The organism is Sphingomonas sp. A2-49 (genome assembly GCF_025548555.1).
Taxonomy (GTDB): domain Bacteria; phylum Pseudomonadota; class Alphaproteobacteria; order Sphingomonadales; family Sphingomonadaceae; genus Sphingomonas.
In genome coordinates, this window is sequence record NZ_JAJLPA010000023.1 from 1 (window position 1) to 55743 (window position 55743).

The window sequence follows — 55743 nt, forward strand, 5'->3', positions numbered from 1 at the left end:
GCGATGCGATGCTCCACGGGGGCGGCGATCCGGTCGAGATCGCCGGCACCCCCCTGCCCCGCGACCAATTGTCCGCCCTTGCCGGCATGACGCCGTTCGACCAGCCCGGCATTCCCCGGCGCGTCGTCCGGCTCGCCGGCGATCCGCGTGCCGCCGACCGCGCGATCAACGCCGCCCCGCTGTGGCGGCGAAGCGAGCCGGGCAACGATCCGGCGCTCGCCGAAACGCTCGCCGACGACATCGCGGCCTGGATCGCGGCGTGCGAAGCCTGATCGCCTTTCCCTGCGCGGGCGAAACGCTGGTAGGCACGCTCGATGCGGCGGCCAGCACCACCGGCCTGCTGATCGTCTCGGGCGGGAACGAGATACGGTGCGGCGCGCATCGCGGCATGGCGGTGCTCGCCGCGCGCGTCGCCGCCGCCGGCCACCCGGTCTTTCGCTACGATCGCCGCGGTATCGGCGATTCGACCGGTGAGAACCACGGCTTCCTCTCCGCCGGTCCTGACCTGTTCGCCGCGGCGGCGGCGTTCCGTGCGCATGCGCCGGGGCTCGAAGCGGTCGTCGGCTACGGCAATTGCGACGCGGCCAGCACGCTGGCCCTGCATGGCCGCGCGGCCGGCGTCGACCGGCTGCTGCTCGCCAACCCGTGGACGGTCGAGGATCGCGACGCCCTGCCCCCGCGCGCGGCGATCCGCGCGACCTATCGCCAGCGGCTGACCAGCCCGTCGGCATGGCGCCGGCTGCTGACCGGCCGGATCGACATCGCCAGGGCGATCCAGGGGTTGCAAAAGGCCGCTGCGCCATCGCCGCAGGATCTGGGCCGGCGCGTGGTCGCGGCGATCGACGGCTGGGGCACCGCCGTCGAGGTCGTCCTCGCCACGGGCGACGCGACCGCGCAAGCCTATGCCGCGCTCGCCGGTCGCCGCGACGCGGTCCGGATCGACACCGATTCGCACAGCTTCGCGCGCCCCGACGACCGGCGGGCGCTGGGCGATGCCGTGCTCGCCGCGCTGGCGCGATCCGCCGGGGACGAACGCCGTGGATGATCCACGGGCCACGTCGGAAACGTCGTGACGGCAAAGCGCAACGCTTATTGCAATCGTCCCCCGACCGGGCTCCCGCCTTCGCCGGGGAGGTGCGTCATTGCGGATGGCCCACGCGGCATTCCTGCCCCGCGTTCAGGATCGGAACATCGTCAGCCGGCCGACCGAGCCGGGCCCTCTACTCCGCGGCCTCGGCCAGCTCCGCGAACTCCGCCGCCGCGAGGAAGCGCTCGGCGTCCAGCGCCGCCATGCACCCCGTCCCCGCCGCGGTGACCGCCTGGCGGTAGATCTTGTCGGCGACGTCGCCGCACGCAAACACGCCGGCGACGCTGGTCCGGGTCGAACCGGTTTCCACCGCGATATAGCCATCGTCGTCGAGCGCCAGATGGCCGCGGAACAGCTCGGTCGCCGGGTGATGGCCGATCGCGACGAAGCCGCCGTCGACGTGGAGCCGCGAATGCTCGCCCGTCACCGTATCCTCCAGCGTCAGCGCGACCAGCCCGGCATTGCCGCCGCCGTCGACGAATTCGCGCACTTCCTTGTTCCACAGCACCGTGACGTTGGGGTGCGCGTGCAGCCGCTCCTGCAGGATACGCTCGGCGCGTAAGGAGTCGCGGCGGTGGATCAGCGTGACGTCGTCCGAATGGTTGGTCAGGTACAGCGCCTCCTCGACCGCGGTGTTGCCGCCGCCGATCACCGCGACCTTCTTGCCGCGATAGAAGAAGCCGTCGCAGGTCGCGCAGGCGCTGACGCCCTTGCCCTTCATCGCCTCCTCGCTGTCGATGCCGAGCCATTTCGCCTGTGCACCGGTCGCGATCACCAGCACCTCGCCCTCGTAGACGTCACCGCCGTCGCCGATCAGCCGGAACGGGCGGCGCGACAGGTCGACCTCGACGATCGTGTCCCACATCAGCCGCGTGCCGACATGCTCGGCCTGTTTCTGCATCTGCTCCATCAGCCACGGGCCCTGGATCACGTCGGCGAACCCCGGGTAATTCTCGACGTCGGTCGTCGTCGTCAGCTGCCCGCCGGGCTGGATGCCCTGCACCACGATCGGCGCCATGCCGGCGCGCGCGCCGTAGATCGCCGCCGACAGCCCGGCCGGCCCCGAACCGAGGATGAGCATGCGCGTGGTGTGGGTGGTCATGGAAAGATTGCCTGTCGGAATAAGGAGTCGACCCGTGATCTAGGGGATCGGCAGGCGGATTTGAACCATCCACGACGCCGGCGTGCCGGAAGGCTGGCGTTTGCGGCCGCGCGGCTGCATCCAACCCGTTCCCGGCGCGTTGCCGAAGATGACCGCGAAAAGGGTGCCCGACGTGAGCAAAGAGCCGATCAATACCGACCCTTACACCGGTGCCGCCGGCGGCTGGGGCTCGATGAAGTCCGTCGCGGAGATCAATTTGCGCGAGAAGGTGCCCCCGGAAACCGCGCGCGAACTCGCGCGCCAGAACAAGCCGGGCGGTTTCATGTGCGTGTCGTGCGCGTGGGGAAAACCGGCGCATCCGCATATCGCCGAATTCTGCGAAAACGGGGCCAAGGCGACCGCGTGGGAGCTTACCACCTATCGCACGACCCCCGAATTCTTCGCCACGCATACGGTCACCGAATTGCGCGGCTGGAAGGATTACGACCTGGAACAGGCCGGACGGCTGACGCACCCGATGCGCTACGATGCAGCGACCGACCGCTACGTCGCGGTCAGCTGGGCGGAAGCGTTCGCCGACATCGGCGACAAGCTGAAGGGCTATGATCCCACCAAGGTCGTCTTCTACGCATCGGGCCGCGCCAGCCTCGAAACCAGCTATATGTGGCAGCTGATGGCGCGAATGTACGGCAGCCAGAACCTGCCCGATTCGTCCAACATGTGCCACGAGACGACCTCGGTGGGGCTGAAGTCGGCGATCGGCTCGCCGGTAGGTACGATCCACTTGTCCGATTACGACGTATGCGACGCGATCTTCTATTTCGGCCAGAACCCCGGCACCAACAGCCCGCGGTTCCTGCATCCGTTGCGCTCGTGCGCCAAGCGCGGGGTCGAGATCGTCGTGTTCAACCCCCTGAAGGAACGCGGCCTCGAACGCTTCACCGATCCGCAGAACCCGGTCGAGATGGCGACCGGCAAGTCGACGCCGATCGCGACCCAATATCACCAGGTGAAGACCGGCGGCGACATCGCCGCGATCCTGGGCATCTGCAAATACGTCATCGCCGCGGACGACCAGTGCAAGCGGATCGCGGCGCCGCCGATCCTCGACCATGCCTTCATCGCCGAACACACCACCGGCTTCGGCGCCTTCGCCGACATGGTCCGCGCCACCGACTGGGCGACGATCGAGCATGAAAGCGGGCTGGCGCGGCAGGATCTGGAGGCGGCCGGCGCGGTCTATGCCAAGGCGCAGCGCGTGATCTGCGTCTACGGCATGGGCCTGACGCAGCATGTCCACGGCATCGACAACGTGCACACGCTGGTCAATATGATGCTGCTGCGCGGCAACGTCGGCAAGCCGGGTGCAGGGTTCGGCCCGGTCCGCGGCCACAGCAACGTGCAGGGCCAGCGCACCGTCGGCATTACCGAAAAGCCCGAACTCGCGCCGCTCGACCGGCTGAAGGCACTGTACGATTTCGAGCCCCCGCGCGACAAGGGCTGGGACACCGTGGCGGCGTGCGAGCATATCGTCGACGGCAGCGCGCAGGCGTTCCTGGGCCTTGGCGGCAACCTCGCCCGCGCCGTGCCCGATACCGCCACGATCGAGCCGGCGTGGCAGCGGCTCGGCCTGACCGTCAGCATCGCGACCAAGCTCAACCGCACGCATCTGCTGCCGGGCAAGACCTGTTACCTGCTGCCGTGCCTCGGGCGGATCGAGACCGACGAACAGGCGGGCGGCGCGCAGGCGGTGACGATGGAGGACAGCTTCAGCCGCATCTACGGATCGCGCGGCCGGGCGACGCCGGCGGCGGAGACGCTCCTGTCCGAACCCGCGATCCTGGCCGGCATCGCCAAGGCGACGATTCCCGCCAATCCGAAAGTCGACTGGGACGCCTGGGTCGGCGACTATGGCCTCGTCCGCGACGCGATCGAGGCCACCTATCCCGACAAGTTCACCCGCTTCAACGAACGGCTGTGGACCCCGGGCGGCTTCTGGAAGGGCGTGCCGGCCGCACACCGGCAGTGGGAAACGGAAAGCGGGCGCGCCGTATTCAACGTGCCGACGTCGCTCAACGCGACCGGGTTCGCCGAGGCGCCGGGGCGGTTCCGGCTGATGACGCTGCGGTCGAACGACCAGTTCAACACCACCGTCTACGGCTATCACGACCGCTTCCGCGGCATCAAGGGCACGCGCGACGTGGTGATGATGAACCGCGCCGACATGGCGGAACTGGGGCTGGCGGAACACGACCGGGTCGACCTGGTCGGGGATGCCGGCGGCAATGCCGACAAACGCCTGTCAGGGCTGCTGGTCGTTCCCTACGACGTCCCGCGCGGCTGCATCGGCGGCTATTACCCGGAGTGCAACATCCTGATGCCGATCAGCCACAAGGCCGAACAGAGCCACGTTCCCGCGGGCAAATCGGTGCCGGTGCGGGTGGAGCGCGCGTCCTGATCCTGGGGGCGATCCTCGCCGGCGGGCGATCGCGGCGGTTCGGCAGCGACAAGGCGACGGCGCCGTTCGAGGGCAAGCCGCTGATCGAGCACGTCCGCGCGCTCGTCGCCGGTCGCGTCGATGCCGTGGTCGTCATCGGCCGGCCGGGGGGCATAGCCGACCTGCCCCGCCCCGATCTGGGCCCGCTCGGCGGGATCGCGGGCGCGATCGACCATGCCGCCACGCACGGCTTCGACACGGTGCTGACGATCGGCTGCGACATGCCGCGCCTGCCCGCGACGTTGCTCGATGCGCTGTTGCACCGGGCACCGAGCTATTGCGCCGACGCACCGGTGCTCGGCCACTGGCCGGCGGCGCTGGGGGCGCAGTTGCTCGCGCATATCGACGCGTCGGACCGCCGCTCGGTGCGCGGCTGGGCGGAGACGATCGGCGCGCTGCCGATCGCGGCCCCCACGCCGCTCGCCAACGTCAACACGCCCGACGACCTGCTGGCGCTATGATGCCGTCGCGGATCGAGGCGACGCGCGTCGTTCGCCCCGACGGCACGGTCACGGCGGGCGAACGTGCCGTCGCGATCGAGGCGCCCGTCGCGATCGAGGTCGACGGCATCGGCTATGCGGTGATGATGATGACGCCGCGCGACCTCGATGCGTTCGCGACCGGGTTCATGCTCACCGAACGGCTGGCCGACACCCCCGCCGACATCGTCGACATCGACGCGTTCCTGGCGCCCGCGGGTTGGATCGTGCGCGTCGCGCTGGCGGAACGGTGCCGCGGGCGCATCCACGACCGGATCCGCCACCGCACCAGCGATACCAGCTGCGGCCTGTGCGGCATCGCCAGCCTCGAACAGCTCGTCCGCCCGGTCGCGCAGGCCGCGCCCCGGCCCGACATCGCGCCGGGCGCGATCTTCGCGGCGCTCGCGCGCCTGCGCGATCACCAGCCGATCAACGCCGCGACCGGGGCGGCGCATGCCGCCGCCGCCTGCGCGGCGGATGGCAGCATCCTGACGGCGATGGAGGACGTCGGCCGCCACAACGCGCTCGACAAGCTGATCGGCCGGCAGGCGACGGCGCCCCCTGCCGCGTTCGCGCTCGTCACCTCCCGCATCAGCTTCGAGATGGTCGACAAGGCGCTGGTCGCGGCCATGCCGCTGCTCGCCGGCATCTCCGCGCCGACCAGCCTCGCGATCGATCACGCCCGCACGCATGGCCTGACGCTGGTCGCGCTGGCACGGACGGATGCGATGCTGGTGCTCAACGATCCGTGGGGCGTCTTTGCCTGACGCCGCCGCAGGACCTACTTGCCCCAGTCCCAGACATGCTCGGACCAGTTGCGCGCGCCGTCCGCCATATCGGTGAACCAGCCCAGGATCATGTGCCGATAGGCGCCGTCGAGGAAGATCGAATCGGCAAGGATCAACACCATCGTCACCGCCGCCCATAGCACGCCGCGATGCATCGGTTCGGGCTTGCGGACCAGTTTCACCTCGGTCTGCCGCCGCTCGGACAGACGCCGTTCGGGCCCCGCAAACGCGGGGTTGGGCGCCGCGGCGCGCCGCTCGACCCTGCGGCGTTCGTTGGGGAAGTTATACGCCATCGCCCTGCCTCGATCCGGGACCAGACCGGATCATCGCACGCGAGCGGTTTACAAATCGTTCGTTTCGGACGCGTCGATCACTACGGCGGCACCACCAATCTTCGCGAGTTGGTAGCGGAGGAGGGACTTGAACCCCCGACCCCAGGATTATGATTCCCGTGCTCTAACCAGCTGAGCTACTCCGCCCCGCCGTGTGAGGGCGCGCCTATAGGTGCGCTTGGCGGCGTCCGTCAAGCGAACATATGCCGCGACAGCGCCTCCCACGGGCCGCCGCGATACCACCATGCGGCGAGGCCCGCGATTTCGACGTCGCGCGCACGGAAATCGCGGTCGAGCGACGTCATCAGCAGCCTGGCGATGCCGGGCTGGACCTTGTTCTGGATCGTCACGTGCGGGCGCCAGCCGCCCGCGTCCTGCGGCGTCAGCAGCCCCGCGAACGCATCCGCCAGCTCGCGACGGATCGCGACCAGCTCGGGCGATTCGATCCGGTAGGCGACGCCGCGGCCGAGCGACATCAGCCCGCCGACGCGGGCGTTGGGCGCGCGCTGCCCCCGGGTGAATTCGGAGAGGCGCCGTTTCAGCTCGTCCTCGGCGGAGGGCGGCAGGTGGTGGAACAGCGTCAGGTGCGCGGACAGCTGGTTGCGTTCGGGTGGAAAATGGGCGGCGCGCTGCGCGTCGAACCAGCCCTGGTCCTGCCGCCCGAACAGCGCCGTCACGATGATCGGCGCCGCCGTCAAATCTCCACCTGGCTGCCCAGCTCGACCACCCGGTTGGTGGGCAGGCGAAAGAACTCCATCGCGCTTTCCGCGTTGCGCAGCATCCAGGCGAACAATTTCTCGCGCCACAGCATCATGCCCGGTCGTTCCGAGGGCAGCAACGTCTGCCGCGACAGGAAGAAGCTGGTGTCCATCATCTTGAAATCGGCGCCGCATTCATGGACCCGCTTCAGCGCGGCGGGCACGTCGACCTCCTCCATGAAGCCATAGCGCAGGACCAGGCGGTAGAATCCGTCGCCGAGCCCGTCGCGCGTCGCGCGCTCCGCCTCGGGCCAATAGGGCTGGGCGACGATCTTGACCGTCAGCAGAATTACGCGCTCGTGCAGCACCTTGTTGTGCTTCAGGTTGTGGAGCAGCGCGTGCGGCACGCCGTCGGCGGACGACGTCATGAACACCGCCGTCCCAGGCACCCGGCTCGCCGAGCTGGCGGCGGAGGTGATGAACACCTTGATCGGCATCGCCGCCTCGCGCAGCCGGTCCATCATCAGCTGGCGCCCCTTCGACCAGGTGGTCAGGAAGGTGAAGATGATGAAACCGACCATCAGCGGGAACCAGCCGCCGTCGGGCACCTTGGTGAGGTTCGCCGACAGATAGGCGCCGTCGACGAGGAAGAAGAGCGCGAGCAGCGGCGCGGCGGCGTAGATCGGCCAGTTCCACAGCCGCGTCAGCGCGACCCCGAGCAGGCACGAATCGATGAACATCGCCCCCGTCACCGCGATGCCATAGGCGGAGGTGAGGTTGGACGAGGTGCGGAAGAACAGCACCAGCAGGATCACCATCACCATCAGCATCCAGTTGACGAGCGGGATGTAGATCTGGCCCGCGGTCGCCGCGCTGGTGTGCTCGATCCGCAGCCGCGGCATGAAGCCGAGCTGGATCGCCTGCTGCGTCACCGAAAAGGCGCCGGAGATCACCGCCTGGCTGGCGATGATCGCGGCCATGGTGGCGAGGATCACCAGCGGCAGCTGCAGGCTGTCGGGCGCCAGCATGTAGAAGGGGCTGCGCAGCGCCTCCTGCCCCTCGCGGAACAGCAGCGCCCCCTGCCCCAGATAGTTGCACATAAGCGCAGGGAGCACGAAGACCAGCCACGACAGGCCGATCGGCTTGCGGCCGAAATGCCCCATGTCGGCATACAGCGCCTCCGCCCCCGTCACCGCCAGCACCACCGATCCCAGCGCCAGGAAGGCGCGGACCGGATCGACGAGGAAGAATTCGACCGCATGGTGCGGCGAGAAGGCCCAGAGCACCTCCGGCGTCTGCACGACGCTGATGAGGCCCAGCACCGCGATCACCGCGAAATAGACGAGCATGATCGGCCCGAAGACGAGGCCGATCCGCGCCGTGCCGCTCTTCTGCACCCAGAACAGCGCGATCAGGATCGCGATCACGATCGGCAGCACCAGCCCGGAAAAGGCCGGCGCGGCGATCGCCAGCCCCTCGACCGCGCCGAGCACGGTCACCGCGGGGGTAATCATCGAATCGCCGTAGAAGAGCGAGGTGGCGAAGACGCCGAGCAGGATGATCCCGGTCGACCAGCGCCGGCTCTTCGTCCGTCCCGACACCAGCGCCAGCAGCGCCAGGCTGCCGCCCTCGCCCTTGTTGTCCGCGCGCATGATGATCGCGACATATTTGATCGTCACGACGATCATCATCGACCAGAACATCAGGCTCAGCACGCCCATGATATGCATCGGGTCGAGCGTCAGCTGATGATGCCCCGCGAAGGTTTCGCGGAACGCGTAGAGCGGGCTCGTACCGATGTCGCCGAAGACGATGCCGATCGCGCCGACCGCCAGCTTGAGCATGCCGTCGGCGTGATGGCCGTGTTCGCCGTCCTCGCCCCGCGCGCTCGGCAGGTCTGCCGGTACCGGGGTGCTCACGAGCGCATCGACCGTGTCGACGGCAAGCGACGATCGGCAGTGTTCCCAACCTGTTCCATATCGAAGGGCCTTAGCATGGGCTGAACGAAGGGAGCAACGCCGGGCCGGTCGCTTCCGTGCCGCTCAGGGACGGCGGAACACCTCGCGGATGACGAAATGCGACGCCAGGCGGGTGACGCCGGGGAGCCGCGACAGCGTTTCGCGATGGATCCGCTCGAACGTGTCGTCGCGGCGGACCTCGACGTGCAGCATATAGTCCGCCTCGCCGCTCATCAGGAAGCAGTCGCGGATCTCCGGGATATCGCCGATCTCGCGCTCGAACGCCGCCATCGTTTCCTCGCGCTGGTCGCGCAGCGTGACGTTGACGAGCACGACGCTGGGATTGCCGCGTGCCGCCTTGCTCAGCACCGCGCGAAACCCCGCGATGTAGCCGCGCTCCCGCAGCGATCCGACGCGGCGGTGCGCGGCGCTGGGCGACAGCCCCACCGCCTCGCCCAGTTGCGCGCTGGTCAGGTCGGAATCGGCGAGCAGCCGGGCGAGGATCTTGCGGTCGAAGGCGTCGAGCATGATCGTCGCGCCATAGCAGGGTTTTGCGGGATGCGATCCCGTCCGGACGTCCGCGGGTGGACGAAATCGCGACCTTCTCCCGCGCCGGGCGCTGTATTGGCAGGCGAGGAAGAGGAGACCATCATGCGCATCGGCGTTCCCAAGGAAATCAAGAACCACGAATATCGCGTCGGCCTGACCCCGCCGTCGGTCGCCGAACTCGTCGCCGCGGGGCACGAGGTCGTCGTCGAGACGCGGGCGGGCGCGGGCATCGACTTCGAGGACCAGGATTATATCGACGCCGGTGCGACGATCCTCGCCGATCCCGCCGCGGTGTTCGCTGCCGCGGACATGATCGTGAAGGTCAAGGAACCGCAGGCGAGCGAGATCGCGCTGCTCGAACCGCGCCACCTGCTGTTCACCTATCTCCACCTCGCCGCGGACAAGCCGCAGGCCGAGGGACTGATCGCGTCTGGCGCGACCTGCATCGCGTACGAGACGGTGACCGCGGCGCGCGGCGGCCTGCCGCTGCTCAAGCCGATGAGCGAGGTCGCGGGCCGCATGTCGGTGCAGGTCGGCGCGCATTATCTCGAAAAGGAACAGGGCGGCCGCGGCGTCCTGCTGGGCGGCGTGCCCGGCGTCGCGCCGGCCAAGGTCGCGATCATCGGCGGCGGCGTCTCGGGCGTCAACGCGGCGCAGATGGCGGTCGGCATGCGCGCCGACGTCACCATCTACGACATCTCGAACGACCGGCTGGCCGAACTCGACATGTTCTTCAGCAGCCAGATCAAGACCGCCTATGCCAGCAAGGCGGCGATCGCCGCGGCGGTGAAGAACGCGCATCTCGTCATCGGTGCGGTGCTGGTTCCCGGCGCGGCGGCGCCGAAGCTGGTGACGCGCGAGATGGTGAAGACGATGAAGCGCGGCGCGGTGCTGGTCGACATCGCGATCGACCAGGGCGGCTGTTTCGAAACCAGCCACGCGACCACGCACGAGGACCCGGTGTTCGAGGTCGACGGCGTGATCCATTATTGCGTCGCCAACATGCCGGGCGCGGTCGCGCGCACGTCGGCCTTCGCGCTCAACAATGCGACGCTGCCGTTCGCGCTGAAGCTCGCCGATCTCGGGGCGGAGGCGGCGATGCGGGCGGACGCGCACCTCGCCAACGGCCTCAACGTCTCGGGCGGCAAGATCCGCCATCGCGCAGTCGCGGAGGCGCTCGACCTGCCGTTCGAGGCATGGACGGCGTAACCCGGAACGGAAACGGAACACGATGGTTGAGGCCTTGCGAAAGAGAGGCCTCAACCATGTCCGAAACCGAAAACCCCAAGACCCACCCGACGTCCAACGCCGAAAAGGACCCGGACGACTGGACCACCGGCGACGAGACGATGACCGGCGCACAGGCGAGCTACCTCAAGACGTTGAGCGAAGAGGCCGGCGAGCCCTTCGACGACACGCTGACCAAGGCGGACGCATCGAAGCGCATCGATGCATTGCAGGAGCAGACCGGGCGCGGCAAATAACGGCGGGCGCGAGGGCGAACGCGGTCTGCCGCGACGCCCTTCCCCTTCGATGCTGCCACCGCGTCTGCCATGGCCGGCGCAGGCCGTTCCGAGTAAAGGCGCTTTCCGCAGCCGTTCATTCGAAAAGACGATTTCCCGGTAAAAGCGGTTCCCCGGCTAAGGCCGGGGCTTAGGTGGGAAACAGAGGTTGGCAGGCGCCGCGTGCTATTACGCCCGCCTTTCCGACCGGGCCCCGGCCTTCGCCGGGGAGGCGTTGATCGCATAGGGCCCGTGCAGAAACGATCGGCCGGCACCCGCCGGAATCGTTTCTGCGATCACCGTCACGCCCCCGGCCCGCGACCGGCGTTACGAACCCCCGACCCCGCACGCCGCTAAGGCCGCCGCCCCTCCTGCATCGCCAGCAGGCGATCGAGCAGCATCAGCCGCACCGCGATATCGCGCCGGTACGACGCCCCCGCCGGCGACAGCGCGAGCGCCCGGGCCCATTGCGCGCGCGCGTTCGCAAAATCGTTCGCCCGGACATAGGCGAGCCCCAGGAAGAAATGTGGCGCAGGGTGCAGCGGCGCGAGGCGGATCGCATGGCGGAAGGCGAACAGCGCAGGAGGCGACGTCACGTTGCCGTCGTGCGCCGCCATCGCGGTGCCAAGCGCCGTCCACAGCATCAGGCTGCGCGGATAGCGGTTGAGGCCGCCGAGGATCGCCCGGACCGCCGACCGCCTGTCGCCCGACCGCCCCAGCGCGTCGGCTGCGGTCAGATAGGCGGAATCGGCGGTGAAGCGGCCCAGCATGCGTTCGCGCAGGTCGACCAGCGTCGGATCGTCGTCGGCGCGCAGCATGCCGGCGCGCGCCGGGCTGGCGGCGATCGTCGGCGACCCCTGCCACGCATAGCCGGCCGCGCCGAGCATCAACGCGGCGCCGACCATCGACCACAGCACCCGCCCGACGCGCAACAGGACCAGCGCCGCAGCGGCGGCGGCGATGACGAGCGCGAGCGCCAGCCAGCCCATCAGCGCCCACCCCGACGGAAGCTCGACCGCGCGATCAGCGCCCCCACCGCCAGCAGCACCACCGGCGCCAGCCACAGTGGCCACGTCGCCGCGCCGAACGGCGGATCGTAGGTGACGTAATCGCCGTAGCGGTCGACCAGCCAGCGGCGGATCGCATCCGGCGATTCGCCCGCGGCGATGCGGCTGCGCACCAGCGCGCGCATGTCGCCCGCCATGCTCGCGTCGCTGTCGGCGATCGACTGGCCCTGGCAGACGACGCAGCGCAGCGTCACCATCAGCTCGCGCGCCGCCGCCTCCTGCACCGGATCGCGCAGCTGCGTGTTGGCGAGCGCGGCGGGCGGCGTCGCGGGATCGGCCAGCGCCGGACCGGCGGCGGCGAGCGCCAGCAGCAGGATCGCCGCGCGCCTCATCGCGCATCCCGGATAGCGGCGGCGATGGTCGCGACATCGTCGGCGCGGATATCGCCGACATGCTGGAGGACGATCCGCCCCCGGCCGTCGATCACGAAGCTTTCCGGCACGCCCGACGATCCGAGCGCGAGCTGCACGGCGCTCTGCCGGTCGTCGCCGATCCGGTCATAGGGGTCGCCGTTGCGACGCAGGAACGCGGTCAGCGCCGGGGCGGTGTCGCGGATCGCGATGGCGTCGATCGGCACCCCCATCGCCTTCAACCGCATCAGATGCGGCGATTCGGCGGCGCAGGGGATGCACCAGCTCGCGAAGATGTTGAGCAGCCGCGGCTGCCCCTGCCGGAACGCCGCGACCGACAGGCCGGGCTTGTCCAGCGCGATCGCGGGCAGCGCGAAATCGGGCAGCGGCTTGCCGACCAGCGCCGATCGCACGACGCGATCGGCGGGCTTGATGAGGCCACTCGCGACCACCGCGAACAGCAGGCCGAACCCGGCGAGCGGGGTCCAGAGCAGCCAGCGCCTCATGCATGGGCCTCCCGCAGCCGGACGCGCCGTTCGCGCCGCCAGCGCCCCGCGAGCGACAGCGCGCCGCCCAGCGCGACCAGCACGCCGCCCAGCCAGATCAGCGTCACGAACGGCTTCCACCACAACCGCACCTGCCAGCGCCCCTGCCCGTCGGCCTGCGCATCGGGCTGGCCGAGCACGGTGTAGAGCTGGCCGTCCCAGCGCGTCGCGATCGCGCTTTCGCTGGTGGTGGTGACCGGATCGGCGAAGAAGCGCGCCTGCGGCCGCAGCACGATCGTGTCGCCGTCGCGCGTCGCGCTCAGCCGCGCTTCGAGCGCGGACCAATTCTCACCCACGACCGGCTTGATCCCGTCGAGCCGGACGACGAACGGCCCGACGCGCACCGGCTGGCCGACGCGCACGGCGACCAGCGTCTCGGCGGTATAGGCGCTGTCGCAGGCCATGCCGGCGAGGCTGACCGCGATGCCCAGATGCGCGACGACCATGCCCCAAGTGAACAGCGGCGTGCGCCATGGATTGCGCCCGACGAGCGGCAGCACGCTCGCCACCGCCAGCCCCGCGGCCAGCGCGATGCCGAGCAGCGGCAGCACCCCCGGCGGCGCGAGCACCACCAGCGCCGCACCGGTGAAGCCGGCGGCGGCGATCGGCCAGATCAGCCGGTCGAGCAGCGCGGTCGCGTCGTCGCGCCGCCAGCGCAACAGCGGCCCCGCCGCCATCGCCACCACCAGCGCGAGCGCGATCGGCCCCGCCGCCTTGTTAAAGAAGGGCGGCCCGACCGACAGCTGTACGCCGAACCCCGCCGCGACCAGCGGATAGAGCGTGCCGATCAGCACGATGCCGAGGATGACGGACAGGAGCAGGTTGTTGAGCACCAGCGCGCCTTCGCGGCTGACCAGCGCGAAGGTCGTGCCCGCGCGCACCGTGCCGATCCGCGCGGCGAACAGCGCCAGCGCGCCGCCGATATAGATCGCCAGCAGCGCGAGGATGAACGCGCCGCGCTCCGGATCGACGGCAAAGGCGTGGACGCTGGTGAGGATGCCCGACCGCACGAGGAAGGTGCCGACCATCGACATCGAGAAGGCGACCACCGCCAGCATCACCGTCCAGGCGCGCAGGCCGTCGCGGGTGGCGAGCACCGTCACCGAATGCAGCAGCGCGGTCGCGGCGAGCCACGGCATCAGCGAGGCGTTCTCGACCGGGTCCCAGAACCACCAGCCGCCCCAGCCGAGCTCGTAATAGGCCCAGTAGCTGCCCGCGGTGATGCCGAGCGTCAGGAAGATCCACGCGCCGAGCACCCAGGGGCGCATCGCTCGCGCGAACGCCGGGCCGACGTCGCGCGTCACCAGCGCACCGACCGCGAACGAAAAGGCGACCGAGATGCCGACATAGCCGACGTAGAGCGTCGGCGGGTGGAAGGCGAGGCCGGGATCCTGCAACAGCGGGTTGAGCCCCATGCCGTCGGGGGGTGCCGGGGCGATCCGCGCGAACGGGTTGGAGGCGAACAGCAGGAAGGCGTAGAAGCCGAGCGCGATCCCCGCCTGCGCGCCCAGCGTCGCGATCAGCGTGCGTTCGGGCAGCCGCCGTTCGACGATCGCGACCGCCCCGCCGGCCAGCCCCAGGATCGTCACCCAGAGCAGCATCGATCCTTCGTGATTGCCCCAGGCGCCGGCGAACTTGTACAGCCACGGCTTGGCCGAATGGCTGTTCTCCACCACCAGCCGCACCGACATGTCGCTCGCCAGGAACAGCGCGATCAGCGCCGCCATGGCGAGCGCGGCGAGCGCGCCCTGCACGACCGCGATCGGGCGGACCGCCGCGACCGGCTCCGCCTGCCCGCGCGCCAGCCCCAGCACCGCCATCGCCAGTTGCAGCGCGGCGAGCGCGGCGGCCAGCCACAGCGCCGCCAGACCGAGTTCGGCGGTCACGGCTTCAGCGTCCGGGTTTCGTGCATCTTGCCGGCGAGTTCGGGCGGCATGTACTTTTCGTCGTGCTTGGCGAGCAGGTTGCTCGCGGTGAAGCTGCCGTCGGGGTTGAACCGCCCTTCCGCCACCACGCCCGATCGCTCGCGGAACAGGTCGGGGACGATGCCGGCGAAGGTCACGGGGGTCGTCGCGATGCCGTCGCCGACGACGAAGCGGACGGTCACCCCGTCGGCGGCGCGGCGGATCGACCCCGCCTGTACCATCCCGCCCAGGCGCACCGCACGGCCGAGCGGCAGGCCCTGCTTGCGCACGTCGGACGGCGCGTAGAAGAACGACGCCTGATCCTTCAACGCCGACATCGCGAGCAGCGCGGCGGCGACCACCGCCGCGACGCCGAGCAGCGCCAGCGTCAGCCTCTGGTGTTTCGCCTTCATCGCTCGGCGCGCTTCATCGCCAGATAGCTGGCGATGCCCAGCACCGCGGTCGTCCCGATCGCGACGGCATAGGCGGCGGCGACGAATGGCCAGGCGTTCATGCGCGCGCCATCCGCCGCATCCGCGCCTCTGCCCGGATGCGGGCGAGCGCGGCGCGCATCCGCATCAGCACGATCGCGGCGAACACCAATGTGAACCCCGCCATGGTGAAGCCGAGCGGCCACAGGATGCTGCCGGCGATGCTCGACCGGGTCAGGCCGATCGACGGCCCCTGATGCAGCGTGTTCCACCAGATCACCGAATAGCGGATGATCGGCAGCAGGACGGTGCCGGCGATGCCGTACAGCGCGGGAATGCGCCCGTCGCCGCCGCGCTCGGCATCCGCGCGAGCGAGCGCCATATAGCCGCAATAGACGAAGAACAGCAGCAGCATCGACGTCAGCCGCCCGTCCCACTGCCACCACGTGCCCCAGGTCGGCCGCCCCCAGATCGATCCGGTGACGAGGCAGATCGCGGCGAACACCGCGCCGGGCAGCGCGATCGCGCGCGCCGCGACGTCGGCGAGCGGATGCCGCCAGACGAGGAAGGCGATGCTGCTGACCGCCAGCCCGCTCCAGCCGCCCATGCCGAGCCAGGCCGAGGGCACGTGGATGTAGAGGATGCGGACGCTGTCGCCCTGGAGATAATCGGGCGGCGTCTGCGTCAGCCCGGCCCAGCAACCGATCGCGAGCAGCACCACGCCGCTCCACAGCAGCGCCGGCGTGAGCGGCCGCGCGATCCTGAGGAAGCGGGCGGGATTGGCGAGGGCATGAAGCGTGGGCACGGCGCACGAGCCTTATAAAGCTTTGCGGCCGCCGTCACCCCGTCGCAAAGGACGAGGCACCGCCGACCCGCCCCGCGGAACGGGGGCGGATCGCGGCGGTCGTCAGCCGCGGCCGATCAGGCGCTGCGCGATCGTGTCGGCGACCTCCGCGGCGGGGCGACCGGTGCGCTCGCTCTCGTCCCACACCTCGTCCAGCCGCGCCGGGATCCTGGCGATGCGCGCCATCACCTCGGCCTCGTCGCCCTGCCCCAGATATTCGAGCCCGACGTTGATGATGCCGCCGGCGTTGATGACGTAATCGGGCGCATAGAGAATGCCCCGCGCGTGCAGGCGATCGTAATCCTCGCGCGTCGCCAGCTGGTTGTTGGCGCCACCCGCGACCACTTTCGCGACCAGTGTCGGGATCGTCGCCTCGGTCAGGATCGCGCCCAGCGCGTTGGGGCTGAAGATGTCCGCCTCCACGCCCAGGATCGCGCCCGCGGCGACCGTCTCGGCGCCCAGTTCCTCCGCCAGCGCCTTCGCGCGCGCCGCATCGACGTCGGCCAGCGTCAGCCGCGCCCCGTCGCGCGCCAGCAGCCGGGCGAGCCCGCCGCCGACCGATCCGACGCCCTGCACCGCGACATGGACGCCGCGCATGTCGTCGGTCCCCAGCCCGCGCTTCGCCGCCGCCTTCACGCCCAGATAGACGCCGTGCGCGGTATAGGGGCCGGGGTCGCCGCCCGCCGCGCCGCTTTCGACCGGCAGGCCGCTGACGTAGCGCGTCTCGCCCGCGATCACCTTCATCCGTGCCTCGGACATGCCGACATCCTCGGCCGTGACGTATGTGCCGCCGAGCGAATCGACCGCGCGGCCGAACGCCTTCAGCCGGTCCTCGCCGATCACCGCGCCGGGCTCGTCGGCCAGGATCACGCCCTTGCCGCCGCCCAGCGCCAGTCCCGCCATCGCGTTCTTGAAGCTCATGCCGCGCGACAGCCGCAGCGCGTCGGTGACGGCGAGGTCGCCCGACGCATAATGCCAGAAGCGTGCGCCGCCCGCCGCGGGGCCGAGATGGGTGGAATGGACCGCGATGATCGCGCGCAGACCCGATGCGCGGTCGGTGAAGGCATGGACGCCTTCGTGCGAATCGAAATCGGGAAGATCCCACACCGAGGTCATGGCCTGCTCCGCTGCTTTTGGAAAATTGCGAAAGGCGGCAATATTATTTCTCGCCCGCTTTGACCAGCCCCGATCCTGTGGGCGGTCGGAATATGCGAGAAAATGGGGCGACCGACGGGACTTGAACCCGCAACTTCCGGCATCACAAGCCGACGCTCTAACCAATTGAACTACGGTCGCCGCGAAGGCTGCGCCCCTAGCGGGGGTAGACGCGTTGCGTCAAGCCGGAAGGCGGGCTTTTTGCGGAACGGGCGCGCGCGGGATCGGATCAGCGGATATTCGGCCTGCGGCGCCGCATGCAGAACCGGAATCGCCTCCACCCCATCGTTACCCGGACCGATGCAGGGGTTCGCTGTGCCGCCAGACGCGGTCCTGGAGGCTTTTGCCGTATCCCTGCGGCACGGTGGCCCGCGGGTCAGGTCCGGAAGCGGAGAAAACGGTCCGGCCTCCGAGCCCGATCGGCCTTAGAAGCTGCCCTCGATCGACAGGCGGTAGCTGCCCTGCCCCGGCACGAAACCCGCGGCGGACAGGCGCTGGGCCGCCGTCGGATCGGCCGGCGCGATGCGCAGCGCGGCGGTGTAGCGGCCCTGACCGGTGATGCGCAGTTCGATGCTCTCGCTGCCCGCCTGGCTGGCGAGCGGCAGCAGCAGCGCGCCGCCGTCGCACCGGGCGACGCCCGACAGGTCGGCGGGCAGCGCGATCCCCGCCGCCTCGCCGACCAGTCGCGCGCGGACGCGCCCTTCCGCCCTGTCGCAGGTGTCGTCGACGAAATGGACGGTGACGTTTTCCAGCGCAAGTTGCGTCACCGGCAACGGGGCGAAGGCGCGCCCGGTCGGCAGCGTCGCGGTCATGTCGTCGACGCCGATGCCGTGGCGGCTGAGCGTGATCGCACCGTGGAGCAGGCCGGGATCGCCGTCGAGCGCGATCCGCGCGCGCCCGATCAGCAGCGCGAGCGGCGACAGGCCGGCGTCGAGCGAACCGAGCGCGAGGTCGCCGAACCGCGCCTCGTTCAGCCGGCCGTCCCACACGCTGCCGGTGACGGTGCGCGCGCTGAACCCCTGGTCGCCGAGCCCCACCCAGCCGAGCACGAGCCGCAACGGCAGGAACATGAGCAGCGCCGCGAACATCAGCGCGCCGAACAGCGCCGCGGGGCCGGTGCGCAGGCGGATGCGCCTCACGACGCGCGCGCCCGCACGACGAAATCCGCCGCGACGCTGCCGTCGGCATTGTCGCGCCACGTCGCCGAATCGACCAGGATGCCGCTCGCTTCCAGCCCGGCGAACCACCGCGCCAGCGCCGCCGGACGCCCCGCCTGGATCGTCGCGTGGACGCGCCCGCCGGTGCCGTCCTCGACGCTGGCGAGCGCGAGGCCCGCGGCGTCGGCACGCAGCCGCAGCGTCTCGACCAAGGTGCCGGTCAGCGGCACGCGGCGCCCGGCGGAGCGGATCAGGTCGACCTCGTCCTGCGTCGCGGCGAGCCGCACAACCGCATCGGCATGCCGCTCGCGTGCGCTCGACAGGCCGTCCCGCACCGGCAGGATGATCCCGCCCCACACGATCGTCACGACCAGCAGCGCGAGCATGGCCAGGATCAGGCGTCGCTCGCGCAGCGCACGGCCGGCGAACCAGGCGCGAAGGCCGCTCATGACCGGCTCACCGTCATTTCTCCCGTCACCCTGCCGTTGGCGGACTGGAACGTGCCCGCCGTGACGGTGAAGCCCGCCGCCTCCAGCGCCCGCTTGAGATCGGTCGGCAGCGATTCGCGAGCGGCGCCGACGCCGATCCGCAACGCGCCGTTGGACTGGAATTCCAACGATGTCAGCTCCGTACCCGGCGTCGCTCGCACCGCGGCATAGACCGCCGCGACCGTGGTGCTGAAGCCCAGCCCCGGCCCGCGCACGCCCGCCAGCCGCTCGTCGAGCTGGCGGTCGACATCGGTCACCGTCTCGCCGCGCGCCAGCCCGGTCCGGCCCAGCGCATCGGCGCGCGCCTCCAGCGCGTCCGCCCCGAACGCATATTTGGCGATCCGCACCAGGTCGATGGCCAGCGTCACCGCCAGGATCGCCGCGCCGAGCAGCGCCAGCCGCCGGATCAGCGCCCAGTCGATGCCGATCCGGCGGCGCCGCGCGAACGGCCCCTGCCGCAGGTCGAGCGGCAGTGCCGCGACCGCGGCGACCAGTGCCGTATCGAGCGCCGCGCGGTCGAGCGTCGCCATCGGTGCGTCGCCGACCACCATCTCGGTCAGCCGCGCCTCGTCGGCGAACCCGGTCGTCCGGCTGCGGACCAGCGCGGTACCCGCGATCGTGCCGCGGACATAGCCGTCGTCGGGACGTGGCAGCAGCAGCGGCGCGGGCACCATCGCGACCGGGTCGATGCCGTGGACCGCCAGCTCGGCGAGCCAGCCCGCCATCGCGCCCAGCGCCACGACCGCGATCGGGCGTTCGCCGCCGCTCCCGTCCTCGCCCTCGTCGCCGGCGGCGACGTGCAGCTCGCCGATCGGCGTCGCGCTCGCCTCCGCCACCAGCAGCCGGGCGGCGGCGGTGGCCTGCGCCGGGGAGCGCGCGGGCAGGTCCGCCCAGTGCAGCGTCACCGCATCCGCCGGGGCCACCGCGACGACGGCGTCGTCGCCCGTGTCCGCGGGCAACCCATCGCCCGCGCCGATCGCACCGTCGGCGGCGATGCGCAGCCAGCGCCAGCCTTGCGTGGCGGAGGGAAGGAAGAGGAGCGTCGTCATGAGTCGTCGCCCCATTGCCGCGCCACGAGCCGCGCGGGAAGACGGCTTGCGTCGATCAATGCTCTTTCCTGCAATCCGCTGCTGCCGTTGCTGACGTCGATACGCAGCGCGAACCATTGCGAGGTGATCGCCATGCCGGCGGTTCCCGCGTCCGGCGACGCGCCGCTGCCGCCGCTGTTGAGGAACGTCTCGACGCTCGCGAAGCCCTGCTGCGGGCGGCGCAGGAGCATCCCCCGCGCCGCGTCGACCGACAGCGTGTCGGGAAACTGCATCGCCACCAGCGGCGCCTGTTCGGGGGTCAGCGTGTTGATGTTGACCGGCACCGTCGCGGCGACGGGCAGCGTGCAGATCCATGGCCGCAGCTGGGCATAAACCTCCGGCGTCATGCCATCGACGGCGCGCAACTCGCTGGGATCGGCCATCAACGTGCCGGCCGTACGATAGGGCGTCGCGCGTGCGAGGTAGACGGGATCCTCGGCGCCGCCACCCTGCTGGTCCTGATCGGTGTCGATCCAGTCGGCGGTCGCGGGCGCGATCCGCTCGGCCGCCTGCGCCGGCACGCCGACCAGCCGCATCAGCCGCGCGAACTGCACGCGCTGCGCGATGCTCTGTGTCGAGGTGTAGACATTGGGTGCCTGTTTGCTGACGAGGCTGTTGAGGTTGAAGCAATTGCCGCCGTCGGTCACCCGCGCCACTGCCAGCCCGCCGCCGGGCAGCGGCAGGCCATAGGGGCGCCCGCTCCATCCGCCCGCCAGCGTCACCTTGTCCGGGCTGGACCCCAGCATGTCGGTGACCTTCGTCGTCGCCAGTGCCTCGGCCGCGCGGGCATAGCCGCGCGCCTGTTCGCCGCCCAGCGCATTGCCGGCAAGCCGCGTCGTCAGCCGCAACCGCTCCAGCGCGGTGCCCGCCAGCACGGCGATCATCGCGACCAGCAGCAGGACGGTGAGCAGCGCAGCGCCGCGTTCGCGACTATCCACCATTGGGCGTGGCCGTCGGCGTGGGTTGCGGGCCGGGGGCGAGCGACCCGGCATAACCGGTGCCGACCAGCAGCATCAGCCGGTACGCGCGCCCGTCGGTCCGCCGCAGCGAAATCTCCGCCGCCTGCGGCAAGGCCGCGCCCTGCGTGTCGTCCCAGCGATCGCTCCACGCACCCTTGTACCGATAGCGCGCGGCGATCCCGGCGATCCGGTCGAGCAGCGCGACCGCGGGCAGCGGCGCGGCACCGTCGATCATTGGATAGGCGATGCGGACCAGCGTGCCGTCCTCGATCGCATAGGCGACCTTCTGCACGCTCGCGCGCGGGGCGGCATCGACATTGGCCCAGCCGCTGCGAACGAAGCGCATCCGGCCGTCGCCCTCTCCCGTGAACGCGGGCAGCACGTTGCCGCCCTCGTCGCGCGCCGGCCGGTCGATCGCCTGCCCCAGGTCGCCGGCGAGCAGCGCGGTGGTGCGATTGAGCGCGGCGACGTCGTCGAACCGCTTCCCCGTCGCGGTCTGCGCGCGGACGCTGAAGGTCAGGATCGCGACCCCCGCCGCCGCGATCATGCCAAAGATCATCAGCGCGATCATCACCTCGATCAGGGTGAAGCCGCGGTCGTCGCGCGTCACGACGGCGTGTCCGGCGGCCGGATCGCGGTGGTTCGCCCGAGGATCCGGCCGGTGCGATCGGTGACCGCGACGTCGATGCGGACGATGCCGGCATTGCCGGTCGCGCGCACCTGCCGCACCCAGGTCCAGCTGTGGCCGCCGTTCGCCTCGCTGCCCGTGGTCCGGCCGGCGACCGGCGGGCGGCCGTCGCTGATCGCATCGTTGGCGACGTTGCGCGCGACCAGCCCGGCGAGCAGGCTGTCGTCGAGCGTCGCCGCGCCGCGGATCGTCGCCGTCTCCAGCCGCAGCAGCGCCAGCACCGCGAGGCTGAACACCGCCAGCGCGACCATGATCTCGATCAGCGTGAAGCCGCGTTGATCGCTCGCCCGGCCGCGCATCAGCTCGCCACCCGCACCGTGCCGTCCGCGGCCATGTCGATCACCGCGCGCGCGCCGCTGCGGGTCAGCGTCACCTGCGCGCCGCGGTCGGCGAGCCCGGTCGGGTCGAAGACGATGCGCAGCCGCCCGTCCGCCTCGCCGGTCGCGGCGCTGGTGCCGTCCGACCAGCGTTCGACGCGCAGCGGCTTGTCCGCCATCGCCACCCACTGGCCCGCGGCGCGGCGGTCGAAGCCATAGCCGCCCGCGGTGACCCAGATGCTGACCGGCCGCGCCTCGACGATCGCCGCATCGTGCGCCGCCCGCGCGCGCAGCGCGAACCGTGCCGCCTCGTCGGCGACACGCCCGCGCGGATCGGGCATGTTCCATACCGCCACCGCCGCGGCGAGGCCGATGATGGTCACCACCACCATCAGCTCGACGAGCGTGAAGCCCCGCTGGCCGCGCCGTCGACGAGTACCGGATCGGATGCGCGGCGGGCGCATCCCTATTGCCAGGAGGTGATGTCGGCGTTGACGCCCTCGCCCCCGTCCTTGCCGTCGGCGCCGAGGCTCCACACGTCCGCCTCGCCATGCTGCCCGGGCGAGGCATAGAGGTACGGCCGGCCCCAGGGATCGGGCGGCAGCTTCTTGATATAGCCGCCGCGCTGGTATTCCGCCGCGTTGACGCCGGCGGGGGCGGTGACGAGCGCCTGCAATCCCTGCGACGTCGTCGGGTAGCTGTTGAGCTGGAGGCGGTACATCTCCAGCGCGCCCTCGATCGTGCTGATGTCCGACTTCGCCTTGGTGATCTTGCCCTTGTCGCCCGCGGGCAGGACGTTGAACGTCACGATCGCGGCGAGCAGCCCGATGATGACGATGACGACCATCAGCTCGACGAGGGTGAAGCCTTCTTCGCGGCGATGGCGCTGTTCGGGTTCGGTACGCATGGATGTCCTTACTGGCCTGCCAGCGTGTTGAGCTGGAGGATGGGGAGCAGGATGGATAGCACGATCGTCGCGACGATGCCGCCCATCACGACGATGATCGCCGGTTCGAGCAGCGACAGCGCAGTCGCGGTGAAGCGGTCGAATTCGCGCTCCAGATAGTCGGCGGCGCGTTCCAGCATCTCGTCGAGCCGCCCCGCCGCCTCGCCGCTCGCGGCGAGATAGGTGAGCAGCGGCGGGAACACGCCCGCGCGCCGCATCGCCGCCGACAGGCTGCCGCCGCCGCGGATCGCGTCGACGATCTCGTCCGACGCGGCGCGCAGCCGCCGGTTGTGGATCGTGCTCGCGGTCAGCGCGAGGCCCTCGAGCAGCGGCAGCCGGCTCGCCACCATCGTGCCGAGCGTGCGCGACATCCGCGCCGCGTGCAGGTCGCGCAGCAGCCGCCCGAGCAGCGGCAGCCGCAGCACCGCGGTGTCGAAGGCGAGGCGCAACGCCGGATCGCGCAGCGCATACCAGCCGCCGACCGCGGTCAGCCCCAGCGCCAGCACGATCGCCCACCAATAGCCGACGAGGAAATCGGACAGGCCGATCACGACGCGCGTCAGCAGCGGCAGCTCCTGCCCCACGGTATCGAACTGTTCGACCACCTGCGGCACGACGAACATCATCAGCGCGGTGACGACACCCATCGCCACCACCGCGAGGATCGTCGGATAGGCGAGCGCAGTGATGAGCTTGCCGCGGATCTCCGCCTGCCGCTCGAGCAGCGCGGCGAGCCGGTCGAGGATCGTCGGCAGGCTGCCCGAGCTTTCGCCCGCCGACACCATCGCGCGATACAGCGGCGGGAAGCTTCTGGGTTCGCGCGCCATCGAATCGGCGAGCCGCCGCCCCTCGACGACGCCGGCATGGACCTGCGCGACGATCGTGCGCACGCCCTCCTGTTCGGTCTGGCGGGTGATCGTGCGCAGCGATTCCTCCAGCGGCGACACGCGGTTGAGCGTCGCGAGCTGGCGGGTGAACAGGGTGAGCTGCTTGACGCTCATCCGCGCGCGGCCGAGCCTGATACCGAACAGCGGGCGGCCGGTCGCCTGCGGCGGCGCCCCGGGTTCGATGCGGACGACGTAGAGCCTGCGTCGGTCGAGGCTCGCACGCGCCGCGTCGATCGTCGCCGCGGCGACATGTCCGCGCTGCTCCTGTCCGCGCGTGTCGATGGCGAGATAGTCGAAATCAGCCATGATTGGAGTCAGCCGTCCTCACCCTTCCCACCCGGCTGCGCAGGGCGGGCCCCTTCCCTCTCCCAGTCGGGAGAGGGAGAGACGCCGAAGGCGGCGAAGGGTGAGGACGATCACACATCGTCCACCACCGCGTCGGTCGCATCGCGCCGGCTCACCCGGATCGCCTCCTCCGCCGTCGTCAGGCCGCGCCGCACCAGCGTCTCGGCCGCCTGCGCCAGATTGGGGGTGCGGGCGAAGGCGTGCGCGGCGATCGCGGTCTCGTCGGTGCCGTCGTTGATGAAGCGGCGGATCGTGTCGTCGACGCGCACCGCCTCGAACACGCCGATCCGCCCCTTGAACCCGCTATGGTTGCACTCGCCGCAGCCGACCGCTTCGTAGACGGTCGCGTCGGGTTCGATCCCGATCAGCGCGGCGACGCCGCCCGCCGCCGGCACCGGCCGCCGGCACGTCGGGCACAGCCGGCGGACCAGCCGCTGCGCGATCACCGCGCGCAGGGTGGAGGCGAGCAGGAACGGCTCGACCTTCATGTCGCGCATCCGCGTGATCGCGCCGATCGCGTCGTTGGTGTGAACCGTCGACAGCACGAGGTGCCCGGTCAGCGACGCCTGTACGGCGATCTCCGCGGTCTCGCGATCGCGGATCTCGCCGACCATCACGACGTCGGGATCCTGGCGCAGGATCGCGCGCAGCCCCGCCGCGAAGGTCAGCCCGACCTTTGGATTGACCTGCGTCTGGCCGACGCCCTCGACCGCATATTCGACCGGGTCCTCGACCGTCAGGATGTTGCGGCTGCCGTCGTTGAGCAACCGCAGCGCGCCGTAGAGCGAGGTGGTCTTGCCCGATCCCGTCGGCCCGGTGACGAGGATGATGCCGTTGGGCTCGGCGAGCGCGCCGCGCAGCAGCGCGTACATGCCGGCGTCCATGCCGAGCGCGTCGAGATCGATGCCGGCATTGTCCTTGTCGAGGATACGCAGCACGACCCGCTCGCCGGCGCGGCTGGGCAGCGTCGAGACGCGGACGTCGAGCAGCTTGCCGCCCAGCGTCAGCCCCATCCGCCCGTCCTGCGGCACGCGCCGTTCGGCGATGTCGAGCCGCGCCATCACCTTGATCCGGCTGACGACGACCGGCGCGACGTGCGGCGGCATGCGCAGCGTCTCTCGCAGCACCCCGTCGATGCGCATGCGCACGATCAGCCCGGTTTCGTACGGCTCGATATGGATGTCCGACACGCCGTTGCGCGCCGCGTCGGCGATGATGCCGTTGATGAGCCGGATCGCCGGCGCATCGTCGGCGGTGTCGAGCAGATCCTCCGCGGTCGGCAGCCCGTCGGCGAGCATGTCGAGCTCGTCGCCCATCCCCACCGCGGCGAGCGCGTTCGCCTGTCCGTCCATGGCGTAATTGTCCGACAGCAGCCGGTCGAACGCCGGCGCCTCGACGACCGCGACGTCGAACGGCCGCGCGAGATAGCGGCGGATTTCGAGCAGCGCCTTGGGGTCGGCGCCGGCGCGCATCGCGACGGTCATGTGGGTGTCGGTATCGGTATGCTGGACGACCACCCCGAACTTGCGCGCGAAGGCATAGGGGATGGCGAGCATCGGCAGGGGTTCCGAAGGCGCGTCGGCGACGGGCGGCACGAGCGCAGCGTCGAGCTCTTCGCCGGTTCGGATCATCATGCGCCGTTCCCCATACCCGCCGTCATTCCCGCGCAGGCGGGAATCCCTACGCGCAGGCGCTGCGATGGAGCCGAAGGGTTCGCCGTTATGGATCCCCGCCTGCGCGGGGATGACGGTGTCGAAGCCCGGCAGGCGCGCACCGCCTCCGTCATCCCGGCGGACGCCGGGACCCGCGGACACGACGTTACCGGCAATGGCACGCCAAGGCCGCGCCCAGCGGCCACGGACCCCCGCCTCCGCACGAATGACGCGGACGCGAAACCGCACCCCACGCCCGCCGTCATTCCCGCGCAGGCCGGAATCCCCACGCGCAGGCGCTGCGATGGGGCCGGGACGTTCGCCATTATGGATCCCGCCCGCGCACGGATGACGCCGACACGAGACCGCATCCCACCCCCGCCGTCATTCCCGCGCAGGCGGGAATCCAGACGCGCAGGTACCGCGATGGAGCTGAGGGGTTCGCCATTATGGATCCCCGCCTGCGCGGGGATGGCGGTGGTCGGGACCGGCAGACGCGCACCCTCCTTGTCGTCCCGGCCGATGCCGCGAACCCCGGATACGCCGTTGCGTGCCATGGCGCGCCACGGCGGCGTCCGCCGGTATGGCGTATCGGAGCGCGCGCGCCTCACCGGTCCCTCGGACGGATGACCTTGGTCGTATTGTGCTGGATCGGCACCGCGATCCGCGGGTCCTGGATGTTGCCCGGCACCGGCGCCGACGGGATCGGCGGCGCCGCGCCCATGTAATCGCGCACCAGCTGGTCGATCGACGGCTCCTCGTCGGGCGATTGCAGCCCCTGTTGCAGCCGCAGATAGCCGTAGCGCTGTTCCGCCAGCTTGCGGCTGTCGGCCGCGCTGCGCAGGATGGTCGGCCGGATGAAGATCATCAAATTGGTCTTGTTTCGCGATTTCGCCTTCGATTTGAACAGGTTGCCGAGCAGCGGGATATCGCCCAGCAGCGGGATCTTCTCGATCGTCCGCCGCTCCTCGTCGCTGAGCAGGCCGCCCATCACCGCGATCTGCCCCTCGTCGACGGTCAGCGTCGTCTCGATCTCGCGCTTGTTGAGGATCAGGTCGCTGTTGTCGCTCGACACCGGCCCGGCGATCGAGCTGACCTCTAGGCGCAGGTTGAGCTTCACCGTCCCGCTCGAATTGACCTGCGGGCGCGCGGTCAGCTCTATGCCGACGTTCTCGCGCTGCGTGGTGCGGAAGGTGTTGTCGAAATTGTTCGACAGCGCCTGCCCCGTGGTGATCGGGATCTCCTGCCCGACCAGGCTGTGCGCTTCCTGGTTGTCGACCGTGACCAGATGCGGGACCTGGAGCAGGTTCGACGTCGTGTCGCTCTTCACCGCATTGATGATCGCGCCGAAGATGACGTCGCCGATCTTGCCGCCGAACCCGCCGAACCCGCCCGACGAACCGATGATCGAGCTGATCGCCGACTGGGTCAGCTGGTCGGAGGCATTGTTGGTCGTCACCGTCGTGGTGACGCCGTTGGCGATCGTCGTCGTCGTGTTGCGGCCGAGCTCGCGCGCGCCGATCGCGCCGGCGATCTGGAGGATATTGGGCGCGCTGTTCGAGAAGGTCGACGCCGCGAACGCGCCGCCCGAGGGATTGGCGAGGATGAACTGCGCGCCGAGCCGGTTGACGGTCGCATCCGACACCTCGGCGACGATGCCCTCGATCAGCACCTGTTCGCGGCGGGTGTCGAGCTGGCGGACGACGTCGGACAATTGCCGCTGGATGTCCGCGGGCGCGGCGATGACGATCGCATTGGCGCCCTGGAAGCGGGTGACGACCGCGGCGGTGCGCCCGCCCTGCGTCGTGATCGCGGGCTGGCCGGTCCCGGCCCCGCCGCCGCCCGAACTCTGCTGTACCGGCGCCTGCGTCACCTGCCGCTGCTGCTGGGTGTTCGAGCCGCCGCCGGCGCTGCTGCCGAAGCCGGTCTGGGTCCGCGACAGCTGCACGTCCTGCACCGCGTCCGGCGTCTGCCCGACGAGCTGCTGGAGGACGGGCAGCAATTGCGCGGCGTCGGCATTCTCCAGGAACACGACGCGGATCTCGGTCCCGTTCTTCGCCTTCTGGTCGAGGTCCTGCGCGACCGCGACGAGCCGTGCGACGCTCGCCGCGTCGCCGCGGATGATGACCGAATTGCTGCTGTCGACCGCGGTCACCGTGGTGCCGACGCCGCCCGCGCCGGCGCCACCGCCCTGCCCGCCCGGCGCGCCGCTGGTCAGGCCCTGCAACGCCGCCGCGATCTCCTTGGCGGACGCGTTCTTGAGGCCGACGACGCGGGTCGAGGCGTTGTCGGCGTCGACGCGGCGCAGCACCTCGCGGATGCGGCGGATATTGTCGGCGAAATCGACGATGACGAGGCTGTTCGAGCCGCGATTGGCGCTCACCGACCCTTGCGCGCTGACCAGCGGGCGCACCGTCTCGATCGCCTGCGTCGCGTCGATCGCGCGCAGCCGCACGATCTCGGTGACGAGGCTGTTGCGCGCGGCGCCGGCGACGCCGACGCGGCTCGGCTGCGAGGCGGCGTTGTCGACCGGCTGGATGCGGAACGCGCCGTTGCCGGTCGGCACCGCGACCAGCCCGTTGGCGCGCAGCGTCGACAGGAACGCCTCGAAATATTCGCTGCGGCTCAGCGGCCGGTCGGTGACGACCGTCACCTTCCCCTGCACGCGCGAATCGATGATGAAGGTGCGGCCCGTCACCCGCGCGGCATCGGCGATGAACGCGCGGATGTCGGCATCGCGGACGTTGAGCGTGGTCTGGGCGATCGCCACGACCGGCAGCGCGAGCGCGGCGGTCGACAGCATCAGGGCGGGGAACAGCGTCTTCATGGATTGGGTGCGATCGTGATGGCGAGCGCCAGCGTCTGCGTGCCGCGCTCTACGGTGATGGGAATGTTGCCGCCGCCGGCGAAATCGGCGGTGACGCGGTCGAGGTCCTGCGGACCGGTGACGGGGCGCCCGCCGATCGCGGTGACGACGTCGCCCTCGCGCAGGCCGGCGTTGCGGAACAGCGCGCCGGTGCCCTGCGGCCGGACGACGAGGCCGGAGATGCGACCGCCGTCGATGCGCGGGATGAAGCCGATCTCGCTGCGGATCGCATGGCCGCCGATCGCGGGCGCGGGCGGCTGGCCGGGGGCGGGTGCGACGCCCGGAGCGAGCGGGGCCGTGCCCGGCGCCGCCCCCTGCGGGGCGTCGGACTGGACGAGGAACAGGTCTTCGGACGTCCCGCCGCGGTCGATGGTGATATGGTCGAACGTCACCGCCTTCAGCCGCACGCCGGGCTGGATCTCCTCGCCGACGCCGACGCTCCTCTGAATATTGTCCGGCCCCGCAAGGATCGCCGAGCCGCGGCCCGACGCCTCGTCGACGCGGATGCCGAACAGCGTCAGCTGCAATGCGGTGACCGTCGCCGGCCCCGGCTGCGCGCCGCCCAGGCGAAAGAAGGGATCGAACCCCGCGAGCACGTCGTACGGCCGGCCGGGCACGCTCACCTCCGCCGGGCGCCAGTCGCCGAGCGGCGACACCGGCGTCACCAGCGTCCACACCAGCCGCGCCGATTGCGTCGCCAGCCCCGCGATCAGCAGCAGCTCCGCCAGCGAATAGACGTTCACGACCGGCAGGCGGCGCAGGATGCGGCGCGTGCGCGCGTCGAGTTTCAAGCGCATGTGTCAGTCCCGTCCCGCACGTCGCGCCTACGCATGCCATGTTACGCTTTGGCGTCAAAGGGGTCAGATGCGCCGCAGGGGCCGCCGGCCGCCCCTCCCCAACCGCCGGAACGCCCGATAGGATGGCCGCCATGGACACGATTCCTTCCCTCGGCAGCGGCCTCAACGCGGGCCCGATCGTCGCGCAGCTGCTCGCCCAACCCGGCGTCCAGAAGGTCCCCAGCGCCAAGCTCGACCTGTTCATCGCGCGCGATTTCATCGGCGCGGGGCTGTGCGAGGCGCTGATCGAGCGGATCGACGCCGTCCGCCGCCCCTCGACCATCGCTGATCCCAACGGCGATTCGGCGTTCCGCACCAGCGAAACCGGCGACCTGTTCGCCGGCGACCCGGTGGTGCAGGCGGTCGAGCGCCGGCTCGCGCTGTTCACCGGCCTCGACCCCGCGCACGGCGAGCCGCTCCAGGGCCAGCGCTATGCGGTGGGGCAGGAATTCAAGGGCCATACCGACTATTTCGAGCCGCAGGGGGCGGACTATGCGCGCTACTGCGCGGTCGCGGGCAACCGCACCTGGACGGTGATGGTCTATCTCAACGTGCCGGAGGCGGGCGGCGCGACCCGCTTCAAGGCGGTCGACAAGATCGTCCAGCCGGAAATCGGCAAGCTCGTCGCCTGGAACAACCGCCGCCCCGACGGCACGCCCAATCCGGCGACGCTGCATCAGGGGATGAAGGTGCGCAGCGGCGTCAAATACGTCATCACCAAATGGTACAGGGAGTTACCCTGGGCCTGACGCCCGTCCGACGCGGCGCCGCCGATCCGGGCCCGACGCACGGGTGCGGACGTCATGGCGGTCCGTCTTGCCGCCCCCTGCCCTTTCGCCTAGTCCGACGCTCCGAGAGGGCAATAGGCAGGCATGGCTGACGAGATCATCTCCTACGAACCCGCGACCGGGGCGGAACTCTGGCGCGGGCCGGTCGGCGACGCGGAGCTGGAGGTCGCCGCCGCGCGCGCCGGCTGGGCGGGCTGGGCGGCGCTGCCGCTCGCGGTCCGGATCGAGACGCTGCGCCGCTTCGGCAACGTCGTGCGCCAGCGCCACGAAGCCTTCGCGGACCTGCTGGCGCGCGAAACCGGCAAGCCGGTGTGGGAGGCACGGACCGAGGTCGACACGGTCATCGGCAAGGTCGACATCTCGGTCACCGCCTATGCCGAGCGGACGGCGCAGCGCCGGCTCGAATCGCCGATGGGCAGCCGCATGGCGCTGCGGCACAAGCCCCACGGCGTGCTTGCGGTGCTGGGGCCGTACAATTTCCCTGCGCACCTGCCCAACGGTCACATCGTCCCCGCGCTGCTCGCCGGCAATGCGGTCGTGTTCAAGCCGTCCGAAAAGACGCCCGCGACCGGCGCCTTCCTCGTCGACTGCTATCGCGCCGCCGGAGTACCCGACGCGTGCATCCGCGTACTGATCGGCGGCCCGGCCGAGGGCAAGGCGCTGGCCGAGCATCCCGACATCGACGGCCTGCTGTTCACCGGCTCGGCGCGCACCGGCCTCGCGCTCAACCGCGCCTTCGCGAACAAGCCGGAAAAAATCCTGGCGCTCGAAATGGGCGGCAACAATCCGATCGTCGTGTGGGACACGCCCGACCTGCATTCGGCGGCGGTGCTGGTCATCCAGTCGGCCTTCACCACCGCGGGCCAGCGCTGTACCGCCGCGCGGCGGCTGATCGTCGAGGACAAGCTGTTCGAACCGCTCGTCGACACGATCCACACGATGGTCGGCCGGCTGATCGTCGGCGCGCCGCACGACGATCCGCAGCCGTTCATGGGGCCGGTGATCGACAATCAGGTCGCCGACATGCTGACCGAGAGCTTCCTTGCGCTGCTGATGCGCGGCGGGCGCCCGGTCCGCCACCTCGAACGCCCGCGCGACGACCGGCCGTTCCTGATCCCGGCGATCATCGACATGACCGGCGCGACCGAACGCCCCGACATCGAGCTGTTCGGCCCGATCCTCCAGGTCCAGCGCGCGCACGATTTCGACGCGGCGATCGCCGAGGCGAACGACACCCGCTACGGCCTGTCCGCCGCGCTCGTCAGCCAGACGCCCGCGCTGTACGACCGCTTCTGGTCGGGCATCCGCGCGGGCATCGTCAACTGGAACCGGCCGACCAACGGCGCCTCCTCGTCCGCCCCGTTCGGCGGCGTCGGCTGGAGCGGCAACCACCGGCCGAGCGCCTATTACGCCGCGGATTACTGCGCCTATCCGGTGGTCAGCAACGAGGCGGACGCCGCCCGCGCCAACATCGGCATCGGCCTGCGCGACGCCTGAGCGTGAGCCTGCCGGACAGCATTCGTGCGGGCGCGGAAAGCTTGCCTAACCCCCGCCAAAGCAACGCTGGCTTGTTCGCGGGCGGGGGGCGGCCCATCTCCCCGCCATGGCAACGCTTCTCGATCCGAATGCCCGCGGGCGCGTCATCCTGGTCGGGGCGGGCCCCGGCGACCCCGGGCTGCTGACCGTCCGCGCGGTCGCGGCATTGGAAAGCGCCGACATCGTCGTCCACGACGGGCTGATCGACGCGCGCGTCCTCGACATCGCGCCGCCGTCGGCGCAGCGTATCTCGGTCGCCAAGAGCCGCGCGCGGCATACCCTGCCGCAGGAGGCGATCAACGCGCTGATCGTCGCGCATGTGAAGACCGGCGCGATCGTCGTGCGGCTGAAGGGCGGCGACCCGTTCATCTTCGGCCGCGGCGGCGAGGAGGTGGAGGCGGTGCGCGCCGCCGGCCTGCCGGTCGAGGTTATCCCGGGCGTCTCGGCGGCGCTGGGCTGCGCGGCGGAGGCGATGCTGCCGCTCACCCATCGCGACCATTCGAGCGCGGTCAGCTTCGTCGCGGGCCAGTGCAAGGGCCTGTCGGATCAGGACTGGTCGGGCCTCGCCGGTCAGGGCCGTACGCTCGTCATCTACATGGGCGTCGCGACGGCGACCGACATCGCCGACAAGCTGATGGCCGACGGCGTCGCGCCCGACATGCCGGTCGCGGTGCTGGAACGTGGCACGCTCGCCGGCAGCCGCGCGATCCGTACCCTGCTCGCCGACCTCGGCCCGATGGTGACGCGCGAGGCGGTGCGCAGCCCCGCGATCATCGTCGTCGGCGAGGTGGTCGAGCTGTCGGACGCCGAGGACAAGCTCGCTCGCTGGGCGCGGATCGCGGCCGTTGCCCACGAGGGCGATACGGTCACAGGGCCGGCGGAGGCGGCGGCATGAGGCTGCTGACCGGCAACGACCTGCCGACCGGCGACGTCGTCTGGTGGACCGGCAGCGGCTGGTCGCGCCACGTCGAGGACGCCGCCGACGTCGGCGCCGAGGGCGAGGGCATCCTGCGCGTCGAGGAAGGCGCGCGCCGCGTCAACGTGCCGTACCTGATCGACGCGATCGCGACCGCGGACGGCCCGCGCCCTGCGCATATCAAGGACCGCATCCGGGCGCTGGGTCCTACCGTGCGGCCGGACCTGACGCTGAAGCCGGCGGATCCGTCTGCGGGAAGCTGGGTAATATGATGCGCGCGAAGACGCGAAGCCGCAAAGGGCAGGTTTTGGTTCGCGCGGAGGCGCGGAGGCGCGGAGGGGTCGCGCCCGGGGCCGTCGGCGTGTGCACCAACCGGCAGCGGACGGTCGGGCCGTGGCTGTCGAAGACATCCGTCCCTCCCGCCGCCGTCATCCCGGCGAACGCCGGGCCCCATCGAAACCACACGACCGGAGGCGCGGGCGAAGGCCGCGAGCTATTCCACCCCTCGCACGCGACGGTAACGCCATCATGGACTCCGACATGCGCCGGAATGACGAACGTACGTGGCAACCACTCGGCGCGCCATAAACGCGTCACCTCCGCGCCTCCGCCCCTCCGCGCGAACCAAACCCTTCCTCTCTTGGCGTCTTCGCGCCTTCGCGCGAACCAAACCTGCACCGAGCAGCCGAATTCGCACGCGTATCAAGCCATCCCCGCGCCATGGACCCCGGCACGCGCCGGAATGACGAATAAATGTGTTGGCCGCTCCGCACACCCGGGACGCGTCACCTCCGCGCCTCCACGCCTCCGCGCGAACAAAACCCTTCCTCTCTTCGCGTCGTCGCGTCTTCGCGCGAACCACACCTCTTCCCCGCCGCCGCAGCGCCAGGCACATCAAGCGATATCGGCGCCATGGCCCCAGGCATGCGCCGCAACGACGAACGGACACGGCGGCCACTCCGCGCGCCATAAAAGCGCCCTCTCCGCGTCTCCGCGCCTCCGCGCGAACCAGATCCATCCTCTCTTCGCGTCGTCGCGTCTTCGCGAGAACCACACCTCTTCTGCACAGCAAAAGAGCCGCGCGAACCAGACTGCCTTCGCGAACGTCGAAGGCCGGAAAGCCAGCCATGTATAGATACGACCAATACGACCAGGCGATCGTCGATGCCCGCGTCGACGAGTTCCGCGACCAAGTGGATCGCCGCCTGTCCGGGCAGCTGACCGAGGACCAGTTCAAGCCGCTGCGGCTGATGAACGGCCTCTATCTGCAACTTCACGCCTATATGCTGCGTGTCGCTATCCCCTATGGCACGCTCGACGCCCGCCAGATGCGGACGCTGGGCAGGATCGCGCGCGACTATGATCGCGGCTACGGCCACTTCACCACCCGCCAGAACCTGCAATTCAACTGGATCAAGCTCGCCGACACGCCCGACATCCTGGCGCGCCTCGCGACGGTGCAGATGCATGCGATCCAGACGAGTGGCAATTGCATCCGTAACATCAGCGCCGATCAATATGCCGGCGCCGCCGCGGACGAGGTCGCGGATCCGCGCCCCTGGGCCGAACTAATTCGCCAGTGGAGCACGTTCCACCCGGAATTCAGCTACCTGCCGCGCAAGTTCAAGATCGCCGTCATCGCCGCGGAAGAGGATCGCGCGGCGATGCGCCTGCACGACATCGGCATCCGCCTGATCGAGCGGGACGGCGAGCTCGGGGGTGCGATCTACGTCGGCGGCGGCATGGGCCGCACGCCGATGGTCAGCCACCTGATCCGCGACTTCGTCACCGCCGACGACCTGATGAGCTATCTGGAAGCGTGCCTGCGCGTCTACAATCGCTACGGCCGGCGCGACAACATCTACAAGGCGCGGATCAAGATCCTGCTGCACGAGATCGGTGCCGACGACTATCGTCGGCAGGTCGAGGAGGAGTTCGTGGCGGTCAAGCAGCTCGGCCTCGATCCGCCGCGCGCGGAACTCGACCGCATCACCGCGATGTTCGCGCCCCCCGCCTTCGACGCGGGCGCCCCGGCGGAAATCGACGAGAGCGATCCGGACTTCGCGATCTGGCTCGACCGGAACGTCGTCGCGCACAAGCAGCCCGGCTATGCCATCGTCAACATCAGCCTGAAACCGGCGGGCGGCATTCCCGGCGACGCCACCGCGGATCAGATCGAGCGCATGGCCGATCTGGCGGAGGCATATTCGTTCGACGAGCTGCGCGTGACGCATGCACAGAACATCGTCCTGCCGCATGTGCGCCGGCGCGACCTTCACGACCTCTGGCGGCAATTGGCCGATGCCGGGCTCGGCGAACCCAACCTCGATCTCATCACCGACATCATCGCCTGCCCGGGCCTCGATTATTGCAGCCTCGCCAACGCCCGCTCGATCCCGCTGGCGCAGAAGATCGCGGCCCGCTTCGCCGACCGCGAGCGCCAGCGCGACCTCGGCGAACTGAAGCTGAAGATCTCGGGCTGCATCAACGCCTGCGGCCATCACCATGCCGGCCACATCGGCATCCTGGGCGTCGACAAGAAGGGGACCGAGAACTACCAGCTCTCGCTCGGCGGATCGGGGGCGCAGGACGTCAGCCTCGCCAAGATCACCGGCCCCGGCTTCTCCGAGGACGGCGTCGTCGATGCGATCGAGCGCGTCACCGACACCTATGTCGCCGTCCGCACGCCGGGCGAGCGTTTCCTCGACACCTATCGCCGGGTCGGCTTCGAACCGTTCAAGGAGGCGATCTATGGATGACGCCCTGCTGCGCTTCCGCGACGACGAGCCGCACGACGAACCCGCGGTGACGCTCGACGCCTTCCTCGGCCAGAGCAACGCGACCGCGGTCCGGCTGGAGGCGGGGGAGGACGCGCGCGCGCTGCTGCCGCAGCTCGGCCAGCTTGCGCTGGTCGAGGTCAGCTTCCCGACGTTCCGCGACGGTCGCGGCTACAGCGCGGCGCGGGTGTTGCGCGAGGCGGGCTATACCGGCGAGCTGCGCGCGGCGGGCGACGTGCTGGTCGACCAGCTGCCGCTGATGCGCCGCTGCGGCTTCGACAGTTTCGCGCCGGAAGCGCCGATCGACGCGGATGTGCTGCGGCGCAGCCTCGACCGCTACGACTATCGCTATCAGGCCGCGGCCGATGCCGCCGTGCCGGTATGGACATTGCGTCATGGCTAGTCGCGCGATCGACACGATCGACGTCGCCCCGCCCTTCACAACCGCCGATGCCGCCGCGATGCAGATCCGCTTCGCCGGCATGCCCGCGGCCGACATGCTGCGCACGCTGCTGACCGGCGAATTGGCCGGCCGCATCGCTTCCGTATCGTCCTATGGCGCCGAATCGGCGGTGCTGCTGCACATGGTGGCGCAGATCGACCGGGACGTGCCGGTCATATTCACCAACACGCAGAAGATGTTCGGCGAGACGCTCGCCTATTGCGACGCACTGTCCGAGCGGCTGGGGCTGACCGACCTGCGCGTGTTCCGCCCCGATCCGCGGCTGCTGGCGTCGAAGGACGCGACCGGCATGCGCTGGTCCTACGATCCCGACGGCTGTTGCGAGATCCGCAAGGTCGAGCCGCTGCGCCGCGCGCTGGCGCCGTTCGCCGCGTGGATTTCGGGCCGCAAGGGCTTCCAGGCCGGTACCCGCACCGCGCTGCCGCGGTTCGAGGAGGACGAGGGCCGGCTGAAGATCAACCCGCTCGCCGACTGGTCGAAGACGCAGCTCGACGCCTATTTCGACGAGCACGACCTGCCCCGCCACCCGCTGGAGGCACAGGGCTATCTGTCGATCGGCTGTGCGCCGTGCACCAGCAAGGTCAAGCCCGGCGAGGATCCGCGCGCGGGCCGGTGGCGCGGCTGGGACAAGGTCGAATGCGGCATCCACGTTTCCGCGCTGCCGGGCGACGATCCGATCTTCTGACGGACATACGCCGGCGGGCGGCCAGCGCGCTTGGCATCACGCTGCATTGCGGCATAATGGCGCCATGCGGATCGCGATCATCGACACCAGCACGACGCGGGCGGCGATCATCTCCGACGGATTGTCCGATGCCGGGCTCGGCGACCTGGTCCTGATCGATCCGGCGCGGCCGCTGCTCGCGCAGCTGGAAGCGGCACGGCCCGAGGTGGTGCTGGTCAACCTGGAAAATCCCAGCCGCGACGTGCTCGAGGATTTCTTCGCGATGAGCCGTGCGCTCGCCCGCCCGATCGCGATGTTCGTCGACCAGAGCGATGCCGAGGCGACCGCGGCGGCGGTCGACGCGGGCGTGTCCGCCTATATCGTCGATGGCCTCGCCAAGCAGCGGATCAAGCCGGTGCTCGACCTCGCGGTGCGCCGCTTCCAGGCGTTCGCGCGGCTCCAGGCGGAGCTTGCCGAGGCGAAGAGCGCGCTCGCCGACCGTCAGGCGGTCGATCGCGCCAAGGCGATCCTGATGAAACGCCGCGGCATCGACGAACCGGCGGCCTATGCGCTGCTGCGCAGCCACGCGATGCAGTCCAACCGCCGGATCGCCGACATCGCCGAGGCGATCGTGACCAGCGATGCGCTGATGGGAGACCTGTGATGCCGCTCCCCACCGACGCCGCGCGCTTCCGGATCGGCTTCCTGCCGCTGGTCGATGCCGCGCTGCCGATCCTGGCGCGCGAACAGGGCTTCGCCGCGGCGGAAGGCGTCCGGATCGATCTCGTCCGCGACATGACCTGGGCGACGGTGCGCGACCGGCTGCTCTACGGCCATACCGATGCCGCGCATCTGATCGCGCCGCTTGCCATTGCGACGACGCTGGGGCGCGGCCGGCCCGCGGTGCCGCTGACGGTGCCGTTCGTGCTGGGGCTCAACGGGAATGCGGTGACGCTGTCGACCGCGCTGGCCGCGGCGGTCGATCTGGGCGCGGGCCTGGCCGACCCGATCGACCTCGGCGCGCGGCTGCGTACGGTCGCGACGGCGCGCGCGGCGGCGGGGACGCCGCTGCGCTTCGGCGTGGTGCATCGCTATTCGAGCCACAATTACATGCTGCGGTACTGGCTCGCGGCGGTCGGCATCCGCCCCGACCGCGACGTCGAGATCGTCGTCACCAGCCCGCCCTTCGCCGCCGATGCTCTGGCCGCGGGCGAGGTCGACGGCATCTGCGTCGGCGAACCGTGGAACAGCATCGCGGTCGATCGCGGCGTCGGGCGGATCGCGCTGGTCACCGCGCAGATCTGGCGACGCGGCGTCGAGAAGGTGCTGGCGGTGCGGGCCGATACCGTGGCGGAGCGCGGCGAGGCGGTCGCGGCGCTGCTGCGCGCGCTGCACCGCGCGGCGGCACATTTCGTCGCGCCCGACACCGCCGCCGACAGCGCCGCGATCCTGTCTCGCCCCGAATATTGCGACGCGCCCGCCGAAACGATCCTGCGCGCGATCACCGATCGCGTGCGGCTGGCGAAGGACGGCGCGACGCTGCACGTCCCCGATTTCATGTTCCAGTATCGCGAGGCGGCGAACTTCCCGTGGCGCAGCCAGGCGGCGTGGCTGTATTCGCAGATGACGCGGTGGGACGGCACCGCCTTTTCGCCGGAGGACGCGCAGGCGGCAGAGGGTGTGTTTCGCCCCGACCTGTATCGCGCCGCGCTGGCGGGATCGTCGGCCCCGCTGCCCGGGGCGAGTTCGAAGCTGGAAGGATCGATCGGCGCGGCGACCGGCGTCGGCGCGACGCAGGGCCGGCTGATCCTGGGCAGCGACCGCTTCTTCGACGGCCGCGCCTTCGATCCCGACCGGATACCGGCCTATCTTGCCGGCATGGACGACTGACGGCGGCGGACCGCGGACGCGATACTGTTCGCGCAGAGGCGCCGAGGCCGCCGAGGCGTAGCGGACCTCGCAATGCCCCGCTGCGTATCTCGGAGGAAGGCAGCCGCCGGGCGGCGGGCGGATCACCTCTGCGCCCTCCGCGCCTCTGCGCGAAAAAGCATCGTCCAGAGTGGCTGACGTGGAACCGCACATCCCACCGTCAGGCCGTGTCGGATTGCTGCGCCTGCGAAAGACCCTTGCGCTACCCTCGCGAATCGGGCAACTTCCGGATCGTCGGGCAAGGATGCCGGACACGAAATAGACGCGGCGCCTTTCCAACGGGGGGCAGGTGCCGCGACGACGATCGGGCGCAGGTCCGTCCGTCGAACGGCAACGAAGCCGCCAGGATGCAGCCAGTGATGGCCGCCGTCCTGGCGGCTTTTTCTTTGACCATCGCAGATGGGGGTACGACCTTATGGCCACGGCGATCTGGAACCAGCGCAGGACGCGCGACGCGAACGGATTTTGGGCGAGCGGCCATATGCCGACGCTGATCGCGGCGTTCCTCTATTTCGACCTCGCCTTCATGGTGTGGGTGCTGCTCGGGCCGCTCGCGCCCGAGATCGCGAAGACGCTGGCGCTGACTCCCGCCGAAAAGGGGCTGATGGTGGCGACGCCGACACTGGCGGGCGCGGTGCTGCGCATCGTCAACGGGCTGCTCGTCGACCGGATCGGCCCCAAGACCGCGGGGGCGATCAGCCAGGTCATCGTCATCGCCGGCCTGTTCGGCGCCTGGATGCTGGGGGTGGACAGTTTCGCCGGCACGCTGGCGCTGGGCGTCATCCTGGGGTTCGCGGGGGCGAGCTTCGCGATCGCGCTGCCGCTCGCCAGCCGCTGGTATCCGCCGCAGCATCAGGGCAAGGCGATGGGCCTTGCCGGCATGGGCAATTCGGGCACCGTGCTGGCGGCGCTGTTCGCCCCTGCCCTTGCGAAACTGTTCGGCTGGAACGCGGTGCTGGGCCTCGCCTGCATCCCGCTGGTGCTGGTGTTCGCCGCCTATATGGCGATGGCGAAGGACGCGCCGAACGCGCCCGCACCCAAGACGCTCGGCCAATATCTGACGCCGCTGACGTCCGCCGACGCCTGGTCGCTGATGGGCTTCTACGCGGTGACCTTCGGCGGCTTCGTCGGGCTCGCGGCCAGCCTGCCGATCTATTTCACCGACCGCTTCGGGCTGACGACGGTGCAGGCGGGCTATTGCACCGCGGCCTGCGTCTTCGCGGGCTCGCTGGTGCGACCGATGGGCGGCGCGCTCGCCGATGCGGTGGGAGGCGTCCGGACGCTGACCGGCGTGTTCGCGATCGCCGCGCTGGCGCTGGCCGGGGTCGCCATGGCGGACAGCGTCACCGCGGCGATGGCGCTGTTCGTAGTGGCGATGCTGGCGCTCGGCACCGGCAACGGCGCGGTATTCCAGCTGGTGCCGCAGCGTTTCGCCGCGGAGATCGGCGTGATGACCGGCCTCGTCGGTTTCGCCGGGGGCATCGGCGGCTTCTACCTCGCCTCGTCGCTCGGCATCGCGCGGCAGGTGACCGGCAGCTTTTCGGGCGGGTTCCTGATCTTCGCCGCGCTGGCGCTGGTGGCGCTCGCGGCACTGACGCTAGTGAAGCGTGGATGGCGTGCGCGCTGGGGCGCCGCCGATACCGTACGGATCTGACGATGCGCCTTGCCACCCGCCTGCCCATCCTGCCCCTCCTGTCGCTGGCCGCCCCGGCCGCGGCGCAGACGATCACCCCGCTCGCCGAGGTCCGGCTGCGTCACGAACACGTCGAACAGGGCGGCCTGCCCGACGGGTCCGATGCCGTTACCGCGCGGGTGCGGACCGGGTTGCAGGTCAGCGAGGGACGCTGGTCCGCACTGGCCGAGGCGCAGGGCAACCTTGCCATCGTCGGCGACTATTACGACGGGCTGCACGGACCGGCGACGCAGCGCCCGCTGGTCGCCGATCCGCAGAACATCGCGCTGTTCCGCGCGCAGCTGCAATATCGCGCGCCGGGGCTGACGGTGACCGCGGGCCGCCAGCGGCTGGCGTTGGAGGACGAACGCTTCGTCGGCGCCGCGGCGATCCGCAACAACGCCCAGACGTTCGACGCGGTGCGTGCCGAGGCGACCCCGATCAAGGGCGTGAAGGCCGACGTCACCTACGCCTGGAGCGTCCGCACCGTCTGGGGCATCGACGGCGCGGGCGCCCGGCAGCAGGCGATCGGCGGCGACAACGTCTTCGCGACGCTGGGCGTGGCGACGCCGGTGGGGACGCTGACCGGCTTTGCCTATCTGGTCGACCAGGACGAGGCGCAGGTGCAGGGCTACCGCCTGTCGAGCCAGACCTATGGCGCGCGGCTGTACGGGTCGCACGGCTTCGGCAAGGCGACGCTGTCGTGGAACGCCAGCCACGCGCGCCAGTCCGACTATCATCGCAACCCCAACGCCTATGCCGCCGATTACTGGCTGGCGGACGTCGGCCTCGATCTCGCCGGCCCGCGCGTGGGCGCGGGGTATGAGGTGCTCGGCGCGAGCCACGGGGCGGCGTTCACCAGCTTTCAGACGCCGCTCGCCGCGGTGTTCAAGTTCCAGGGCTGGACCGACCGGTTCAACCCGACGCCCCCCGATGGCGTGCGCGACCTCTACGCCAGCGCCGGTTGGAACTGGAAGCAGCTGGGCCGGCTGAAGGCGGTGCAGCTGCTCGCCGCCTATCACCGGTTCGAAAGCGACCGGGCGGTCCGCCATTACGGCAACGCGCTCAACCTGCTCGCGCAGGCGAAGGTCGGCCGCACCACCGTCGGCGTCCGCTACGCCGATTACATGGCCGACCGCTTCGCCACCGACCTTCGCAAACTCTGGCTCCAACTGGACTGGACCCTATGACCCAAGCACAGGAACACCTCGTCGTCATCGGCAACGGCATGGCCGGCTGTCGTGCGGTGGAGGAAGTGATCGCGCGCGATCCCGCCCGCTATCGCGTGACGATCTTCGGCGCCGAGCCGCACGTCAACTACAACCGGATCATGCTGTCGCCGGTGCTGGCGGGCGAAAAGACGTTCGACGACATCGTCATAAACGACCTCAGCTGGTATGCCGGCCACGGCATCGAGCTGATCGCCGGCGATCCCGTCGCGGCGATCGATCGCGACGCGCGGACCGTCACCGCGCGATCGGGCCGCGCCGTCGCCTACGACCGGCTGCTGATCGCCACCGGGTCCGATCCGTTCATCATCCCGGTGCCCGGCAGCGACCTGCCCGGCGTCGTCAGCTTCCGCGACATGGCCGACGTCGACCGCATGCTGGCCGCGGCCGAGGCCGGCCGGGCGGCGGGCGGCGGCCATGCGGTCGTCATCGGCGGCGGCCTGCTCGGGCTGGAGGCGGCGCACGGCCTGTCGCTGCGCGGCATGAAGGTGACCGTCATCCACCTGATGCCGACGCTGATGGAGCGTCAGCTGGACGAGGCGGCGGGATGGCTGCTCAAATCGGCGCTGGAGGCGCGCGGCCAGACGATCCTGACCGAAGCGCACACTGCCGCGATCCTCGGCGACGGACGGGTCGAGGGCGTCGCCCTAAAGGACGGGACGGTGATCCCGGCCAGCCTCGTCGTGATGGCGGTCGGCATCCGTCCGTCGGTGGCGCTGGCGCGCGCCGCGGGCCTCGAGGTCGGACGCGGCATCCAGGTCGACGACCATATGGTCACCAGCGACCCCGCGATCCTCGCGGTCGGCGAGTGCGTCGAGCACGACGGCAACGTCTACGGCCTGGTGGCGCCGCTGTGGGACATGTGCCGCGCGCTGGCGGACGGGCTGACCGGGCGGCACAGCGGCTATCGCGGGTCGGTGACCTCGACCAAGCTCAAAGTCGCGGGGCTCGACGTCTTTTCCGCGGGCGATTTCTCGGGCGGGGACGGCGCCGAGGACATCGTGCTGCGCGACGCGGCGCGCGGCATCTACAAGCGGGTCGTGGTGAAGCAGGATCGCGTCGTCGGCGCGGTGCTCTACGGCGACACCGCCGACGGCGGCTGGTATTTCGACCTGCTGCGCGAGGGTGCGGACGTCTCCGCGATCCGCGACATGCTGATCTTCGGCCAGGCCTTCGCCGCGGGAGGGGGCGCGGCGGACCCTAAGGCGGCCGTTGCGGCGCTCTCCGACACGGCGGAGATCTGCGGCTGCAACGGCGTTTCGAAGGGGCAGGTCGTCGCCTGTATCACGCGCGGCGCGCACAGCCTCGACGCGGTGCGCAGCGGTTGCAAGGCGTCCGCCAGCTGCGGATCGTGCAGCGGCCTCGTCGAGACGATCCTGGCGCTGACGCTGGGCGACGAGGTCGAGGCCGGGCCGAAGACGATGTGCAAATGCACCAGCTTCGGCCACGACGACGTCCGGCGCGAAATCGTCGCGCAGGGCATGCGATCGATCCCCGAGGTCATGCACGAGCTGCACTGGTCGACCCCCGACGGCTGTTCGTCGTGCCGGCCCGCGCTCAATTACTATCTGCTCTGCGCGCTGCCCGGCACATATAAGGACGACCAGCAGAGCCGTTTCGTCAACGAGCGCATGCACGCCAACATCCAGAAGGACGGCACCTATTCGGTGGTGCCGCGGATGTGGGGCGGGATCACCTCGCCCCGCGAGCTGCGCGCGATCGCCGACGTCGTCGAGAAATACGATGCGCCGATGGTGAAGGTGACCGGCGGCCAGCGGCTCGACATCTTCGGCATCCGCAAGGAGGACCTGCCCGCGGTCTGGGCCGACCTCAACGCCGCCGGCATGGTCAGCGGCCACGCCTATGGCAAGTCGCTGCGCACGGTGAAGACCTGCGTCGGCTCCGAATGGTGCCGCTTCGGCACGCAGGACTCGACCGGCCTCGGCGTCAAGGTCGAACGGATGACCTGGGGCAGCTGGATGCCGCACAAGTTCAAGATCGCCGTGTCCGGCTGCCCGCGCAATTGCGCCGAGGCGACGATCAAGGACTTCGGCATCGTCTGCGTCGATTCGGGCTACGAACTGCACGTCGGCGGCAATGGCGGCATCAAGGTGCGCGCGACCGACTTCCTGTGCCGCGTCGCGACCGAGGCGGAGGCGATGCACCATTGCGCCGCCTTCATCCAATTGTACCGCGAGGAGGCGCGCTACCTCGAACGCACCGCGCCGTGGATCGAACGGATCGGGGTCGACTATATCCGCGCGCGGATCGCCGACGACGCCGGGGGCCGCGACGCCCTCGCCGCGCGCTTCCACCTGTCGCAGAGCGTCTCGCAGGACGACCCATGGGCCGCGCGCGCGGGTGGCGCGGCGCGCGAACAGCATGCGCCGATGGCGGTATTCACGCCGAAGCCGGAAGTGCGGCCGATGGAGGTGGGGGCATGACCGGCGAATGGCTCGACATCGGCTGGGTCGACGAGATTCCGGTCCGCGGCAGCCGCACCGTACAGGTGACCGGCGGCGACGACATCGCGGTGTTCCGCACCGGCGACGGCAGGGTCTTCGCGCTGCTCGACCGCTGCCCGCACAAGCACGGACGGCTCAGCCAGGGCATCGTCCACGGCGGCGCCGTCGCCTGTCCGCTGCACAACTGGCGGATATCGCTGACGACGGGGGAAGCGCTCGGCGAGGACAAGGGCTGTACCCCGGTGGTGCCGGTGAAGGTGACCGCCGGGCGTGTGCTGATCTGTCGCGCCGGCGCGCTGCGGGCGGCGGCGTGAGCGGCAAGCCATTCCTCCCCGGCATGGGGAGGGGGACCGGCGAAGCCGGTGGAGGGGGGCTTCCACAAACGGTTCGCATCGTGGAGCCCCCCCTCCACCACGCCGCTGCGCGTCGCGGTTCCCCTCCCCGTGCCGGGGAGGAACCATGATCCGCACCACCTGCGCCTATTGCGGGGTCGGCTGCGGCGTCGTCGCGACGCCGACCGGCGCGCGCACCGCGACGATCGCGGGCGATCCCGATCATCCCGCCAATGCCGGTCGCCTGTGTTCCAAGGGCACGCATCTCGGCGAGACGATCGGGCTCGAGGGGCGGCTGCTCGCGCCCATGATCGGCGCGCGGCGCGCGTCGTGGGACAGGGCGCTCGACCTCGTCGCCCGGCGCTTCCGCGAGACGATCGCGACGCACGGGCCCAACAGCGTCGCCTTCTACGTCTCGGGCCAGCTGCTGACCGAGGATTATTACGTCGCCAACAAGCTGATGAAGGGCTTCATCGGTTCGGCGAACATCGACACCAATTCGCGCCTGTGCATGTCGAGCGCGGTGGCGGGCCACACGCGCGCGTTCGGCGAGGATATCGTCCCGGCCACCTATGCCGACCTCGACGCCGCCGACCTGATCGTGCTCGTCGGCAGTAACACCGCCTGGTGCCACCCGATCGTCTGGCAGCGGATCGAGGCCGCCCGCGCCGCCCGCGGCACCCGGCTGGTGGTGATCGATCCGCGCCGTACCGAGACCGCCGACGGCGCCGACCTGCACCTTGCGATCCGTCCGGGCAGCGACGTCGCGCTGATGCAGGGGCTGCTGGCGTGGTGCCGCGCCGCCGGCGTCGTCGACGACGCCTATCTCGCCCGGCACGTCGCGACGCCGGAGGGCTTCTGGGCGACGTGCGGCGCGGGCAGCGACCTGTGGTCGACGGCACGGGCATGCGACGTGCCGGCCGAGGACCTGCGGCGCTTCTTCGACCTGTTCGCCGCCACGCCGCGCACCGTCACGATGTTCAGCCAGGGGATCAACCAGTCGCTTGCCGGCACCGATCAGGTGAACGCCATCCTCAACGTCCACCTCGCGACCGCGCGGATCGGCAAGCCGGGCGCGGCGCCCTTCTCGATCACCGGCCAGCCCAATGCGATGGGCGGGCGCGAGGTCGGCGGCCTCGCCTCGACGCTGGCGGCGCACATGGACTTCGCGCCCGATAACGTGGCCCGTGTCGGCCGCTTCTGGGCGGCGCCCAACATGGCGACCGCGCCGGGGTTGAAGGCAGTCGACCTGTTCCGCGAGCTCGGCCACGGCCGGATCAAGGCGCTGTGGGTGATGGCGACCAACCCCGCCGTGTCGATGCCCGATGCCGGTCGCGTGCGCGATGGCCTCGCCGCCTGTCCGTTCGTCGTCGTCAGCGACGTGATCGCCGCGACCGACACCAGCGTCCACGCGCACGTCCGCCTGCCGGCCGCGGCCTGGGGGGAAAAGGACGGGACGGTCACCAATTCCGATCGCACCGTCAGCCGCCAGCGCGCCTTCCTCCCCCTCCCCGGCGAAGCGAAGCCTGACTGGTGGATCGTCAAGGAGGTCGGCCGGCGGATGGGGTGGAAGACCGCCTTCGCCTACGACCGCCCCGCCGAGATCTGGCGCGAGCATTGCCGGCTGTCGATGTACGAGAACGACGACGCCGGGGGTCGGCGGCGCCTGTTCGCGCTGCCGGGGCATGCCGCGATCGGCAACGCCGCCTATGACGCGATGCCGCCGTTCCGGTGGGGCGGCACGCCGTTCGCCGACGGTCGCTATCCGACGCCAGACGGCCGCGCGCGACTGGTACCGGTGACGCAGAAGCCGATCGGGGCGCCGCTCGCCGACTGGCCGATGACGCTCAACACCGGCCGCTATCGCGACCATTGGCACAGCATGACGCGCACCGGCCTGTCGCCCCGGCTCGCGCGTCACCGCGAGGAACCGCTGGTCGAGGTGCATCCGGACGATGCCGCCGCGCTGGGGCTGCGCGACGGCGGCCTCGCCCGCGTCGCCACGCCGCAGGGGGACAGCCTGTTCCGCATCAGGCTGGCGGCGACGCAGCGACGCGGCGAGCTGTTCGTCCCGATCCACTGGACCGACCGCACCGCGACCGGTGGCCGCACCGGACTGCTGCCGCGCCCGCTCGCCGATCTGATCTCCGGCCAGCCGGGGTTCAAGGCCACGCCCGCGCGGATCACGCCCGTCGCCGTCGCGTGGCGCGGGTTCGTGATCGTCGCGGGCGACACCGGCGACCGTCCCGACTGCCTGTGGGCGACACGCGTCGCGGTACCCTGTGGCACCGTCTGGGATCTGGCGGGGGACGGCGATCCGGCACGGCTCGACCGGCTGCTTCCCGCCGGCGAGCGGCTGGAGGCGATCGACGCCGCGCGCGGCAGCCGGCGCGTCGCCGTCCTGCGCCAGGGTCGGCTCGCGGCGGCGCTGTTCGTCACGCGCGACGGCACGCTGCCGGGGCGCGACTGGCTGGTCGCGCAACTCGCCGAACCCGTCGCCCCCCCCACCCTGCTCGCCGGACGCGCGCCGGGCGTGCAGGTCGATCGCGGGCCGATCGTATGCGCCTGCTTCGACGTCGGCCTGACGACCATCGTCGCCGCGATCGCCAGCCAGCGGCTGACCGACGTCGCCGCGATCGGCGGTGCGCTGAAGGCCGGCACCAACTGCGGATCGTGCCGCCCGGCGCTCGCGAGACTTCTCCAGGAAAGTCAAACCCATGTCGCATGACGTCATCGCCCGCGGTTCGGTATGGCTGGTCGGCGCCGGCCCCGGCGATCCCGACCTGCTGACCCGCAAGGCCGAACGGCTGATCGCCGCCGCCGACATCGTGTTCCACGACGCCTTGGTCGGCCCCGGCGTCCTCGCGCTGATCCCGCCCGGTGTCGCACGCATCGGCGTGGGCAAGCGGTCGGGCCGCCATTCGAAGGACCAGGCGACGATCGACGCGCTGATCGTCGCCGCCGCCCGGCGCGGCCGGCGCGTCGTCCGCCTGAAGGGCGGCGATCCGTCGATCTTCGGCCGCTCGACCGAAGAGATCGACGCCTGCATCGCGCACGGCATTCCCGTCCACGTCTGCCCCGGCATCACCGCGGCCAGCGCCGCCGCCGCCTCGGCGACCCTGTCGCTGACGCTGCGCGGCCTCGCGCGGTCGCTGACCTTCGTCACCGCGCATGCCAGGGCGGGGGAGCCGCTCGACCTCGACTGGGCCGCGCTCGCGCATCCGCGGGCGACGCTGGCGGTCTATATGGGACGCGCCGCCGCCGCGGAGGTCGCACGCGAGCTGATCGGCCACGGGCTGCCGCGCGACACGCCGGTAGCGATCGCGGTCAACGTCTCGCTGCCCGACGAGCGGCTGATCCACGGTCGCCTCGACGCGCTCGCCTTCCTCGTCCGCACGATCGGCGATCGCGACCCCGCGCTGCTGCTGATCGGCGCGGCGATGGGCGCGCGCGGTCGCGTGGGCGCGACCGACGACGAGACCGTCTGCTCGCGGGACATCCGCGATCGGGCGCCTGTTGGCCACGATCCGGCGAGCTGATAGACGCCGCCGATGAGCGATGGAGGTGCGGCGTGAGCGGGATGCAGGCGGGGCCGGCGACGGGGCTGCCCGACGTGCTGTGCGTCCATGTCGTCGATCGGGATGCCGATGCCGCCGCCCACGCGATGCGCACCATCGCGCGACACGATGTCGTCGCCCGACTCTGGCCCGACGTCGCCGCCTTCGTCGCCTGCGCGCATGCGGTCGACAGCGGCTGCGTCGTCATCGACCCCTATGACGCGGACATCGGCGTCGCCGCCGTGCAGGCCCGGCTCGCCGACCCGGACATCGGGCTGCCCAGCGTCATCGTCACCGCCACGCCGCAATGGCAGCACGGCGTCGACGCGATGCGGCGCGGCGCGATCGACTATCTCGCCAAGCCGCTCGACGCGGATCGCCTGCGCGATGCGCTTCTGATCGCGCGGCAACGGCTCGGCAAGGCGCGGCGGCGGGAGGCGACCATGCGCCGCGTCCACGCCGCGCTCCATGTGCTCAGCAACCGCGAGCGCGAGGTGCTTGAGGGCCTGACCCGCGGCTGGTCGAACAAGGAGATCGGCCGTCGCCTCGCCATTTCCGCCCGCACCGTGGAGATCCATCGCGCCAACGTCATGGCCAAGCTGAACGCCGAGTCGCTGTCGCAGGCGCTGCGCATCGCGTTCATCGCGCAGGTGTGCGGCATGGTGAACCCGGCGCTGCACGTCGACTGAGCCGCGGCGCGTTCACTGGAAGGGCGCGATGGCACTCCAGTCGTCCGCCCGCCGGCCCTCGAGCGCACGATCGCGCACCATCATCGCGGCTTCCTCGATGCGCAGCGCGGCGAAGTCCATCGCCAGCCCGGCGGCGATCCCCTCCGCCTCGACCAGCAGCAGCGACAAGCGGCGCAGCGCCTCGACCTCGTCCCGATGCCGATGGCCGGGCGGCCGTGATCCCATCGACATCGCGCATCCCTTCCGTCGTTCCGGCACGCGTGGTGCCAGACCATCGCACGATAAAGAATACGATATATTCCCTAGGGACGGAATTTTGGGCGTATCCCGTGGACGCGCGGCCTCGGCCGCATGGCGGCGGGGCGCACGGCCGTCCGGCCGGCATCAGTGATGGGGAATGGCGGAGAGGGTGTCTGCCAACATCGTGTCCAATGCGAACCACGGCGATCCATCTTTCCGATGTATACCAATGGCTTAGCAGTAGGTGTGGTCTAAGGCAGTCCAGCACGATCCAGCATATTCCCAAGTTTTATGTTGGTTGCTATGTAGGGCGGATGAGCGGAACCAAGCCAGCAGGACGGCACCAAGAAAAGCGGCTTAGCGCCGCGTTCGTGCGCACGGTCAAAGAAGCCGGCTTTTACGGTGACGGGCATGGCCTATATTTGAAGGTCGATGCTACCGGCGCCAAGCGCTGGGTCCAGCGTATCGTGATCCACGGGAAGCGCCGGGACATCGGGCTAGGCTCCGCCAGCCTTGTTAGCCTCGCAGAAGCCCGAGAAGCGGCCCTACAGCATCGAAAGGCGGCGAGAGCGGGTGATGACCCCATTGCAGCCAAGCAGCGCTCTAGAGGCATCCTGACGTTCGAAGAGGCAGCAAGGAAGGTACACGATCTGTCAAAGCCAACATGGCGTAATGACAAGCACGGCGATCAGTGGATTAATACGATGACGAACTACGCGTTTCTGGCATTTGGGTCGAAGCGCGTCGATATTGTCAGCAGCGCCGACGTTCTGGGTGCGCTGTCTTCGATCTGGAACGAAAAGCCGGAAACTGCTCGCAGGGTCAAACAGCGAATAAGCTCTGTATTCAAATGGGCGGTGGCGAACGGGTGGCGCACAGATAATCCGGCAGAGACGATCACCAAGGCGCTGCCCAAGCACGACCGATCCAAGACGGTGCATCGCAAGGCCCTGCCCTACGATCAGGTCGGCGGCGCAATTAAGATGGTGCTGGATAGCGACGCCAGAATGGTCACTAAGCTGGCGTTTGAGTTCCTCGTCCTGACTGCCACACGATCGGCAGAGACACGTAACGCCGTATGGAGCGAATTTGACCTAGCTAAAGCCATTTGGACAATCCCCGCTGCCCGTATGAAGGCGAAGAAGGATCACCGGGTGCCACTGTCTGCCCGGTGTCTTGCGATCCTTGCCGAAGCCAAGGCTTTGAAGCGCAGCACGGACGACCTTGTGTTCCCCGGCACCAAGGACACGAAGCCCCTTTCGGATATGACCCTCTCGAAGCTGATGAAGGACTTCGGCATCGCTGCCGTTCCACACGGCTTCCGGTCATCATTCCGCGTTTGGGCTGGCGAGGCGACGGCGCACTCCCGCGAGGTGATCGAATTCGCTTTGGCGCACATCATCAAAGACAAGGCGGAGGCAGCGTACGCGCGATCCGACCTGTTTGATAAGCGACGAACGCTTATGGATGACTGGTCTAATTACGTAGCACCGCAATTAACTTGACCGGTAGTAAGCCACCAATCCAATTCAACTGTCTTATCGCCATCATACACTAGGGCAAGATTTTTTATTTTTCAAGTCTGTAATTTGCCATAACTGTGCGTCTACATTGAGTCTCACCGGACGACCGGCGGAGGACAGCTATGACGGTGGACAGGCTAATTCGACGAAGCGAGGTCGAGCTTATTACCTCACTAAGCAAATCATCGATTTACAATTATATTAATTGCGGAAGCTTTCCTCCGCCTGTGTCGCTTGGGCGAGGCGCTGTCCGCTGGCGCCTGTCCGACATCACCAACTGGATTGAGCAATTGCCGGATCGATTACAAGCAATCGCCGTCAATAAAGCCAAGTCCTTTTGGAGATTGAAAAATGAAACTACAAGATATTGTAGATCGGCTACCGCTCGATTCAGATAGGCCACGCCTCGTAACCGGCATGACTATAGAGTTTAATCAGGAATTCAACTCCGATCGCTCCCATCCAACAATCATCATTCTTACTGACCGTCAACTTTTGGTCAAGGGTGGCAACGGTCACGATGGCATTGACGGTAATGATATGGAAAATATTCGGGTCGCAATCCTCGGGGCACTTGGCTTGCCCCGCGGTGATGGGTTTGTCCTAAGTTTTATCGTCCGAGAGCGCCGTCACTATCCGGCTGGTACTTACAATGTAATCTAACAGAGAAAAGATGATTGCCTGGGGGCTCATTGCGATGCCCCCTTTCTTCGCGCCTGTTTTCAAAGCACACCTCGGCCTCCGCTAGGGTGATACCAGTTAGAAGATAATCAGGTAATTGATTATACAAGATACTAACTAATAACTTACGCGGAGTCTTACACCCGAGATACTTTCAACGATTTCTAATATAGCCTAACTGCTACTTGCTCACTCCCTTGAAAGGAAAGAGGCGGGAGCCACACCGCGTGATACCTAGTGACGCCACTAGGAGCATAATATCAGCCCATTATACGTTAGGTTTTTCCATCGGACTATCTCTGTCCAGCCGGAGGGTCGGAGGTCAGCCTTGCGGCCTAAAAGTTCCCCAAAGAAATCAACTTGGCACCGCTCCCAAGGCTTTACGGTGTAAGGCAAAACACAACGTAGGTCTGCTGCATATCGGCGGGAAGCCTTCGCGAGCAAGGTTGCTATCGATGTTCATTGCCCGTGTGATCCGGCCCACACGGGAGGCGCTATAGCTTAGATGATTTTGAGACGTTCTAGCCGCTGGCAATCGTCGTCTAATGAGCAAAGTATACCGTAATAAGCGACGAAAAGCAATCCGTCACCAATGTTGTCATTGTTTATTTCGATATGAAGCTAAACTTACCTAAACGCTTATTAATTTAAGGCAGCCATGCTGCCGTAAATATAACTGAACACGGTTGGTATGGCTTCTGCAACGACCGCGCTCCGATCACAGGCGCATAGCTTAAAGGATGCCAGAATTCGCGCAACGGCTAGTACGGATGGGTCTTAATCACCGTGCTAACGCGCAACTTGTGAGCATCACAGATTTCTGACACCTCACCATAACGCCAGCCGTACCAACCGCGGTAGAACCATACGGCAGATCAGCCCTGTTCCTTCCGGGTAAGCCTACCAGTGCTAAAACCCGCCAGCCAAGCGCGGCATAGGTCCAACCGGTCGTTGCAAAACGGACAGTCAAGGCGCGTACCCTCGGGATCGACACCGGTTTTGAACCCCTGTCCGTAAACAAGGGCAATTAGTTCGTCCGTGTCGTCCATTCGCTACGCCAATGCCATACAGGGTCACACCGGCGCGGATAACGCCGAGAGATGCCATATGCACGCGCAACTGACTTACAAGTGCGACGCCGCGTAGACCAAACCGCGGCAGGCCCTAAATACTGACGCTAAGGGACTGTACAGCGGCAAGTGCGTAGACAAGCTACCACGTAGCTGAAACGGCGCAGCGTGCTCCTACGGAGGTATTTAAAGCTTCCACGTCAGGCACGTTGCGCGATCATGGGCAAGCGATGGCTAGGTGTGAGGTTGCCGGAAAAATGGGGGCGGCACTGTGTACGGATCGGTACACCAGCGGCGATAATCCTCTAGGACTTCGGTCGTCGCCGCCGCCGCCGCCGCCGCCGCTTATGTTACCATTCAACGGCAAGCGTCGGGTATCTTTATCAGCAGGTAAAATTAACCCCCCTCTGCCCGCACATGACGGCCAAGCCGACCGCTGCTTTACTGCTAATAAAGCTCAAAGTAAAAGCCGCCGTCCGGTTGCCCAAACGACGGCTTAAGGTTCGACCATGAACCTCTAGAAATTATGCGAATTTGACGGTCGTGGTCACGTTCTTCTGACGGCGGCGCATTGCGAAGCCGACAGCACCGATGCCGAGGATCATCATCACCCATGTTGTGGGTTCAGGAACCGCGATGATAGAAACGGAGAAAAAGTCGATTGATATACGATGGGCGGCGTTGAGGTATGGGTTCCAGTCCAAGGATGCTTTAGCGCCTTTAAAGGCGGCAAAGGTAGCAGGATTAGTCGGCAAATCGAGACTGTCTATTACGGTCGAAGTGTTATCTTGAAAACTAATACTAACAACGTCTAGATTACGCCCTGCAATGGGATCGCCTATCGCGCCAAAGTCATCGAATAAGATACGGTCAATGGGTCCATTCGGACCCGCTTCGTTATTTGTAACGAACATTCTAGCTGCTTCACTGAATGTGACCTTGTAGTCACCAATCGTCATTCCGCCGCCAGTGGGAGCGTGGCGGTAAAACCGTATCGAGGGGTCTAATACCCCGCCGGGAGAAAATGTCTCGCCGGCCGCAGTTTCGTCAAATGTAAACCAAGCGCTGGCTTCCTGGCCTATTACGAACGTGCTCGTCGTATCCGGAGTCTGATAATAAATATAGCCAGATAGCTGAACGGTAACCATCGCGGCGGCGGGCTGGGAAATAACGGTGCATAAGGCAAGTCCTAAAGCACCAATGAGTTTTGAAAGCATCTTGGTCCTCCCCGCGTTAAGCTAAAGTGGGCTTGCTAACTAAAGGTCGGCGGCGGCGTGTTGCATACCCCACGGCACCCATGCCTAGAACGATCATGGCCCACGAAGTCGGTTCCGGTATTGCAAGCACCGGAGCATTAAGTACCCCAAGGAAGTTTGGCGTCCCAAAGCCTTGGGTGACAGTGATCGCCGTGACAAATCCCGTAAAACTTGCTCCATCGCCAGCGAGGTTAACGCCGGTTGGCTCACCACGAAAGAAATTAATCGTCGAGCAGAGAGGGTTTACGGCGACCGTCGTGCCAAATGCAATATTGGTGAAGTCTCCACAGGCGTTGACGGTGAAATCCCCGGTCGGCCCCCTCGTGTAGCTCGTAACGTCCTGTCCTATTGTGAGGTTGGTTTTTGTCCCCGCGCCATAGATCGACTCGTAAAGATATTTTGGTCCCGATAGGCGACTGAAACCAAAGCTGCTCAAATCCGAGCCGAGTACGACAAGTTCAAGCGAGGAGTTGAGCGCGCCCTCACGGTGATACGTTTCAAACCCGGAGGGTCCAAAGGTTTGACGGTCCCGACGTGCGTAGCCGGATACGTCCAGCTTGATTGTTAGGAAATCAGCGGCGCTTGCGATCTGCGGAACAGCAAGCAGGCCGATAAAAATCGCACCGAATAAGACATTTCTCAACAAGCGTCTCCCTTTTCGTTAACGCGACATTAACAATGTCGGGAATGTTAATCTAGGGCTTACTCTTTTTTTTCTCAATTTTTGACGGCGTATGTATCCCTGGGCGACTTAGGCAGCAGGTATCGATCTCCGGGCGTCACGCTCTGGATCGAACTAACGGAATCGCGCAGGACGGCAGCCAGCAGCAACCGCACTTCATCCCCGGACAGCACGGTCTTTGCATTCTACGCCGCTCATACTGCCTGTCTGTAATGGATAGTGCCATACCGCTCCGCATCTTCGAACGGCAGAGCGCTCCATTCCTCGCTCGGATAGCACTCGTCATAAATCGCCCTAGCGGCGGCGCGCAGCTGCATATCGTGGCGCATCGTTTCGACCCCCGTTCATCACCGATAGCATATCGAACAAAGAGAGAACGATTCGCGACCTACTATTTAGAGCAGGGCTCTTCTCGGACACGTCCGTGCGACGCGCTTTGCGTTGTCCCATCTCGCTTTGTAGGCCGCCTGTCCGTGTTGAAGCTGCCAGCATGACAAATCGCCTTTGTCGCTCGACAAGGTAGCCAAGGTGCGTCCGAAGCGATCCTGACCAGCGCGGAAGATACGGATCGTGCCTACCATCGCGTCAGCAAGCGATTGCCTCGCCGCATACGGATTGCCTCCGGCGCAAGCGCGACCTTCCCGGCAGTGACCCGGCAACTCTGGCGCGTCGATGCCAAGTAGTCTTATCCGCTCGCCATCGCACCGAATGGTGTCGCCGTCCGTAACAGTGCATCCGCTGACCGTGGCGTCATAGCCGGGCCGCAGGAGCGACAAAGTGGACGTTGGCATGACACCCGCGATACCGCCAACTAGGGCAGCAACGCCAAGGATCAACGCCGGTACAACGAGGCGCCGTGCGTTCTCTCTACGCCGCTTGGCGCGATATACCTTCCCCATGCGAATAGGTACGGCGCGAAAGGGCTTACGCGGGGGAGCAGTCATGCGGCGGTCCTGCGATCGGCGTGCACACGCCGCCTTAGTACAGACAGCGCAAATGCGAAAAAAGCCGCCACCCCTTCTCCGGGATGACGGCTTCCTCAATTTAAGAGCGGGGGAACGCTTAGGCAAACTTAACGGTCGTCGTAACGCCCTTATTGCGACGACGCATCGCGAAGCCAACAGCGCCCGTGCCGAGGATCATCATTGCCCAAGTCGCAAGTTCCGGCAGAGCCGGAGACGCTGCCGAGTTGACTTCGACCGACCGGGTGTAAAAGAAACTACCGGGCATATCGGCGGCAATCATCGTAAAATCCGCGGAAACCACGCTGTTGTATTGTTCATCGTACCTAATATATGAATAGAAATCGGTATTCGATCCGTCCATATTGAATCCTGGCACACCAGCTATAGACCCACCAAAATAAAAAGCGAACGGCACTCTTTCTACCGCGACGTGATCTAAATCATTTTTATAAAACGTGAACCCGTTATCGAATACGATGCTCGCGTCGATTAGCGAACTATCCCCAGTTACAGTGTCAAACCGAACCTCATAAAACCCGCTTGCTGATGATACAGGCGACGACTGAACAGGAGAATTATACCCACCACGAATATCCGACGCATTAAATTGATAACGTGACTGCACGATTTCAGCATTACTAGATCCACTATATAAGGCTGAAATCGCCAATGCCGCAGCATAAAGCGTCCGATTAGTCATAAACCCCCCTTTGCGTTAATTACAAAAGCGGATAACCGATTATGACTGGCCCGACAATAACGAAGCTTACCGATATTGATTAGTCAAATGTC

The 55743-nt window shown here is 68.5% G+C and carries 53 protein-coding genes, 2 tRNA genes and 1 pseudogene; 26 read left to right on the plus strand and 30 right to left on the minus strand.

The window, feature by feature from the left end:
• Together LPN01_RS15330 and LPN01_RS15335 are read left to right on the plus strand one after the other, a co-directional pair.
• A pseudogene (locus LPN01_RS15330) lies at positions 1-272 on the plus strand (hypothetical protein); the annotation flags it as partial.
• Entirely contained in the window at positions 260-1045 is a 786-nt protein-coding gene (locus tag LPN01_RS15335; RefSeq protein ID WP_262829294.1) for a hydrolase 1, exosortase A system-associated, read from the plus strand. The pseudogene LPN01_RS15330 and the gene LPN01_RS15335, both read left to right, overlap by 13 nt.
• A gap of 175 nt (positions 1046-1220) precedes the next feature.
• On the opposite strand, the gene trxB is transcribed toward LPN01_RS15335, so the two are convergent.
• Positions 1221-2189 (minus strand): thioredoxin-disulfide reductase, encoded by a 969-nt coding sequence (gene trxB, locus LPN01_RS15340; protein ID WP_262829295.1) that lies wholly within the window; start codon positions 2187-2189, stop codon positions 1221-1223.
• A gap of 232 nt (positions 2190-2421) precedes the next feature.
• Between trxB and LPN01_RS15345 the strand changes: the two genes are divergently transcribed.
• Genes LPN01_RS15345 through fdhD form a run of 3 tightly spaced genes read left to right on the plus strand, consistent with a single transcriptional unit; the run spans position 2422 to position 5932 of the window.
• Positions 2422-4647 carry an FdhF/YdeP family oxidoreductase gene (locus LPN01_RS15345; protein ID WP_410482842.1) on the plus strand — a complete coding sequence of 742 codons (2226 nt, stop codon included), beginning with the start codon at positions 2422-2424 and terminating at the stop codon, positions 4645-4647.
• Positions 4554-5147 (plus strand): molybdenum cofactor guanylyltransferase, encoded by a 594-nt coding sequence (locus tag LPN01_RS15350; RefSeq protein ID WP_262829297.1) that lies wholly within the window; start codon positions 4554-4556, stop codon positions 5145-5147. Before LPN01_RS15345 ends, LPN01_RS15350 begins: the two co-directional genes overlap by 94 nt.
• Positions 5144-5932, plus strand: coding sequence for a formate dehydrogenase accessory sulfurtransferase FdhD (gene fdhD, locus LPN01_RS15355; RefSeq protein WP_262829298.1), 789 nt, complete (start codon positions 5144-5146; stop codon positions 5930-5932). The genes LPN01_RS15350 and fdhD overlap by 4 nt, the downstream gene beginning before the upstream one ends.
• A 14-nt stretch (positions 5933-5946) precedes the next feature.
• Here fdhD and LPN01_RS15360 read toward each other — a convergent pair whose 3' ends face one another.
• The 5 genes from LPN01_RS15360 to LPN01_RS15380 form a co-directional block, all read right to left on the minus strand.
• Positions 5947-6246 (minus strand): hypothetical protein, encoded by a 300-nt coding sequence (locus LPN01_RS15360; RefSeq protein WP_262829299.1) that lies wholly within the window; start codon positions 6244-6246, stop codon positions 5947-5949.
• A 109-nt stretch (positions 6247-6355) separates the two neighbouring features.
• A tRNA-Met gene (locus LPN01_RS15365) sits at positions 6356-6432 on the minus strand.
• Between the two features lie 44 nt (positions 6433-6476).
• Positions 6477-6962 (minus strand): 2'-5' RNA ligase family protein, encoded by a 486-nt coding sequence (locus tag LPN01_RS15370; RefSeq protein WP_262829300.1) that lies wholly within the window; start codon positions 6960-6962, stop codon positions 6477-6479.
• A 17-nt stretch (positions 6963-6979) separates the two neighbouring features.
• Positions 6980-8902: a potassium transporter Kup gene (locus LPN01_RS15375; RefSeq protein WP_410482838.1), complete on the minus strand. Its 1923-nt coding sequence runs from the start codon at positions 8900-8902 to the stop codon at positions 6980-6982.
• Between the two features lie 123 nt (positions 8903-9025).
• Positions 9026-9469, minus strand: a complete 444-nt coding sequence (locus LPN01_RS15380; RefSeq protein WP_262829301.1) for an Lrp/AsnC family transcriptional regulator — start codon at positions 9467-9469, stop codon at positions 9026-9028.
• 123 nt (positions 9470-9592) lie between these two features.
• Here LPN01_RS15380 and ald point away from each other — a divergent pair, with 123 nt between their 5' ends.
• Positions 9593-10699, plus strand: a complete 1107-nt coding sequence (gene ald / locus LPN01_RS15385) for an alanine dehydrogenase (protein ID WP_262829302.1) — start codon at positions 9593-9595, stop codon at positions 10697-10699.
• Positions 10700-10755: 56 nt separating this feature from the next.
• Complete coding sequence (locus LPN01_RS15390; protein WP_262829303.1) at positions 10756-10974, plus strand: DUF3072 domain-containing protein; 219 nt, start codon at positions 10756-10758, stop codon at positions 10972-10974.
• 371 nt (positions 10975-11345) lie between these two features.
• Here the strand turns inward: LPN01_RS15390 and LPN01_RS15395 are convergent, their stop codons facing one another.
• The 20 genes from LPN01_RS15395 to LPN01_RS15490 form a co-directional block, all read right to left on the minus strand.
• Positions 11346-11981 carry a tetratricopeptide repeat protein gene (locus tag LPN01_RS15395; protein WP_262829304.1) on the minus strand — a complete coding sequence of 212 codons (636 nt, stop codon included), beginning with the start codon at positions 11979-11981 and terminating at the stop codon, positions 11346-11348.
• Positions 11981-12391, minus strand: coding sequence for a cytochrome c-type biogenesis protein (locus LPN01_RS15400; protein WP_262829305.1), 411 nt, complete (start codon positions 12389-12391; stop codon positions 11981-11983). Before LPN01_RS15400 ends, LPN01_RS15395 begins: the two co-directional genes overlap by 1 nt.
• Complete coding sequence (locus LPN01_RS15405; protein ID WP_262829306.1) at positions 12388-12915, minus strand: redoxin family protein; 528 nt, start codon at positions 12913-12915, stop codon at positions 12388-12390. Before LPN01_RS15405 ends, LPN01_RS15400 begins: the two co-directional genes overlap by 4 nt.
• Entirely contained in the window at positions 12912-14840 is a 1929-nt protein-coding gene (locus LPN01_RS15410; protein ID WP_262829307.1) for a heme lyase CcmF/NrfE family subunit, read from the minus strand. The genes LPN01_RS15405 and LPN01_RS15410 overlap by 4 nt, the downstream gene beginning before the upstream one ends.
• Entirely contained in the window at positions 14837-15271 is a 435-nt protein-coding gene (ccmE, locus tag LPN01_RS15415) for a cytochrome c maturation protein CcmE (protein ID WP_262829308.1), read from the minus strand. Before ccmE ends, LPN01_RS15410 begins: the two co-directional genes overlap by 4 nt.
• Before the next feature lie 97 nt (positions 15272-15368).
• Positions 15369-16094, minus strand: coding sequence for a heme ABC transporter permease CcmC (gene ccmC / locus LPN01_RS15420; RefSeq protein ID WP_262829309.1), 726 nt, complete (start codon positions 16092-16094; stop codon positions 15369-15371).
• A gap of 102 nt (positions 16095-16196) precedes the next feature.
• Positions 16197-17249 (minus strand): Glu/Leu/Phe/Val dehydrogenase family protein, encoded by a 1053-nt coding sequence (locus tag LPN01_RS15425; RefSeq protein ID WP_262829310.1) that lies wholly within the window; start codon positions 17247-17249, stop codon positions 16197-16199.
• Between the two features lie 103 nt (positions 17250-17352).
• Positions 17353-17429: transfer RNA gene (locus tag LPN01_RS15430), tRNA-His, on the minus strand.
• Between the two features lie 284 nt (positions 17430-17713).
• Positions 17714-18427 carry a type II secretion system protein N gene (gspN, locus tag LPN01_RS15435; RefSeq protein ID WP_262829311.1) on the minus strand — a complete coding sequence of 238 codons (714 nt, stop codon included), beginning with the start codon at positions 18425-18427 and terminating at the stop codon, positions 17714-17716.
• Positions 18424-18894, minus strand: a complete 471-nt coding sequence (locus LPN01_RS15440; protein ID WP_262829312.1) for a type II secretion system protein M — start codon at positions 18892-18894, stop codon at positions 18424-18426. Before LPN01_RS15440 ends, gspN begins: the two co-directional genes overlap by 4 nt.
• Positions 18891-19982 carry a type II secretion system protein GspL gene (gene gspL, locus LPN01_RS15445; RefSeq protein ID WP_262829313.1) on the minus strand — a complete coding sequence of 364 codons (1092 nt, stop codon included), beginning with the start codon at positions 19980-19982 and terminating at the stop codon, positions 18891-18893. Before gspL ends, LPN01_RS15440 begins: the two co-directional genes overlap by 4 nt.
• On the minus strand, positions 19979-20962 hold the full coding sequence (gene gspK, locus LPN01_RS15450) for a type II secretion system minor pseudopilin GspK (RefSeq protein WP_262829314.1): 984 nt from the start codon (positions 20960-20962) through the stop codon (positions 19979-19981). The genes gspL and gspK overlap by 4 nt, the downstream gene beginning before the upstream one ends.
• On the minus strand, positions 20952-21590 hold the full coding sequence (gspJ, locus tag LPN01_RS15455; protein WP_262829315.1) for a type II secretion system minor pseudopilin GspJ: 639 nt from the start codon (positions 21588-21590) through the stop codon (positions 20952-20954). The genes gspK and gspJ overlap by 11 nt, the downstream gene beginning before the upstream one ends.
• Positions 21587-21967, minus strand: coding sequence for a type II secretion system minor pseudopilin GspI (gene gspI / locus LPN01_RS15460; protein ID WP_262829316.1), 381 nt, complete (start codon positions 21965-21967; stop codon positions 21587-21589). The genes gspJ and gspI overlap by 4 nt, the downstream gene beginning before the upstream one ends.
• On the minus strand, positions 21967-22449 hold the full coding sequence (locus LPN01_RS15465; protein WP_262829317.1) for a GspH/FimT family pseudopilin: 483 nt from the start codon (positions 22447-22449) through the stop codon (positions 21967-21969). The genes gspI and LPN01_RS15465 overlap by 1 nt, the downstream gene beginning before the upstream one ends.
• 2 nt (positions 22450-22451) lie before the next feature.
• Positions 22452-22892: a type II secretion system major pseudopilin GspG gene (gene gspG / locus LPN01_RS15470; RefSeq protein ID WP_262829318.1), complete on the minus strand. Its 441-nt coding sequence runs from the start codon at positions 22890-22892 to the stop codon at positions 22452-22454.
• Between the two features lie 8 nt (positions 22893-22900).
• The gene (gspF, locus tag LPN01_RS15475; RefSeq protein WP_262829319.1) at positions 22901-24124 is read right to left on the minus strand and encodes a type II secretion system inner membrane protein GspF; all 1224 of its coding nucleotides are present in this window, start codon (positions 24122-24124) and stop codon (positions 22901-22903) included.
• Between the two features lie 110 nt (positions 24125-24234).
• Entirely contained in the window at positions 24235-25797 is a 1563-nt protein-coding gene (locus LPN01_RS15480) for a GspE/PulE family protein (RefSeq protein WP_410482839.1), read from the minus strand.
• A 625-nt stretch (positions 25798-26422) separates the two neighbouring features.
• Positions 26423-28642: a type II secretion system secretin GspD gene (gene gspD, locus LPN01_RS15485; RefSeq protein ID WP_262829320.1), complete on the minus strand. Its 2220-nt coding sequence runs from the start codon at positions 28640-28642 to the stop codon at positions 26423-26425.
• Positions 28639-29478, minus strand: a complete 840-nt coding sequence (locus LPN01_RS15490; protein ID WP_262829321.1) for a type II secretion system protein N — start codon at positions 29476-29478, stop codon at positions 28639-28641. The genes gspD and LPN01_RS15490 overlap by 4 nt, the downstream gene beginning before the upstream one ends.
• Before the next feature lie 131 nt (positions 29479-29609).
• On the opposite strand from LPN01_RS15490, the gene LPN01_RS15495 reads away from it, so the two are divergent.
• From LPN01_RS15495 to LPN01_RS15570, 16 genes are all read left to right on the plus strand, one after another.
• Complete coding sequence (locus LPN01_RS15495) at positions 29610-30266, plus strand: prolyl hydroxylase family protein (protein ID WP_410482840.1); 657 nt, start codon at positions 29610-29612, stop codon at positions 30264-30266.
• A gap of 123 nt (positions 30267-30389) precedes the next feature.
• On the plus strand, positions 30390-31802 hold the full coding sequence (astD, locus tag LPN01_RS15500; RefSeq protein ID WP_262829323.1) for a succinylglutamate-semialdehyde dehydrogenase: 1413 nt from the start codon (positions 30390-30392) through the stop codon (positions 31800-31802).
• 106 nt (positions 31803-31908) lie between these two features.
• Complete coding sequence (gene cobA / locus LPN01_RS15505; RefSeq protein ID WP_262829324.1) at positions 31909-32736, plus strand: uroporphyrinogen-III C-methyltransferase; 828 nt, start codon at positions 31909-31911, stop codon at positions 32734-32736.
• A complete protein-coding gene (locus LPN01_RS15510; protein WP_262829325.1) occupies positions 32733-33029 on the plus strand; it encodes a DUF2849 domain-containing protein in 297 nt (98 codons plus the stop codon). Before cobA (LPN01_RS15505) ends, LPN01_RS15510 begins: the two co-directional genes overlap by 4 nt.
• Before the next feature lie 855 nt (positions 33030-33884).
• Positions 33885-35516 (plus strand): nitrite/sulfite reductase, encoded by a 1632-nt coding sequence (locus LPN01_RS15515; RefSeq protein WP_262829326.1) that lies wholly within the window; start codon positions 33885-33887, stop codon positions 35514-35516.
• Positions 35509-35937 carry a DUF934 domain-containing protein gene (locus tag LPN01_RS15520; RefSeq protein ID WP_262829327.1) on the plus strand — a complete coding sequence of 143 codons (429 nt, stop codon included), beginning with the start codon at positions 35509-35511 and terminating at the stop codon, positions 35935-35937. Before LPN01_RS15515 ends, LPN01_RS15520 begins: the two co-directional genes overlap by 8 nt.
• A complete protein-coding gene (locus LPN01_RS15525; protein WP_262829328.1) occupies positions 35930-36682 on the plus strand; it encodes a phosphoadenylyl-sulfate reductase in 753 nt (250 codons plus the stop codon). The genes LPN01_RS15520 and LPN01_RS15525 overlap by 8 nt, the downstream gene beginning before the upstream one ends.
• Before the next feature lie 64 nt (positions 36683-36746).
• A complete protein-coding gene (locus LPN01_RS15530) occupies positions 36747-37325 on the plus strand; it encodes an ANTAR domain-containing response regulator (RefSeq protein ID WP_262829329.1) in 579 nt (192 codons plus the stop codon).
• Positions 37325-38551, plus strand: coding sequence for a CmpA/NrtA family ABC transporter substrate-binding protein (locus tag LPN01_RS15535; RefSeq protein WP_262829330.1), 1227 nt, complete (start codon positions 37325-37327; stop codon positions 38549-38551). Before LPN01_RS15530 ends, LPN01_RS15535 begins: the two co-directional genes overlap by 1 nt.
• A 454-nt stretch (positions 38552-39005) precedes the next feature.
• On the plus strand, positions 39006-40244 hold the full coding sequence (locus LPN01_RS15540) for a nitrate/nitrite transporter (RefSeq protein WP_262829331.1): 1239 nt from the start codon (positions 39006-39008) through the stop codon (positions 40242-40244).
• Between the two features lie 2 nt (positions 40245-40246).
• Positions 40247-41452: an alginate export family protein gene (locus LPN01_RS15545; protein WP_262829332.1), complete on the plus strand. Its 1206-nt coding sequence runs from the start codon at positions 40247-40249 to the stop codon at positions 41450-41452.
• On the plus strand, positions 41449-43935 hold the full coding sequence (gene nirB, locus LPN01_RS15550) for a nitrite reductase large subunit NirB (protein ID WP_262829333.1): 2487 nt from the start codon (positions 41449-41451) through the stop codon (positions 43933-43935). Before LPN01_RS15545 ends, nirB begins: the two co-directional genes overlap by 4 nt.
• Positions 43932-44270 carry a nitrite reductase small subunit NirD gene (gene nirD, locus LPN01_RS15555; protein ID WP_262829334.1) on the plus strand — a complete coding sequence of 113 codons (339 nt, stop codon included), beginning with the start codon at positions 43932-43934 and terminating at the stop codon, positions 44268-44270. The genes nirB and nirD overlap by 4 nt, the downstream gene beginning before the upstream one ends.
• A 145-nt stretch (positions 44271-44415) precedes the next feature.
• Positions 44416-47016, plus strand: coding sequence for a nitrate reductase (locus tag LPN01_RS15560; RefSeq protein ID WP_262829335.1), 2601 nt, complete (start codon positions 44416-44418; stop codon positions 47014-47016).
• Positions 47006-47827 carry a uroporphyrinogen-III C-methyltransferase gene (cobA, locus tag LPN01_RS15565; RefSeq protein ID WP_262829336.1) on the plus strand — a complete coding sequence of 274 codons (822 nt, stop codon included), beginning with the start codon at positions 47006-47008 and terminating at the stop codon, positions 47825-47827. The genes LPN01_RS15560 and cobA (LPN01_RS15565) overlap by 11 nt, the downstream gene beginning before the upstream one ends.
• 41 nt (positions 47828-47868) lie before the next feature.
• A complete protein-coding gene (locus LPN01_RS15570; protein WP_262829353.1) occupies positions 47869-48534 on the plus strand; it encodes a response regulator transcription factor in 666 nt (221 codons plus the stop codon).
• 12 nt (positions 48535-48546) lie between these two features.
• On the opposite strand, the gene LPN01_RS15575 is transcribed toward LPN01_RS15570, so the two are convergent.
• The gene (locus LPN01_RS15575) at positions 48547-48765 is read right to left on the minus strand and encodes a hypothetical protein (RefSeq protein WP_262829337.1); all 219 of its coding nucleotides are present in this window, start codon (positions 48763-48765) and stop codon (positions 48547-48549) included.
• A 323-nt stretch (positions 48766-49088) separates the two neighbouring features.
• Here LPN01_RS15575 and LPN01_RS15580 point away from each other — a divergent pair, with 323 nt between their 5' ends.
• The 3 genes from LPN01_RS15580 to LPN01_RS15585 all read left to right on the plus strand — a co-directional run bounded on the left by LPN01_RS15580 (position 49089) and on the right by LPN01_RS15585 (position 50960).
• On the plus strand, positions 49089-50279 hold the full coding sequence (locus LPN01_RS15580; protein ID WP_262829338.1) for a tyrosine-type recombinase/integrase: 1191 nt from the start codon (positions 49089-49091) through the stop codon (positions 50277-50279).
• A gap of 140 nt (positions 50280-50419) precedes the next feature.
• Positions 50420-50695 (plus strand): helix-turn-helix transcriptional regulator, encoded by a 276-nt coding sequence (locus LPN01_RS19160; protein WP_410482841.1) that lies wholly within the window; start codon positions 50420-50422, stop codon positions 50693-50695.
• Positions 50649-50960, plus strand: a complete 312-nt coding sequence (locus tag LPN01_RS15585; protein ID WP_262829339.1) for a hypothetical protein — start codon at positions 50649-50651, stop codon at positions 50958-50960. Before LPN01_RS19160 ends, LPN01_RS15585 begins: the two co-directional genes overlap by 47 nt.
• Before the next feature lie 1612 nt (positions 50961-52572).
• Here LPN01_RS15585 and LPN01_RS15590 read toward each other — a convergent pair.
• The 3 genes from LPN01_RS15590 to LPN01_RS15605 form a co-directional block, all read right to left on the minus strand.
• The gene (locus tag LPN01_RS15590) at positions 52573-53265 is read right to left on the minus strand and encodes a PEPxxWA-CTERM sorting domain-containing protein (RefSeq protein ID WP_262829340.1); all 693 of its coding nucleotides are present in this window, start codon (positions 53263-53265) and stop codon (positions 52573-52575) included.
• A gap of 16 nt (positions 53266-53281) precedes the next feature.
• Complete coding sequence (locus LPN01_RS15595; RefSeq protein ID WP_262829341.1) at positions 53282-53950, minus strand: PEPxxWA-CTERM sorting domain-containing protein; 669 nt, start codon at positions 53948-53950, stop codon at positions 53282-53284.
• Between the two features lie 1098 nt (positions 53951-55048).
• A complete protein-coding gene (locus LPN01_RS15605; protein WP_262829343.1) occupies positions 55049-55651 on the minus strand; it encodes a PEPxxWA-CTERM sorting domain-containing protein in 603 nt (200 codons plus the stop codon).
• Positions 55652-55743: the final 92 nt, after the last annotated feature.

What these genes read in the sequence shown, in the direction of transcription:
- LPN01_RS15405 (WP_262829306.1), bottom strand. Translation starts at nt 12,915, where the DNA reads ATGAGGCGCTGGCTGCTCTGGACCCCGCTCGCCGGGTTCGGCCTGCTG.
- LPN01_RS15345 (WP_410482842.1), top strand. Translation starts at nt 2,422, where the DNA reads ATGAAGTCCGTCGCGGAGATCAATTTGCGCGAGAAGGTGCCCCCGGAA.
- nirD (WP_262829334.1), top strand. Translation starts at nt 43,932, where the DNA reads ATGACCGGCGAATGGCTCGACATCGGCTGGGTCGACGAGATTCCGGTC.
- trxB (WP_262829295.1), bottom strand. Translation starts at nt 2,189, where the DNA reads ATGACCACCCACACCACGCGCATGCTCATCCTCGGTTCGGGGCCGGCC.
- LPN01_RS15510 (WP_262829325.1), top strand. Translation starts at nt 32,733, where the DNA reads ATGAGGCTGCTGACCGGCAACGACCTGCCGACCGGCGACGTCGTCTGG.
- LPN01_RS15580 (WP_262829338.1), top strand. Translation starts at nt 49,089, where the DNA reads ATGAGCGGAACCAAGCCAGCAGGACGGCACCAAGAAAAGCGGCTTAGC.
- LPN01_RS15395 (WP_262829304.1), bottom strand. Translation starts at nt 11,981, where the DNA reads ATGGGCTGGCTGGCGCTCGCGCTCGTCATCGCCGCCGCCGCTGCGGCG.
- LPN01_RS15380 (WP_262829301.1), bottom strand. Translation starts at nt 9,469, where the DNA reads ATGCTCGACGCCTTCGACCGCAAGATCCTCGCCCGGCTGCTCGCCGAT.
- LPN01_RS15560 (WP_262829335.1), top strand. Translation starts at nt 44,416, where the DNA reads ATGATCCGCACCACCTGCGCCTATTGCGGGGTCGGCTGCGGCGTCGTC.
- cobA (WP_262829324.1), top strand. Translation starts at nt 31,909, where the DNA reads ATGGCAACGCTTCTCGATCCGAATGCCCGCGGGCGCGTCATCCTGGTC.
- ccmE (WP_262829308.1), bottom strand. Translation starts at nt 15,271, where the DNA reads ATGAAGGCGAAACACCAGAGGCTGACGCTGGCGCTGCTCGGCGTCGCG.
- LPN01_RS19160 (WP_410482841.1), top strand. Translation starts at nt 50,420, where the DNA reads ATGACGGTGGACAGGCTAATTCGACGAAGCGAGGTCGAGCTTATTACC.
- LPN01_RS15575 (WP_262829337.1), bottom strand. Translation starts at nt 48,765, where the DNA reads ATGTCGATGGGATCACGGCCGCCCGGCCATCGGCATCGGGACGAGGTC.
- LPN01_RS15480 (WP_410482839.1), bottom strand. Translation starts at nt 25,797, where the DNA reads ATGATGATCCGAACCGGCGAAGAGCTCGACGCTGCGCTCGTGCCGCCC.
- LPN01_RS15525 (WP_262829328.1), top strand. Translation starts at nt 35,930, where the DNA reads ATGGCTAGTCGCGCGATCGACACGATCGACGTCGCCCCGCCCTTCACA.
- gspD (WP_262829320.1), bottom strand. Translation starts at nt 28,642, where the DNA reads ATGAAGACGCTGTTCCCCGCCCTGATGCTGTCGACCGCCGCGCTCGCG.
- gspK (WP_262829314.1), bottom strand. Translation starts at nt 20,962, where the DNA reads ATGGTGGATAGTCGCGAACGCGGCGCTGCGCTGCTCACCGTCCTGCTG.
- LPN01_RS15530 (WP_262829329.1), top strand. Translation starts at nt 36,747, where the DNA reads ATGCGGATCGCGATCATCGACACCAGCACGACGCGGGCGGCGATCATC.
- LPN01_RS15400 (WP_262829305.1), bottom strand. Translation starts at nt 12,391, where the DNA reads ATGAGGCGCGCGGCGATCCTGCTGCTGGCGCTCGCCGCCGCCGGTCCG.
- fdhD (WP_262829298.1), top strand. Translation starts at nt 5,144, where the DNA reads ATGATGCCGTCGCGGATCGAGGCGACGCGCGTCGTTCGCCCCGACGGC.
- gspL (WP_262829313.1), bottom strand. Translation starts at nt 19,982, where the DNA reads ATGACGACGCTCCTCTTCCTTCCCTCCGCCACGCAAGGCTGGCGCTGG.
- LPN01_RS15570 (WP_262829353.1), top strand. Translation starts at nt 47,869, where the DNA reads ATGCAGGCGGGGCCGGCGACGGGGCTGCCCGACGTGCTGTGCGTCCAT.
- LPN01_RS15515 (WP_262829326.1), top strand. Translation starts at nt 33,885, where the DNA reads ATGTATAGATACGACCAATACGACCAGGCGATCGTCGATGCCCGCGTC.
- LPN01_RS15520 (WP_262829327.1), top strand. Translation starts at nt 35,509, where the DNA reads ATGGATGACGCCCTGCTGCGCTTCCGCGACGACGAGCCGCACGACGAA.
- LPN01_RS15535 (WP_262829330.1), top strand. Translation starts at nt 37,325, where the DNA reads ATGCCGCTCCCCACCGACGCCGCGCGCTTCCGGATCGGCTTCCTGCCG.
- LPN01_RS15360 (WP_262829299.1), bottom strand. Translation starts at nt 6,246, where the DNA reads ATGGCGTATAACTTCCCCAACGAACGCCGCAGGGTCGAGCGGCGCGCC.
- LPN01_RS15490 (WP_262829321.1), bottom strand. Translation starts at nt 29,478, where the DNA reads ATGCGCTTGAAACTCGACGCGCGCACGCGCCGCATCCTGCGCCGCCTG.
- nirB (WP_262829333.1), top strand. Translation starts at nt 41,449, where the DNA reads ATGACCCAAGCACAGGAACACCTCGTCGTCATCGGCAACGGCATGGCC.
- LPN01_RS15440 (WP_262829312.1), bottom strand. Translation starts at nt 18,894, where the DNA reads ATGAGCGGCCTTCGCGCCTGGTTCGCCGGCCGTGCGCTGCGCGAGCGA.
- LPN01_RS15540 (WP_262829331.1), top strand. Translation starts at nt 39,006, where the DNA reads ATGGCCACGGCGATCTGGAACCAGCGCAGGACGCGCGACGCGAACGGA.
- gspG (WP_262829318.1), bottom strand. Translation starts at nt 22,892, where the DNA reads ATGCGTACCGAACCCGAACAGCGCCATCGCCGCGAAGAAGGCTTCACC.
- LPN01_RS15590 (WP_262829340.1), bottom strand. Translation starts at nt 53,265, where the DNA reads ATGCTTTCAAAACTCATTGGTGCTTTAGGACTTGCCTTATGCACCGTT.
- LPN01_RS15425 (WP_262829310.1), bottom strand. Translation starts at nt 17,249, where the DNA reads ATGACCTCGGTGTGGGATCTTCCCGATTTCGATTCGCACGAAGGCGTC.
- gspF (WP_262829319.1), bottom strand. Translation starts at nt 24,124, where the DNA reads ATGGCTGATTTCGACTATCTCGCCATCGACACGCGCGGACAGGAGCAG.
- LPN01_RS15495 (WP_410482840.1), top strand. Translation starts at nt 29,610, where the DNA reads ATGGACACGATTCCTTCCCTCGGCAGCGGCCTCAACGCGGGCCCGATC.
- ald (WP_262829302.1), top strand. Translation starts at nt 9,593, where the DNA reads ATGCGCATCGGCGTTCCCAAGGAAATCAAGAACCACGAATATCGCGTC.
- LPN01_RS15390 (WP_262829303.1), top strand. Translation starts at nt 10,756, where the DNA reads ATGTCCGAAACCGAAAACCCCAAGACCCACCCGACGTCCAACGCCGAA.
- astD (WP_262829323.1), top strand. Translation starts at nt 30,390, where the DNA reads ATGGCTGACGAGATCATCTCCTACGAACCCGCGACCGGGGCGGAACTC.
- cobA (WP_262829336.1), top strand. Translation starts at nt 47,006, where the DNA reads ATGTCGCATGACGTCATCGCCCGCGGTTCGGTATGGCTGGTCGGCGCC.
- gspI (WP_262829316.1), bottom strand. Translation starts at nt 21,967, where the DNA reads ATGCGCGGCCGGGCGAGCGATCAACGCGGCTTCACGCTGATCGAGATC.
- LPN01_RS15545 (WP_262829332.1), top strand. Translation starts at nt 40,247, where the DNA reads ATGCGCCTTGCCACCCGCCTGCCCATCCTGCCCCTCCTGTCGCTGGCC.
- LPN01_RS15605 (WP_262829343.1), bottom strand. Translation starts at nt 55,651, where the DNA reads ATGACTAATCGGACGCTTTATGCTGCGGCATTGGCGATTTCAGCCTTA.
- LPN01_RS15585 (WP_262829339.1), top strand. Translation starts at nt 50,649, where the DNA reads ATGAAACTACAAGATATTGTAGATCGGCTACCGCTCGATTCAGATAGG.
- LPN01_RS15465 (WP_262829317.1), bottom strand. Translation starts at nt 22,449, where the DNA reads ATGCGCCCGCCGCGCATCCGATCCGGTACTCGTCGACGGCGCGGCCAG.